33 protein-coding genes (1 of these 33 running past the window's edge) are annotated in these 57,671 nt (G+C 68.5%); 20 read left to right on the forward strand and 13 right to left on the reverse strand.

What is annotated here, in order from left to right; translation table 11 throughout:
* On the reverse strand, positions 1–9,180 hold a 9,180-nt coding region (locus tag ACIQCS_RS17310; RefSeq protein WP_401531383.1), incomplete at its 3' end, for an autotransporter-associated beta strand repeat-containing protein.
* 349 nt (positions 9,181–9,529) lie between these two features.
* On the opposite strand from ACIQCS_RS17310, the gene ACIQCS_RS17315 reads away from it, so the two are divergent.
* A complete protein-coding gene (locus ACIQCS_RS17315; RefSeq protein WP_345848095.1) occupies positions 9,530–10,354 on the forward strand; it encodes a hypothetical protein in 825 nt (274 codons plus the stop codon).
* A gap of 321 nt (positions 10,355–10,675) precedes the next feature.
* Here the strand turns inward: ACIQCS_RS17315 and ACIQCS_RS17320 are convergent, their stop codons facing one another.
* Together ACIQCS_RS17320 and ACIQCS_RS17325 are read right to left on the reverse strand one after the other, a co-directional pair.
* On the reverse strand, positions 10,676–13,693 hold the full coding sequence (locus ACIQCS_RS17320; RefSeq protein WP_345848094.1) for a TonB-dependent receptor plug domain-containing protein: 3,018 nt from the start codon (positions 13,691–13,693) through the stop codon (positions 10,676–10,678).
* A 28-nt stretch (positions 13,694–13,721) separates the two neighbouring features.
* A complete protein-coding gene (locus ACIQCS_RS17325; RefSeq protein ID WP_345848093.1) occupies positions 13,722–14,684 on the reverse strand; it encodes a N(4)-(beta-N-acetylglucosaminyl)-L-asparaginase in 963 nt (320 codons plus the stop codon).
* 553 nt (positions 14,685–15,237) lie between these two features.
* Here ACIQCS_RS17325 and ACIQCS_RS17330 point away from each other — a divergent pair.
* The 4 genes from ACIQCS_RS17330 to ACIQCS_RS17345 all read left to right on the forward strand — a co-directional run bounded on the left by ACIQCS_RS17330 (position 15,238) and on the right by ACIQCS_RS17345 (position 18,795).
* The gene (locus ACIQCS_RS17330; RefSeq protein WP_345848092.1) at positions 15,238–15,630 is read left to right on the forward strand and encodes a DUF2946 family protein; all 393 of its coding nucleotides are present in this window, start codon (positions 15,238–15,240) and stop codon (positions 15,628–15,630) included.
* 95 nt (positions 15,631–15,725) lie between these two features.
* Complete coding sequence (locus tag ACIQCS_RS17335) at positions 15,726–17,942, forward strand: TonB-dependent receptor (protein WP_345848090.1); 2,217 nt, start codon at positions 15,726–15,728, stop codon at positions 17,940–17,942.
* A 63-nt stretch (positions 17,943–18,005) separates the two neighbouring features.
* On the forward strand, positions 18,006–18,413 hold the full coding sequence (locus tag ACIQCS_RS17340; RefSeq protein WP_345848089.1) for a MerC domain-containing protein: 408 nt from the start codon (positions 18,006–18,008) through the stop codon (positions 18,411–18,413).
* Positions 18,406–18,795 (forward strand): hypothetical protein, encoded by a 390-nt coding sequence (locus ACIQCS_RS17345; RefSeq protein WP_345848088.1) that lies wholly within the window; start codon positions 18,406–18,408, stop codon positions 18,793–18,795. Before ACIQCS_RS17340 ends, ACIQCS_RS17345 begins: the two co-directional genes overlap by 8 nt.
* A gap of 108 nt (positions 18,796–18,903) precedes the next feature.
* Here the strand turns inward: ACIQCS_RS17345 and ACIQCS_RS17350 are convergent, their stop codons facing one another.
* The 3 genes from ACIQCS_RS17350 to ACIQCS_RS17360 are packed head-to-tail and all read right to left on the reverse strand — an operon-like array spanning position 18,904 to position 24,309.
* Entirely contained in the window at positions 18,904–19,833 is a 930-nt protein-coding gene (locus ACIQCS_RS17350; protein ID WP_345848086.1) for an alpha/beta hydrolase, read from the reverse strand.
* A complete protein-coding gene (locus ACIQCS_RS17355) occupies positions 19,833–22,919 on the reverse strand; it encodes a TonB-dependent receptor domain-containing protein (RefSeq protein ID WP_345848084.1) in 3,087 nt (1,028 codons plus the stop codon). The genes ACIQCS_RS17350 and ACIQCS_RS17355 overlap by 1 nt, the downstream gene beginning before the upstream one ends.
* 55 nt (positions 22,920–22,974) lie before the next feature.
* A complete protein-coding gene (locus ACIQCS_RS17360; protein WP_345851994.1) occupies positions 22,975–24,309 on the reverse strand; it encodes a dicarboxylate/amino acid:cation symporter in 1,335 nt (444 codons plus the stop codon).
* A 218-nt stretch (positions 24,310–24,527) separates the two neighbouring features.
* Between ACIQCS_RS17360 and ACIQCS_RS17365 the strand changes: the two genes are divergently transcribed.
* Both ACIQCS_RS17365 and ACIQCS_RS17370 read left to right on the forward strand, forming a co-directional pair.
* Complete coding sequence (locus tag ACIQCS_RS17365; RefSeq protein WP_345848083.1) at positions 24,528–26,312, forward strand: ATP-binding protein; 1,785 nt, start codon at positions 24,528–24,530, stop codon at positions 26,310–26,312.
* The gene (locus ACIQCS_RS17370; protein WP_345848082.1) at positions 26,312–27,664 is read left to right on the forward strand and encodes a sigma-54 dependent transcriptional regulator; all 1,353 of its coding nucleotides are present in this window, start codon (positions 26,312–26,314) and stop codon (positions 27,662–27,664) included. Before ACIQCS_RS17365 ends, ACIQCS_RS17370 begins: the two co-directional genes overlap by 1 nt.
* A 105-nt stretch (positions 27,665–27,769) precedes the next feature.
* Here the strand turns inward: ACIQCS_RS17370 and ACIQCS_RS17375 are convergent, their stop codons facing one another.
* On the reverse strand, positions 27,770–28,015 hold the full coding sequence (locus tag ACIQCS_RS17375) for a hypothetical protein (protein WP_345848080.1): 246 nt from the start codon (positions 28,013–28,015) through the stop codon (positions 27,770–27,772).
* Positions 28,016–28,210: 195 nt separating this feature from the next.
* On the opposite strand from ACIQCS_RS17375, the gene ACIQCS_RS17380 reads away from it, so the two are divergent.
* The 7 genes from ACIQCS_RS17380 (at position 28,211) to ACIQCS_RS17410 (ending at position 35,859) form a co-directional block, all read left to right on the forward strand.
* Positions 28,211–28,921, forward strand: coding sequence for a response regulator transcription factor (locus ACIQCS_RS17380; protein WP_280278907.1), 711 nt, complete (start codon positions 28,211–28,213; stop codon positions 28,919–28,921).
* Between the two features lie 5 nt (positions 28,922–28,926).
* Complete coding sequence (locus tag ACIQCS_RS17385) at positions 28,927–30,231, forward strand: ATP-binding protein (protein ID WP_345848077.1); 1,305 nt, start codon at positions 28,927–28,929, stop codon at positions 30,229–30,231.
* Positions 30,232–30,314: 83 nt separating this feature from the next.
* Positions 30,315–31,010, forward strand: a complete 696-nt coding sequence (locus tag ACIQCS_RS17390; protein ID WP_345848074.1) for a carbonic anhydrase — start codon at positions 30,315–30,317, stop codon at positions 31,008–31,010.
* Positions 31,007–32,518: a SulP family inorganic anion transporter gene (locus tag ACIQCS_RS17395; RefSeq protein WP_345848072.1), complete on the forward strand. Its 1,512-nt coding sequence runs from the start codon at positions 31,007–31,009 to the stop codon at positions 32,516–32,518. Before ACIQCS_RS17390 ends, ACIQCS_RS17395 begins: the two co-directional genes overlap by 4 nt.
* A 164-nt stretch (positions 32,519–32,682) precedes the next feature.
* Positions 32,683–33,498, forward strand: coding sequence for a TorF family putative porin (locus ACIQCS_RS17400; protein WP_345848071.1), 816 nt, complete (start codon positions 32,683–32,685; stop codon positions 33,496–33,498).
* A gap of 157 nt (positions 33,499–33,655) precedes the next feature.
* Positions 33,656–35,191 carry a tryptophan halogenase family protein gene (locus ACIQCS_RS17405; protein WP_345848070.1) on the forward strand — a complete coding sequence of 512 codons (1,536 nt, stop codon included), beginning with the start codon at positions 33,656–33,658 and terminating at the stop codon, positions 35,189–35,191.
* A complete protein-coding gene (locus ACIQCS_RS17410) occupies positions 35,188–35,859 on the forward strand; it encodes a DUF6445 family protein (protein WP_345848067.1) in 672 nt (223 codons plus the stop codon). The genes ACIQCS_RS17405 and ACIQCS_RS17410 overlap by 4 nt, the downstream gene beginning before the upstream one ends.
* Before the next feature lie 136 nt (positions 35,860–35,995).
* On the opposite strand, the gene ACIQCS_RS17415 is transcribed toward ACIQCS_RS17410, so the two are convergent.
* Positions 35,996–38,071 (reverse strand): hypothetical protein, encoded by a 2,076-nt coding sequence (locus tag ACIQCS_RS17415; RefSeq protein WP_345848065.1) that lies wholly within the window; start codon positions 38,069–38,071, stop codon positions 35,996–35,998.
* Positions 38,072–38,156: 85 nt separating this feature from the next.
* Complete coding sequence (locus ACIQCS_RS17420) at positions 38,157–40,691, reverse strand: TonB-dependent receptor domain-containing protein (RefSeq protein ID WP_345848064.1); 2,535 nt, start codon at positions 40,689–40,691, stop codon at positions 38,157–38,159.
* Between the two features lie 254 nt (positions 40,692–40,945).
* Between ACIQCS_RS17420 and ACIQCS_RS17425 the strand changes: the two genes are divergently transcribed.
* Both ACIQCS_RS17425 and ACIQCS_RS17430 read left to right on the forward strand, forming a co-directional pair.
* Complete coding sequence (locus ACIQCS_RS17425) at positions 40,946–43,207, forward strand: glycoside hydrolase family 3 N-terminal domain-containing protein (protein ID WP_345848062.1); 2,262 nt, start codon at positions 40,946–40,948, stop codon at positions 43,205–43,207.
* A gap of 69 nt (positions 43,208–43,276) precedes the next feature.
* Positions 43,277–44,515: an MFS transporter gene (locus ACIQCS_RS17430; protein ID WP_345848060.1), complete on the forward strand. Its 1,239-nt coding sequence runs from the start codon at positions 43,277–43,279 to the stop codon at positions 44,513–44,515.
* A 236-nt stretch (positions 44,516–44,751) separates the two neighbouring features.
* On the opposite strand, the gene pgmB is transcribed toward ACIQCS_RS17430, so the two are convergent.
* The 4 genes from pgmB to ACIQCS_RS17450 all read right to left on the reverse strand — a co-directional run bounded on the left by pgmB (position 44,752) and on the right by ACIQCS_RS17450 (position 49,906).
* Positions 44,752–45,393 carry a beta-phosphoglucomutase gene (gene pgmB / locus ACIQCS_RS17435; RefSeq protein ID WP_345848058.1) on the reverse strand — a complete coding sequence of 214 codons (642 nt, stop codon included), beginning with the start codon at positions 45,391–45,393 and terminating at the stop codon, positions 44,752–44,754.
* On the reverse strand, positions 45,390–47,612 hold the full coding sequence (locus ACIQCS_RS17440) for a glycosyl hydrolase family 65 protein (RefSeq protein WP_345848057.1): 2,223 nt from the start codon (positions 47,610–47,612) through the stop codon (positions 45,390–45,392). Before ACIQCS_RS17440 ends, pgmB begins: the two co-directional genes overlap by 4 nt.
* Before the next feature lie 127 nt (positions 47,613–47,739).
* Positions 47,740–48,774, reverse strand: a complete 1,035-nt coding sequence (locus tag ACIQCS_RS17445) for a LacI family DNA-binding transcriptional regulator (protein ID WP_280278895.1) — start codon at positions 48,772–48,774, stop codon at positions 47,740–47,742.
* Positions 48,775–48,883: 109 nt separating this feature from the next.
* The gene (locus tag ACIQCS_RS17450) at positions 48,884–49,906 is read right to left on the reverse strand and encodes a LacI family DNA-binding transcriptional regulator (protein WP_280278894.1); all 1,023 of its coding nucleotides are present in this window, start codon (positions 49,904–49,906) and stop codon (positions 48,884–48,886) included.
* 191 nt (positions 49,907–50,097) lie between these two features.
* Here ACIQCS_RS17450 and ACIQCS_RS17455 point away from each other — a divergent pair, with 191 nt between their 5' ends.
* The 4 genes in view from ACIQCS_RS17455 to ACIQCS_RS17470 are tightly spaced (at most 57 nt apart) and all read left to right on the forward strand, a layout consistent with a single transcriptional unit that may run on beyond the window.
* Positions 50,098–52,932 (forward strand): TonB-dependent receptor, encoded by a 2,835-nt coding sequence (locus ACIQCS_RS17455; RefSeq protein ID WP_345848054.1) that lies wholly within the window; start codon positions 50,098–50,100, stop codon positions 52,930–52,932.
* Positions 52,933–52,989: 57 nt separating this feature from the next.
* A complete protein-coding gene (locus ACIQCS_RS17460; protein WP_345848052.1) occupies positions 52,990–54,495 on the forward strand; it encodes a tryptophan halogenase family protein in 1,506 nt (501 codons plus the stop codon).
* On the forward strand, positions 54,492–56,282 hold the full coding sequence (locus ACIQCS_RS17465) for an alpha-amylase family glycosyl hydrolase (RefSeq protein ID WP_345848049.1): 1,791 nt from the start codon (positions 54,492–54,494) through the stop codon (positions 56,280–56,282). The genes ACIQCS_RS17460 and ACIQCS_RS17465 overlap by 4 nt, the downstream gene beginning before the upstream one ends.
* On the forward strand, positions 56,279–57,671 hold the 5' portion of the coding sequence (locus ACIQCS_RS17470; protein WP_401531393.1) for an alpha-amylase family glycosyl hydrolase. The gene runs 227 nt beyond the window's last position; the window shows 1,393 of its 1,620 coding nt (coding positions 1–1,393); the start codon lies at positions 56,279–56,281; its stop codon lies off the right edge, out of view. The genes ACIQCS_RS17465 and ACIQCS_RS17470 overlap by 4 nt, the downstream gene beginning before the upstream one ends.

Raw genomic sequence — 57,671 nt, forward strand, 5'->3', positions numbered from 1 at the left:
CAGCGTGCCGGTGCCGCCGAGCGTGCCGGCCAGTGCCAGGCTGCCGATGCCGTCGTCAAAGCCCTGGAGGTCGAGCGTGGCGCCGCCTGCCACGGTCACCACCGCGCCGTCGGCAAGGCGATCCGTGCCGCCCAGGCGCAGCGTGCCGCCGTCGATCCGGACGATGCCGCTCGCGGCGGTTCCGCCGAGCAGCGAGATCCCCGAATGCTGGACGAGCGTGCCGGTGCCGAGATTGGCGTTCACGATCGCGCCGTCCAGCGTCGTCGTTGCCGCGGTCAGCGTGCCGGTGCCGCCGAGCGTGCCGGCCAGTGCCAGGCTGCCGATGCCGTCGTCAAAGCCCTGGAGGTCGAGCGTGGCGCCGCCTGCCACGGTTACCGCCGCGCTGTCGGCGAGGCGATCGCTCGCGCCGAGCCTCAGCGTGCCGCCGTCGATCCGGACGATGCCGCTCGCGGCGGATCCGCTAAGCAGCGAGGTCCCCGAATGCTGGACGAGCGTGCCGGTGCCGAGATTGGCGTTCACGACCGCGCCGTCCAGCGTCGTCGTTGCCGCGGTGAGCGCGCCGGTGCCGCCGAGCGTGCCGGCCAGTGCCAGGCTGCCGATCGTGTCGCTATTGCCTTGCACGTCGAACACCGCACCGGAGGCGACAGCGACCAGAGCCGTATCGGACAGGCGGTCCGACCCGCCAAGGCGCAGCGTGCCGCCGGTCACGTTGATGGTGCTTGCGGCCGCAATGCCGTTCAGGTCGGAAACACCCGAATGCTGGATCAGCGTGCCGGCGCCGAGATTGGCGAGAACCGTCGCGCCGTCGAGCGTGTAGGTGGCGGCGGTCAGCGTGCCGGTGCCGCCGAGCGTGCCGGCCAGCGCCAGGCTGCCGATGGTCTCGTCGTGGCTTTGCAGATCCAGCGTCGCGCCGGCGAGCACCGTCACGATCGCAGTATCGGCAAGCCGCTCGTTCGCGCCGAGCTGGAGCATGCCGCCCTCGACATGCACAGCGGATCCGGCGGACGTGCCGTTGAGCAGCGTGACGCCGCTGCGCTGATAGACCGCGCCGGCGCCCAGATCATGGTCGATCGTGCCGCCGAGCAGATTGTAGATCGCCGCAGTCAGCGTGCCGCTGCCGATCAGATTGCCCGCGATGGTGAAGCTGGCGACGGTCTCGTCGAAGCCGTTCAGGTCGAGCGTCGCGCCGTTGCGCACCTCGAGCGTCGAATCGTCGGCAAGCACCCCGGAGGCCCCGAGGCGCAGCGTGCCGGCATCGACCAGGGTGAGGCCGGAATAGGTGTTGGCACCCGAGAGGGTCAGCACGCCGGTGCCCGTCTTGGTGAGGCCGCCGGTGCCGCCGATCACGCCGCCAAAGTCGCTGTCGTCATCGTCCCAGCCGACCGTCAGCCGGTTGGCGCCAAGGGCCACGGTGCCGTTGCCGGAAAGATTGGCGATCTCGATGTCCGCGCCGGCACCCGAAATGTCGAACGCGCCATGGGCGATCAGCGCGCCGCCGCCGATCGTGCCGGCGCCGGCGAGCGCCAATGTGGCGCCGCTGTCGATCGTGGTGGTGCCGAGATAGTCGTTCGCGCCGCGCAGCGTGCTGGTACCGCTGGCAAAGGCAAGGTTGCCCAGGCCCGAGATCCCGCCCGAAAAGTCGCTGGCGCCGAGCGAAAGGTCGGCGAAGACGAGCCGGACCGTGCCGCCGCCGGTGAGGCGGGTGAGGGCAGTGCTCCATCCTCCGATCGCGAGCGCGCCATCGGCGATGACGGTGCCGCTCGCAAGCGAGCCGCCGTTGAGGAACAGCGTCGCGCCGCTGTTGATGTTCGTGTCGCCCGTATAGGTGTTGGCGCCGGTCAGTATCTGGAAGCCCGAGGCGATGGTCAGGCCGCCGCTGCCCCGGATGACGCCGTCGAAGCTGGTGTTGTCGGGGCTGTTGAGCGTCAGCGTGTTGGCGCCGAGCTCGACCGTGCCGCCGTCGCGCAGGCCGCCGAACTCGGTGGCGCCGCTCGTCACGCCCGAGAGGTCGAGCGTGGCGCCGCTGGCCACGGAAACGGCCGCATTGGCGCCGAGCGTGCCGGTGCCCGAAAGCGCCAGCGTACCGACCTCCACCGTCACGCCCCGAAGCATGTTCTGGCCGGTGAGCGTCAGCGTGCCGGCGCCATTTTTGATGAAGCCGCTGCTCCCCGGGAAGGTCGCTTCCTGCAAGGTGCCGGCGAAGAGAGTCGCCGCGCTGTTGTTCACGGTCAGGCCCTTCGGCCCGAGATTGACGCGGCTGCCCGCGACGCCGGACAGGTTGTTGATCCGCTCGCCGATGCCCGCGCCGACGTTGAGGACCGCGTTCGCGCCGGTGAGCGCGACCGAGGACGCGGCGAGGAGCTGGTTCGGCCCGCTCAGCGAAAGCGTGCCGTCGGCGACGATCACATTGCCGGTGAAGACTCCGCTGCCGGCAAGGTTCGTCGTGCCCGGGCCCGCGATCTTCAGCGTGCCGGCGCCCGACAGACCGTTCACCTGGACGGTGCCGGTCCGGTTGGTGGTCAGCGTGCCGCCGTTCAGCGTGATCGCGCCGCTGAGCGAGCCATTGGCGCCGCCATCGCCGATGGTCATGCCCGCACCGTTCAGCAGCGTGGTGATGCCGCCATAGCTCCAGTCGGTGGTGACGGTCTGGTGGCCCGAGGCGATCGTCACCGCGCCGTTGTTGTAGCCCGCCGCCTGGGTGATGGTGCCGGCGAAGCCGCTCTCGCCGCCATTGCCGGCGATGCTGAGCACGCCGTTGCCGAGCCGGATGTCGCCCGTGCCGGTGAAATTGGTGAAGGAGAGCGCGCCGGTTGCGCCAGACACGTCGAAGATGCCGTTCACGGTGACGGTCGGGCTGGCGATCGTGCCGCTGCCCGTCAGCGCGAGCCCCGCGCCGGCATCGATCACGGTGGTGCCGGTATAGGTGTTGACGCCGCCGAGCGTGAGCGCGCCGCCGGTGAGGCGCAGCCCGCCACTGCCTTGGATCACGCCCGAGAATCCGGCGCCCGCGCTGCCGATGGTCAGGTTCTTGTCGCCGAGCGTCACGGTGCCGATGCCGGCGAGCCCGCCGATCGCGTAGCCGGCGCCCGTCACGCCCGACAGGTCGAGCGTGCCGCTGGCCATCGTCATTGCCACGCCGCCGCCGATCGAACCGCTGCCGGCGAGCGCGAGCGTCCCGCCGTCGATGCGCACCGCTGCCAGATCGCTCTGGCCGGTGAGGATGAGCCTGGCGGTGCCGGCGAGCGTAAGCGCCGGCGCCGGGGAAATCGCGCCGCTCGCCGCATCGTCGAAGCTGCCGGCGAACATGGCGTCGACACCCTGGACGATGCGCATGCCATGATCGCCATAGCGGACCACGGCGCCGGAGACGCCCGAGAGCGTGTTGATCGTCCCGCCCGCCACGGTGAGGTCGAGCACCGCGCCCGCGCCGGTAAGCGCGATGCCGCTGCCGTTCGACAGCACCTGGCCGGTGTCGAGCGTGAGGGTGCCGTCCGTAACGGTGACGGCGCCGGTGAAGCCGGCCGCGCCGCCCAGGCGGGTGGTGCCGCTGCCCGCCTGGACGAGGCTGCCGCCACCGACCAGGCCGGTGACCGAGAGGCTGTCCGAACGATTGACGGTGAGCGTGCCGTTCGCGGTGATCGCGCCGCGCACCGATCCGCCGGTGCCGCCATTGCCGAGGGTGAGGCCGGCGCCCTGCGCGATGGTCGTCGCGCCATTGGCATTGGCGCCGGTGAGGGTCAGCGTGCCGCCGGCTATGACGAGGGTGCCGCCATTGCTGTCGCCGATCACGCCGGAGAACATGCCGCCATTGTTGATGGTCAGCATGTTGCCGTTGAGGATGAAGCTGCCCGCGCCGGAAAGGCTGCCGATGGTCTCGTCGGAACCGAACAGCTCGGCGGTGCCGGCCGCGCCGATGATCAGCGCTGATGCATCGTCGATCGCGCTGCCGTAGAAGAGGCGCAGCCGTCCGTTGTTGACGGTCGTGGAGCCGGTATAGCTGTTGTTCCACAGCGAGAGGATGCCCGAGCCCGCCTGGACGAGATTGCCGGCGCCGCCGCTGATGTTGGCGACGGTCCAGTCGTCGGACTTGTCGATCGTCAACGTGCCGTCGCCGAGCACGAAGTTCGTGCCATAGAGGTAGCCGTTGGCGCCGCCATCCCCGAGCGTGAGGTTGCCGCCGTTCAGCGCGATCGTGTTGAGCGAATTGTTGCCGGTCAGGGTCAGCGTGCCGCCGGTCAGGTTGAGCGTGCCGTTGTTGAACTGGCCGGCATAGCTGCCGCCATTGGCGATCGTCAGCGTGTAGCCGTTGAGGAAGGCGGAGCCACCCCCGCCCGAGAAGCTGCGGACGCTCGCATCCGCGTTGAGCAGCTGGAAAAAGCCGTTCGCCGCAACGTCCGAACCGGCAAGCGATCCCGCGCCGCTCAGGTTGAGCTGCGCGCCGCTGGCGATCGTCGTGGTGCCCGAATGGGTGTTGGCGCCTGCGAGGGTCGCGACGCCGGCGGCGAGCGTGACGCCGCCATTGCCGGAGATCACGCCGCCGAAGCTGTTGCCATTGGCGGCCGCGGTGATCGTGAGCAGCTTGTCGCCCAGGACCACCGATCCGCCGGTGCCGCGCAAGTCCTTGATCGATGCACCTGCGCCGCTCATGCCGGAGATATCGAAGGTGCCGCCGTTCACCGCGACATAGTTGGCGCTGGCGAGCGTGCCGCCGCCGGACAGGGCGAGGGTGCCCTGGTTGATCAGCACCGGCAGCAGCAGGTCGCTATTGTCCCCCGTGAGGGTGAGCGTGCCCGCGCCGCTCTTGGTCAGCGCCCCCGTCGATGTCGGGGTGCCGCCGAGCGTGCCTGCGAAGATCGTGTTCGCGCTGTTCGCCAATGTCGTGCTCTTGCTTGACAGCAGCACCCGGCTGCCCGCCACGCCGGACAGATTGTTGAGGACGAGGCCATCCGCATTGAGGCCGGCGGCGTTGAGCACTGCGCTCGCGCCGGTCAGCGCGATGGCGGAGCTGCTGTCCAGCGCGCCGGTGCTCGAGAGCGACAGCGTGCCGGCCTCGATCGTCGTCGTGCCGGTGAAGCTGTTGGCCGAGCCGAGCACCAGCGTGCCGATGCCGCGCTTGACCAGGGCGCCGCTGCCGGAAACCGTGCCGATCTGCGAGTAGGAGCCGGTTTCGTCGAATATGATCGTGCCGTCGTTGGCGATGGCGCCGTAGCCATTGCCCAGCGCGGTTCCAGCTCCCTGAAGCGTCGCGCCTGCCAGGATCCGCGTGCCGCCGCTCCAGAAATTATTCTGGTTGGTGAGTATGATCGTGCCCGCGCCGCCGATCACCAGCGGCTGGCCGGTGCCCTGTTCGAGGATCTGGCCGGTTAGCGTCGCGACCACGCCGGTGTCCGCTTCCAGGCGGGTGGGATCGTTTGTCGGATCGACCGAGGCCAGGATGATCTGGTTCGCATAGCTGCCCGTCGCGGCAAATTGGATCGTCGGGTCGATCGCGGTGATCGTGCCGGTGCCGAACGCGCCGGCGCCGAGCGCGCGGATCGTCGCGCCGTTGACCTTGATCGTGCCGGTGAGCCCGGTGCCGCTGAAGGCCAGCGTGCCGCTCGGGGTGCCGTCGCCGGCGGTGATCGCCATTGCCGGGCTCGCGGCCGCGCCGCTCAGCGTCCAGGTGCCGGTGCCGACCTTGTCGAGGATCTCGAAGCTGGTGACGGTCGCCAGGTTCAGCGTGCCCGTGGTCGGGCCGCCCAGCACCACCGTATCGGTGCCGTTGCCGCCGGCAAGCGTCCCGAACGTCGCGCCGGTCATGATGTTGATCGTGTCGTTGCCGTTGCCGAGGCTGATCGAGCCGATCGTGGTCGAACCGGAATTGAGCGTGACGGTGTCGTTGAAGGTCGACAGCGAGATCGCTCCCGAACCGCCCGAGATGGTGCCGTCATTGACCACCGTGGTCGCGGCCCCGGCGGAAGTGATGCCATAGGACACGCCGATCAGCGAACCGGTGTTGGTGATGCTGCCGCCACCGTTCATCGTTGCGCCGACCGAGCCGTTGACGCTGCCCGAGTTGAAGACGGTCGCCGAGCCCGAGGGGACGTAGATGCCGAAGCTGGTGGCGTTGATCGTGCCGGAATTGCTCAGCGTCGATCCCGAGGCGTCGGTTCTTATGCCGATATTCGCAGTGATCGTGCCGCGATTGTCGAGCGTCGACGCGAGGCCGGTGCTGCGCAGGCCGGAGCTGGCGTTGCCGGTGGCGTTGATCGTCGCATGGTTGGTCGCGGTGCCCCCGGCCGAGAGCATGATGCCCGCGGCGTTGCCCGCGTTGATCGTACCATGATTGTCGATCGTGCCTGCCGCGCCGCGAACGTCGATGCCGGCGCCGCCGCCGGTGATCGTCGCGCCGCTGTTGTTGGTCAGCGAACCGCCCATGTCCAGATAGATGGCGGCATAGCCGGAGCCGCTGGAGATCGTGCCGCCGTTGGTGATGGTCGCCGCGGCGCCGAGCACATTGATGCCGATGCCGCCGCTGCGGATGCTGGCGCCCGCATTGTTGACCACGGTGCCGCCATTGCCGAAATGGACGCCGGTGCCGCCGCTGCCGCCGATGATCGAGCCGCTGTTCGTCACCATGCTGGTCTGGGCCAGGTGCACGCCCGTGCCGGCCGTGCCGGCGCCGGAGATGGTCCCGCCATTATCCACCGTCGTCGCCGAAGCGAGCACGATGCCGTTGTCGCCGCTGATCGTACCGCCGGCGTCGTTGGTGATCGAATTGGTGCCGGTCGTCCCGTTGGAATAGATGCCGAAGGGCACGCCGCTGATCGTGCCGCTGTTGGCGGTCAGGGTGATGTTGCCGTTCAGGTTGATGCCGGCATCGTACAGCCCGCTGATCGTGCCGCTGTTGGAAAGCGTGACGGGGCCGATGGCGCTGATGCCATAGTCCGTGCCGGTGATCGTCCCGGCATTCGCCACGGTCAGCAACTCGCCGCTTCCGTGCGAGATCGCGGCCGCATAGCCGCTCATGCCTTCGCCGAGGATCCGTCCGCCGGCGTAGTTGTTGATCGTCAATTCCCCCGACGTGGCGGGGTTCTCGATTCCGGTATAGCCGTGGATCAGGCCGTAATTGTTGACGATGACCGCGCCCGTGGCGCCGGCGATATGATTGATCGCCGAATTGACTGCTGCGATCTCCGCGCCGCTGTTCGTGGCTGAGCCGTTGGTGAGGACGGTCGTGCCGCTGCTCGCGAAGATGCCGATCGCCGAACCATAACCATCGCCGCCGGTGCCGGTATTGGTGACCGTGCCGAGATTCTCGATCGAAGCGCCCGCGCCCACCACATTGATGGCCAGATAGTCGCCGCCCAGAATCGCCCCGGTGCCGGCAATTCCGAGCGTACCGCCCGTCACGGTGACCGGGCTCGTAAGGGTGCCGGTGAACGTCAGCGTGCCCGACCGATGCTCGATGCTCTCGAAATCGGTCAGGGTGGCGATCGACCTGCTGTTGCCCGCGCCCAGGTCGCTGACAAAGGCGTCGGTGCCGGCGCCGCCGTCGACGAGCCCGTTCAGGATGCCGCCTCGCCAGAGGAACAGGTCGTCGCCGCCGCCGAACTGGACATTGCCGGTGATCGAGCCGGTGGCCTCGAGCGTGAGCGTGTCGGCGCTGGCGCCGGCGGTGCTGACGAACGAACCCTGGAAATCTCCTGCGACGATGATCGAGGTATTGCCGGTGCCGCCGTTGACGATGTCACCGATCGTCGTCGAGCCCTGTTCGAGCGTTGCGCCGTGCAGGCCCGATCCCGCAAAGAGGATCGCCCGGTTGCCGCCGTTGATCGTGCCTCCGGTGCGGTTGGTGATCGAGAAGACCTCGTTCGAGGTGCTCAGCTGCTCGATCGTCGCGCCATTGCCCGGGGCGCCCTCGGCACCGTTGCTGATCGTGCCGGCATTGTCCAGCGTGCCGCCGCGCATGAGGATGGTGCCATAGCCGGCCTGGCGGGTGTTGCCGCGCACCGCGACCCCGCTGGCGACGGATATGTCGAACAACCCGGTATAGCTGCCGTCGGCATTGTACGCCGCGTGCCAGCCGGTTGTGACGTCGCCGCCGATCTGCACGGTATTGACCCCGCCCGACTGGGCGTTGAAGGCGATGCCGCGATAGATTGACGAGATCGCGGCGCTGGTGGCGATCCGGACGCCGCCGCTGCCCTGGTTCGTCGCGTTGATGGCATAGCCATGCTCGTTGTTGGTGCTGCCGATCGCGGCGCTGATATCGATGGAGATCGACCCCGTGTTCGCCGCGTTGGTGATCGATGCGCGCACCGCGGAGGGTATCGAGAGCCCATATTCATTGTCGATCGTTCCGGTGCCGCTGGTGCGGATCGCGATCGACCCGCTGGCGCCAGAGGTGGTGGCGGTGATGGAGTTGCCAAGGGGGCCGAGGATCGCGGCCCGGTTGTCGACGGTTATATTGCCCGAATAGGTCGTGTTGATGGAGATCCCGGTGCCGCCATTGACCATGGTCCCGCCCGTGGTGGTGACGTTGACGTCGCCGGCTCCGGTCGGACGCACCAGGACCGATGAATAGGCCGATGTCATGTCGACCATGCCGAGCTGCAGATCGACGCCTGCTCCCTTGGCGAGGATCCCGCCGGCGGTCGCGCCCGAAGCGCCGCTCAGGTTCAGCGTGCTGTCGATGTTCAGCAGGCCGTTGTTGATCAGCGACGCCTGCCCGGTTTGCGAGGACAGATAGATTCCGAGCTCGCTGGTCAGGCTCGTCCGGCTTCCGCTCTCGATCGTCACGCGCACATTGCCGTCGCCGGAGACGGCCAGGGCCTGCGCGTCCGGGTTGCCGACATCGATCCGGCCGTCGATCGCATTGGTCCCGCGCAGCGTCAGTGAGGTCCCGGCTCCGGCCGCCGCGCGCTGCTCATAGGCGGCGACACTGCCGGTGGTCCGGGTATCGGTAGCGATGGTGACGCCGTCGAGCAGGACGTTGCCGGTGTCGGTGATGAGGACGCCGCCATTGGGATTGGTCGTGTCCGTGATCGCGCCGCCGGTATAGGTGATCGTGCCGCCCTGGCGCGGGCTGGCCGTCGACTGGGCATGGGCCGGCATCGCGGCGGCCGCGGCGACCAGGGCAGTCGAGGCGAGCAGGAGATTGCGGGCGCGGCGCGGCGTGCGCAGGATCGGAACGGTCATCTTCATTCCCTCAGCTCGGCGCTTGACGCGCGCATATGCGAAGCCGCGCGCACGGGAACGGCCCGACACGCGGCAAATGATCTTCGGTTGGGAGATTCGCCGGCAACCCGTCGACGATGTCAGACGGTGTGGAATGTCTTTCGCATGGTGCCCCCGTCGCCCCTGAAACGAGCGCTTTCCTTAGGGGAAGCTCCAAAATGGCTCAATGAAACAAATTGGTACTATTTCGCTATCGTGGGAGAAATTTTCCAGTAAATACAATTGAGTTTCAGCTCGATCTCACGGAATTCCCCACAAGCCCATGGCCTCGCAACCCCCGCCGCTGCCGCCTTATGCTACTGCCGACAATTTGAAGCGGCACCCCCGGTTCGACGCGGCGGTATCCAACCTGATCGACGGTCTCGCCACACTGTACGGCGCGGATCGGCGGCTCATCCGCGAGCTTTCCGAATATAAGCGCGCGGTCACCTTCATGCTGGCGATCTGCATCGCCGCGGGCGAACGGGAAGAGGATCCGGAGACCTGGCTGACGGTCGCCAGGCTCGTCGAACTGGCCAAGATCATGGCGATCGGCCCGGCGCGCCGGGTGCGTCGCTATGTCGAGGAGATGCGTGCCGACGGCCATCTGATCGAGACGCCCATGGCGGAAGATCGGCGCCGGCACCGGCTGCACCCCACCGAGGCGATGCTCGCGATCGATCGGGAGTGGGTGGCGGTATTTCACGCCCCCCTGGCACTGATGTTCCCCGACGAGCCGCGGTATCAAGTGGCAGTCTCGCAGGACCGGGCCTATCACCATTATTATCGGGCGCGCTCGCTGATAACGCTCGCCATGGCCCGTGAGACGATGGTCGAGCATCCGCCTGTCGATTCCTTCCTGCACCAGGCGGGCGGTGCGCGTATCCTGGCCACGCTGCTGCAATCGGCGCGCGACAATCCTGACGGTTGGACTGAGCCCGGCTTCTACTCGCTGGCAGCCGAGCGCAGCGCCACTACCCGCGTGCATGTTCGCGGCATTCTGCGCAACGCCGCGGTTGCCGGCTATGTCGAGATAGGCGAGGGCCAGGGCACGCGCGTTCGCGCGACCGCTGCACTTGTGGAGGATTTCAGGAATTGGTCGGCGGACTCCTTGGCGACCACCGATCTCGTCTCGCTGCTGACCCAGTCGCTATGAGGCCGCCCGCGGCCTGAGCCACGGCAACATCAATGCTGCCGACGGCATCGGTCAGCTCGCGGAGCTGGCTGCCGTGTCCGCCGCCGGCGAGCACGGAGCCGCTGTCGCATCCGGCTGCCGGCGCGCTTCGCGTTCCTCGATCGCGACCTGGGCTGCTCCGCCGGACGCCGGCGGAAAATATTCCGAAAGCAAGATTGCGCCCCGGCACATCCGTGCGTCCGGCGGGAAGTCCCGAGCCGGAGCGGGGAGGCGGGTCACGGAAAAAACGCCGTGGCCCGATCCCCCGGAGGCCTGGCCTCCGGGGGAAGGGCAACCGCGTGGTTACATGCGCAGCGAGACACCGGCGACGATCTGCCGGCCAAGCAGATCATAGCCCATGATCGTGTTGCCGCGCAGCAGGCCGATGCGCGAACGGCTGTCCGGCACGATCGGCGGATCGCGATCGAAGATGTTGTTCGCGGCAAGCCGGAACGTCATCTGCTTGGTGACGTCGAAGGTGAGCGCCAGATCGAACCAGTCATAGGCCTTGATGCCCGGGAACTGGTCCCGCAGCTGGCTGGGGGCCGCCGTCGGGATACCGGTGCTGGCCGGCGCATAGACGTCGAGCGGCATGCCCGCGCGGTGGCGCCAGTTCACCGAAACGCTGGCGATGCGCTCCGGCAGGACCCAGGTGGCGCGCATCTGGTGCGCCCATTTGGGCATGCTCTCACCGCATGAATTGCCCCAATAGCCGACGCAATTGCGCGAGGTGGCGGTGGGCGATGCCTGCGAGGCGACCCGCGTCATCAGCGTGCCGTTGAAGATCATCTCGAGGCGGCCGACCGATCCCATGCCGACGTCATATTGCCCCTGGAAGTCCCAGCCATGCGACTGCGAGCGATAGCCGTTCGCCGGGCCGCGCGCGACCCAGCCGGTGGCCGGACGCGTCGCCGGCGAACTGTACAGCGTGCCGTCCGCATTGCGGACGATGGCGCGGCAGAAATACTCGTTGCCGGTGGTGAGGCAGTCGTTGATCAGGTTCTGCGGCTGGAGGAAGTCGAGCTGGTCCTTCAGGTCGATCAGCCAGCGATCGACCGAGACGGTCAGCCCCCGCACGAAGCGCGGGCGGAACACTACGCCGAACGTCTTGGTGTAGGCGGTTTCCGGCGTGAGGTTGAAGCCACCCTCGCGAACGGAGCAGCGATCGTCGGGGCAGATCAGCGTGGGGCTGTTATAGAGGTTCGCCGGCAGACCGGTATTGGCGCATTGCTGCTGCGTTGCGGCCGGGGCGATGCGCGGTCCGCCGGGGTTGGCCGCATCGATCCGGGGGGCGCAGGGGTCCGCGTAGAAGCCCTGGTTCCAGAAGATGTTGGACGCGCTGGCGGCGGTGCCGACGCCCGGTGCCGCCTGCGCCTTGTTGAACGACGCACGGAAGCTGATGTCCTCGACCGGCGACCAGATGCCCTCGATCTTCCAGGTGCCGAACTTGTTGTCCAGGCGGTTATACTTGGACAGGCGATAGCCGCCGTTCAGCTGGAGCAGCTTGGTCCAGGACTTGTTCTCGACCAGCGGCACCTGGATTTCGGCATAGCCCTCCAGGATGCTCTGGGTGACGCGCTGGTTCGTGCCGCCGTTGTTATCCTGGTAGATCTGGTTGACGATGGTGCGTTCCATCTCCTCGCGATATTCGCCGCCCAGCGCGATCGCGATGCCCTGTTCGGCGAGGGGCGAGGCGATGCCGTATTTGCCGAGATCGCCGCTGACGGTGCCGACGAACTGCAGCAGGCGCGGAATGCGCGTGCTGATGCCGCCAGAGGCGTTGCCGTACAGATAGCTGTTGAGCGCCGTATCGTTATTGAACGGCGCGAAGGCGTTGAACGGCACGCAGTTCCTGTCGGTGCCGTTGACCACCGAGCGGCAGGTCGGGCGGCCGTTGACGTTCACCACGTCGAGCGAGCGGTTGACGGTGGCGAACTCCGCGGCCGGCACGTCGATGGTGTCGAGCTGCGCGCGCGAGAGCATGCCCGCCACGTCATAGGACCAGACATCGTCCAGCACGCGGCCACGCACGCCTGCGACGACGCGATAGCCCGAGTTGATGAACTGCTGGCGGACCAGCGGCATCGAATCGAAGCGATAGCGCACGTCGAGCGGCGCATACTGACCCGCCACGCCCGCATTCGCTCCGCACAGGGTCTGCGCCTGGGATGCCGAGAGGAACGGGTTGTCGCAGTTCACCTGGTAGGGCGTGTTGCCATAGACGCTGTACGAATAGGTGCGGTTCAGCATCGTGTTGTACGACTTGTCCCGATACCACAGCGCGTTGCCGTACAGCTCGATATGGTCGGTCAGCTGCGCGGTCAGGAAGCCGCCCGCGTTGACGCGGTTGAACGCCCGCTGGAACGCCCAGTCGTCATAGGGGTTGGCCGAGGCGCCAACCGGGCCGCTGTTGATCGGAATGAAGGTGCCGTTGCCGTTCGGGTTGTTGACGAGCACCGTCCCGCTGCTGGCGCCGGCGCGCGGGATGATCGTGCCGGCCGGGGTGTAGGTCGCCCGCGAGCAGGAGAGCGGCGAGGTGTTGCTCGTCGTCACCACTTCGCAGACGGCATTCGCGCGGTCGCGCAAGCGAACCAGGCTCGACTGGCGATAATTGACGAAAGCCGAGATGTTGACGCGGTTGTCGAACAGGTTGGTGCCGGCGGCGAGGCTGACATCGGCACGGCCGCCGTCGTTGCTCATGCCGCTGGCGGAATTGAACCCGGCCCGCTGCGCGGCCTCGGTCACCGCGCTGGAGCGGTTGTTGTGGTTGAAGAAGCTGTAGTTGCCGTTGATGTGGATGCCGTTGAAATTCTTCTTCAGGATGAAGTTCACGACGCCCGCGACCGCATCCGAACCATAGACCGCGGAAGCGCCGCCGGTCAGCACGTCGACCCGCTCGACCAGCGCGTTCGGGATGATGCCGACGTCGACCGTGTTGGGCAGGCCGATGCGCATCCCGTCGATCAGCATCAGCGTGCGCTCATAGCCCAGGCTGCGCAGCTTGATGCGCTGGCGGCCTTCGGAGTCGCTGAAATTCTGCTCGGAATTGACCTGCACCTGCGGCAGGCGGTTGACCACTTCCTCGATCGTGGTCGCGCCCTGTGCGGCGATCTCGGCGGCGGTGGTGGTGACGATCGGCGCGGCCGAGCGGTTGTTCAGGCGAACGATGCGGGTGCCGGTGACGACGAGGGTGCCGTCGTCCCGGGCGTCGGTGGCGGCGCTCCCCGCAGTGTCCGGCACGGTTTCCTGCGCCATGGCCGGTGCGGCGAGCAATACCGCGAAACATGTCGAACTCAGCAACAATGCATTGAATTTCTTCATTACTTCCCCCCTTTTGAAATCGATACGGTTACTTGGTCGTTGCGGGCTTATTCAGGCTCTGGGCGGCCTGGACCTGCGTCCGCCCCGCAAGGTCGGTCGCGGCGAAGGTGAAGCCGGGCTGAAGCGCGAAGGCGCCGATCCGGCCGTGATGGTCGATCGCGAGGAACCCCACCTGCACGTCGCGCACGGCGTCGCCGCGCAGCCTGGCGATGTGGAGTACCGCCTCGCGGCAAGCGGCCTGGGGCGACATGCCGGCGCGCATCGACGCGACCACCCGTGCCGACCCGGCGATCCGGGTGACTTCCTCGCCCACGCCGGTGGCCGTGGCGGCGCCGACGCCGGCCTCGACGAACAGGCCCGATCCCGCCTGGGGCGAATCGCCGACGCGGCCGCGCAGCTTGAACGCCATGCCCGAAGTGGTGCAGGCGCCGGCCAGCCGCCCGTCCGGCGCGCAGAACAACATGCCGATCGTGTCATGGTCGAGCGCCGAGCCGCGCTGGTTCTCGATATTGACGACCGGCTTGTACCGGGCGGTCCGGAGCCAGTCGCGCCATGCCTTCTCGGCCTCCGGCGTCGGCATCGCGACCTTGTCGAAGCCCTCGGCCTCGGCGAACTGGTGCGCGCCTTCGCCGACCAGGAAGGTGTGCGGCGTCTTTTCCATCACGCGACGCGCCACCGAGATCGGATGCGCGAAATCCTCGAGCGCGGCGACCGCGCCGACATTGCCGCGATCGTCCATGATGATCGCGTCGAGCGTCACATGCCCGTCACGATCGGGATAGCCGGCATGGCCGACCGAATGGTTCTCGGGATCGGCCTCCGGAATGCGGGCGCCGGCTTCGACTGCGTCGAGCAGGCTGCCGCTCCTGCGCCACTGGGCATGGGCCGCGGCGTTGGCGGCGGCGCCGAAATCCCAGGTCGACAGGATCAGCGTGCGTTCCGCGTCGCGGGCGAGCGCGGGCGCGGCAGCGCCAAGGGCGGCGCCTCCCATTCCCAATGCCATGGCGCCGCGGCGAGACGTTCTCATCGATGAAATTACCCCAGTTACCCGCCGCGTGGCCGCGGCCTTGCCGTGCCGGGGCACCGATTCCATGCCCTTGACTGTAGTCAAGCTGTCATAGGTGAAAATCTATTTCAATTCCAAAAAAAGACTGCTGATGTCCTGTGTCGCGAACATCCCGCGCGGCAGTTGCAAAATTACGCCACTCGCGCCGGGGCGGTGCGGGGCGGGGCTGCTACGACAGCGGCGTCTCCCGGCCAAGTGCCAGATTGAGGAGCCATTGTCCTCTCTCGTCGCCCCCGTTCTTCCCCGTCATCGCCGCTAGTATCCCGGCCGTCCCCGCGCGGGCGGGGATACCGAAAAATTGGGTGTGGGCCCCGGACCGGGGTCGGAACGCGACCGACGCTTTGGTCCGTCACCACGCGCAGGCGAGGTGAGGTGCCCATTGCATCGCGGTCGGGTCCCGATCCTCAGCAGGTGAGACTTTACAACATAACATCTTTGTTGCATCGCGGCGGCCGTGAACGGCAGTCGCCCGAATCGCTTGCGCGAAACGAGGACGCCGCGGGGCGGGCAGCGCACCGCGACGCGGTGGGCGCTGCTCTGCGCCCTGCTCCTCGCGTTCGTCTGGCAGGGTGCCGTCGTCCAGACGCACAATCACTTCGATCGCGGCGTCGCCCTGGAAGCGGCGGGGCTGGCCCCGGCCGGCGCCGGCAAGGCGACGGATCGCCAGGCACCCGCGGATTCCCCGGCGAACTGCCCGATCTGCCGGGAAGTGGCGAATATCGGGGCAGTGCTGCTGCCCGCGCCGGTCGCGCTTGCCGCGCCGGCCCCGGTCGCCTTCCGCGCCGCGCCGGTGCACCTGCCCATACTCTCCTTCTTCGAACCTCCGCGAACCGTCCGCAGCCGGGCGCCGCCACGATCGCTCCAGGCCTAGGGAATCCGGACCGTCCCGGTGCGGCGCAATGCCGCGCCGTGCCCGGCATCCTCGTCCCTCCCGCGAAAAACCAAGGTTCTCGGAGTCTTATTTCCATGCGTCATCTGTTCCTGCTGCGCGCGGCCACGCTCGCGCTCGCCATCCCCGCCGCCGCGCACGCCGCCGGCCCCGACAGCAACAATCCGCCGGCCACTCCGGCCACTCCGGCCACTCCGGCCAATCCCGCCACTCCCGCTCCCGCCAATGATGACGGCCCGGATGGGCAGAGCACCACCGGCAACAAGGGCAACGAGATCGTCGTCACCGGCATCCTGCCGACCAGCGAGCGGGACGTGCTCGCCGGCACCTCGGTCGTCTCGGGCGAAGTGCTCACCCGCGATCTGCGCCCGAGCATCGGCGAGACGCTGTCCAAGCAGCCCGGCGTCTCGGCCACTTCCTTCGGCCCCAGCGCCTCGCGGCCGATCCTGCGCGGCTTCCAGGGCGAGCGCGTCCGCGTGCTCACCGACGGGATCGGCTCGATCGACGTCTCGAACACCTCGGCCGACCATGCGGTGATCATCGATCCGCTGCTGGCCGAACGCATTGAGGTGCTGCGCGGCCCGTCGGTGCTGCTCTACGGCTCCTCGGCGATCGGCGGCGTCGTCAATGTGATCGACAAGCGCATTCCGCGCGCGCTGCCCGAGAACGGCTATGACGTGGACGCGATCGCCACCTATGGCTCGGCCGCGAAGGAGCGTTCGATCGCCGGCTCGGGCGATGTCGCGCTGGGCGGGCATTTCGTCTTCCACGCCGACGGCTCCTATTCCAAGAGCGACGACCTGAAGATCGGCGGCTATGTGCTGAGCCCCTCGGCCCGGGCGCAGGCGCTCGCCGCCGCGGCGGGGCCGACCACGCCCGACGATCCCGATTTCGCCGAGACCGCGGCGCTCCGGGGCAAGCTGCCCAACACCCAGGCCGAGACCTGGACCGCGGGCGCCGGCCTGGCCTATGTCAGCGATACCGCCAATATCGGCGTGTCCTATTCGCATTATGACAGCCTTTACGGCGTGCCCATCCGCTATGCGCTCGCCTCGGGCGAGGAGCAGGAGGCACCGCGCCTCTCCGTGCTCCAGAACCGTTTCGACTTCCGCGCCGACGTCGATACCGGGGGCGGCTTCATCGACAAGGTCCGTGCGCGCGCCGGCTATGCGAATTATCGCCATTTCGAGCTCGGGGAGGACGGCTCGATCGGCACCGCCTTCTACAACAAGGGCTTCGAGGGGCGGCTGGAGCTGGTCCAGGCCAATCGCGGCGGCTGGCAGGGCGCCTCGGGCGTGCAATATTACCATCGCAACTTCAACGTGGTGGGGGACGAAGCCTTCCTGCCGCAGAACAATACCAGCCAGATCGGCCTGTTCACGCTGCAGCAGCTCGACTTCGGCAAGCTGCGTGCGGAGGGCGGCATCCGCTACGAGCATAGCAGCCTCCAGTCGAACCCGGCGGCGGGCGACCTGCGCTTCCCCAATGCCAAGCGCAACTTCGATGCCTTTTCGGGATCGGCGGGGCTCTCCTATGCCCTGTCCGATGACGTGCGCATCGGCATCAACGCTTCGCGGACCGAGCGCGCGCCTTCGGGCGAGGAGCTGTTCGCCAATGGCGGCCATGCGGGCACCCAGGCCTGGGAGCTCGGCAATCCCAATTTCGGGCTGGAGAAGTCCTGGGGCCTCGAGACGACGCTGCACGTCCACAAGGAGGGGTTCAGCTTCGACGCCTCGGCCTATTATGACTGGTTCGACGGCTATATCTCCGAGAACCAGGTCGCGCAGAGCGTCTGCCAGGCGGCGGCGCTGCCGAGCGGTCGCACCGTCGACCTGCCCTGCTTCCAGTTCCAGCAGGTCAAGGCCCGCTATTACGGGCTCGAGGGCGACCTGTCCGCGCGGCTGGCCCGGATCGGGGACTATGCGATCAACTTCGACCTGCTGGGCGACTATGTCCATGCCAGCCAGGGCAATGGCGATCCGGTGCCCCGGATCCCGCCGCTGCGCGTGCTCGGCGGCCTCGAGGCGCAGTCGAGCCGGCTGACCGCGCGCGTCGAGGTCGAGCATGTCTGGGCGCAGGACCGGATCGCGGCGTTCGAGACGCCGACCGCCGGCTATACGCTCACCAATGCCTCGCTGAGCATCCGGCCGTTCGCGCAGAACCGGAAGATCTCGCTGACGCTGAGCGCCAACAACATCTTCGACGTCGATGCGCGGCGCCATTCGAGCTTCCTGAAGGATTTCGCGCCGCTGGCCGGCCGGGACCTGCGGGCGACGCTGCGGCTGGGCTTCTGATCCGGCGGGTGGCGCGCCGCGAACGCGCGCCGCCCGGCCGTCCCTTCGGCTTGGAGATACCGCATGCGTTGCGATCCGCACGCAGGCCGGACCCGCGCGATCGACCTGGTCGAGCGCGCGGCGGTCGGCGCGTCCCTGCTTTGCCTGGTTCATTGCGCCGGGCTGCCCCTGCTGCTCGCGGCGCTGCCCGCATTATCGCGGGCGCTGGCGATCCCCGAACAGCTGCACCTCTGGCTGCTTGCTTTCGCCGTCCCCAGCTCGGCGCTGGCGCTGATCGGCGGCTATCGGCGGCACGACCAGCCGGAGATGCTGGCGCTGGGCGGTGCCGGGCTCTCCCTGATGGCCGCCGCGGCGCTCGTCTTCGCCGAGAGCGCGGCGGAGGCGCCGGTGACGGTCGCCGGCAGCCTGTGCCTTGCCGCGGCGCATATCGGCAACTGGCGGCTGCGGCACCGCGGCCACCGCCATGGCTAGGCGCCGCGCGGGCGCGCTGGCCGAGCGGATCGTCGCGCTGCTCGCACGGGCTCCCGGTCCGCTCGGCGGCCTGGAACTGGTCGAGCGCTTGCGGGACGGCGGCGATCCGGCCGCGCCCAGCCTGGTGTTCCGGGCGCTGCGCCAGCTCGTCGATGCCGGCAAGGTGCAGAAGCTGCTGCTGGCGCGCGGCTATCTGCTGCGGGAGGATGGCGGCCAGCCGCTCTACCTGCACTGCACGCAATGCGGCGCGATCCTGGTGGCGCCGGGCGAAGCGGTGCGGGCGGCGGTGGAAGCGGCGGCCGGGCGCGCCGGCTTCCGGACGCACCGGATCTTCGCGGAGCTTCCGGGACGCTGTTCGGACTGTGCTGGGGAGCACGCCTAGGTTGGGGGGCTCCTATCTGTTTCCGTCATCCCCGCGAAGGCGGGGATGGCGAGAATGGGAAAATATGAGCCCCTGACCTAATGCGAGCCCGCCCCGTGACGGCGCGGATCAGGGCAGGACCTTGTGCAGCCGCAGCCAGGTGAGGAACAGGTCCGGCCATTGCGCCACCGGGGTGCCCGGCTTGCCCGCGCCCCAGCTGTGCCCGCCCTTCTCGAAGACGTGGAGCTCCACCGGCCGCCCGGCCGCGCGCATCGCCGCGAACATGCGCAGCGAATGCTCGACATTGGCGATCGGATCGTCGGTGGCGTGCGCCAGGAAGACAGGCGGCGTATCCGGCCCCACCTGCGCCTCGACCGAATAGGCGTCGCGATAATCGGGCAGGACCGAGAGCTTCTTGCGCGTCTGCGTCGTGTCGATCGGCGGGCGCATCGAGACGACGGGATAGATCATCCCGGCAAAGGCCGGGACGGCGCTCAGCCGGTCGGCCTCGTCCGCCGGCGGATAGAAGTCATGGCCGCCGCGCGTCGCCATCATCCCGGCGAGGTGCCCGCCGGCCGACATGCCGACCACGCCGATCCGCGCGGGATCCAGGCCCCAGCGCGCGGCCCCCGCCTTGAGCAGCCGGAGCGTGCGCTGCGTGTCCTGGAACGGCGCGTCCGCGTTCCAGCCATCGCCGGGCAGGCGGTAGTAGAGGATCACCGGCGTGATGCCGGCCGCCGCCAGCTTGGCCGCGACATCCTTGGCCGAGCCGATCTGGATGCGGAAATAGCCGCCGCCGCCCAGCAGCAGCGCCGCCGCGCCATTGGGGTGCTTCGGCTGATAGACTTCGTAGCGCGGCTCGGAGATGTTCGACCAGGAACCGGTCTGTCCGCCCTCATTGCCGATCTTCTCCGGCCCCGAAGGCTTGCCGAAGCCCGGCGCCTCGCCCGGCCACACCCTGTAGGTTTCGGGCTTGCCCAGCCCGTCCTGGGCGAAGGCAGGGCTGGCCGCGGCGAGGACCGCGGCCAGGAAGGAGACGAGGAAGGACAGACGCAGCATCAGAACCTCTTGCCGATCGTCATGTAGAGATAGCGGCCATAGGGGCTGTAGAGCGAGCCCAGATAGCCGTCGGCGGTGATCGGCGGCTGCTTGTCGAAGATGTTGCGCGCGCCGATGCGGATGCGCGTGTCGTCCAGCACGCCACCCTTGAAGCGATATTGGGTGTAGAGGTTGAACGTCACCTGGCCGTCCAGCTTGTAGGGGCGACCGTTCGCGTCGAGGAAATTGCTGTCATAGACGGTGTCGATATAGTTGGCGAAGGCACCGATCTGCCAGCCGCTCTTCGACCAGGTGAGCGAGCCGGTGACACGCCATTTGGGCTTGCCGCGGTCCGCGATCAGGTCGCGCGCGTCGGTGAGCGGGGTGGCGGCGTTGATCTGCCCGGCCGTGCGCGCGTCGAACAATGCCTGCACCGCCGGCGGGGTATCGCGCGAGAATTTGGTCAGCCGCGCGCCGTTCAGCGCCAGGTCGAACTTACCGATGCCGGTGCGGACATTGTAGAGCAGCGCCAGGTCGATGCCCTGCACCGTCTGCGGCAGCAGGTTGACGAACTGGTCGTTGATCCGGGTGACGACGCCCGCCGGCGCGAGGCCGGTGCCGGTGAAGACCGGCGTGTCGTCCGCGGTCGGCGCGGCGCGGATCACGTTGGGATTGCTCGATCCCTGCAGGCGCAGGAGATAGTCGAGCACCAGCGCGTTCTGCGCGCCGAACTGGCCGACGATGCCGGTCTGCTTGATCGACCAGAAATCGGCGGTGAGCGTCAGGCGACCGGCGCTCTCGGGGATGAACTTGGGCTGGAGCACGGTGCCCAGCGTCCAGCTGGTGCTGTTCTCCGGCTTCAGGTTCGGATTGCCGCTGACGAAGATCGAATAGCTGATGCCGCGCGAGCAGGCGCTGTAATTGGCGATGCGCCCGGCACGCAGATCCGCCTCGCAGCGATAATAGTCGGTGTTCGAGTTGAGGCGCGAATAGGCAACGGTGTTGGTCTGCTCCAGGTTCGGCGCGCGGAAGCCCTGCGACCAGGAGCCGCGGATGCGCAGGCCGTCGACCAGGTCCCAGGCCGCGGCGACCTTCGGCTTCGCCACCGAGCCGAAGTCGCTGTAATGCTCGTAGCGCCCGGCGAGCTGGACGTCGAGGCGATGGACCAGCGGCACGCGCATCTCGGGCGAGACCAGCGGCACGGCGAGCTCGGCAAAGGCCGAGAAGACTTCGCGGTGCCCCTTGGTGCTGGGCGTCGGGCTCACGGCGGCCACGTTCGACAGGTTGGTCTCGCCGGTCACCATGTCGACGAAGCCGATCGTGCCGTTCAGATTGGGATCGCGGTCGTCGCGCTGGGTCTCGCGGCGGCCCTCGATGCCGAAGGCGACGCCCAGATTGCCGCCCGGCAGGGTGAGCAGCCTTGCGTTCGACATCTTGAAGTCCGCCAGGGCGAGCGTCGTCTTGGAGCGGCGCTTGAGCTTGAACTGGAAGGAGTCGATCGTGGCGGCCGAAGCGGGCGAGCAGTCGCCCACGCTCGGTGTCGCCGCGCAGCCGCCGCTGAACGGATTATACGCATCCGGCGTCGACAGCGCGAGATTCTGCTGCAGCTTGGTCATGTTGATGGCGTTCGAGACGTCGGTCGCCTGCGCCGCCGAATAGAGGAACGCGCTGTCGAAATCGAAGCTGCCGATCTGCCCCTTCAGGCCGCCCAGGAAGCGGGACTGCCAGTTGGTGACGTTCACTTCCTGCTTGCCGGCATCGACGAAGCGATAGGTGGAGAGGCGCACCGGCAGGCCGGCGGCGGGCACGTTGGTCAGGTTCGGGATCCGGTTCGGATTGGGCTGGCCGTTGATCGTGGTCGGGCCGAACGGGTTCCAATAGTTGGAGGCCGGGACGACGATGGCGTTGAGGTTGATCGTCGGCGGCTGGATGCGGCGCGTCTCGGCATAATAGAAGCCCGCCTCGCCGTAGGCGGTCAGGCTGTCCGAGATGTCGTAATGCGCGCTGGCGAAGCTGTTGTAGCGGTTGATGCGCGGCGAAACCGTCGTCCCCGGGCGGGTGTCGAACCGCTCGGAGCGCAGCGTCGACGCCGTCGCGCGCGTGCCGCTGCCCAGGCAGGTATCGGCGCTGAGCGCGACCAGGCAGCCCGGATTGGCGCTCGACTGGGTGTGGAAGGCGCCGGCCGAGGACGTCAGCGCCTGGTTGCCCGGGCTGCGGCGGATCGTGCCGGGGCCACCCACCACGGCCAGGTTCGCCCAGGGCGACTGGGTGGCGCGCCCGTCGGCGGTCAGGTTGCCGGCATAGGCAGGATCATTGGCGAAATAGGACATGAGATTGTCCGTCGCCGTATAGGGCTGGTCCTCGGCCAGCTGCGCGGTGCGGTGCGTATAGTCGAGGTACAGCGAGACGTTGCCGCGGCCGCCGGCGAAGTTGCTGCCGGCCGTGCCGGTCACCTGGAACTCGCGGCGATGCGTGCCTTCGGCCCCGCCATAGCGGAAGTCGAGCGAGCCGCCATGGATGTTGGTCTTGGTGACGGTGTTGACCACGCCAGCCACCGCGTCCGAGCCATAGATGGCGGCCGCGCCGTCGCGCAGGATCTCGAGCCGCTGGATGCCCGCCACCGGCAGCGCATTGGCATTGTAGCCGAGCACGGGCACGTTGCCGTCGCCGGCCTGGCTGGTCGGGTGGTTCACCAGGCGCCGGCCGTTGAGCAGCACCAGCGTGTTGCCCACGCCCAGGTTGCGCAGGTTGATCGAGTTGACGTCGCCGCGCGCCGCGTTGCTGGTCTGCGGATTGTTCGATTCGTTGAAGGTCACGTCGCCGGCCTGCGGAATCGAGCGGAACAGCTCGTCGCCCGAAAGCGCGCCGGTGGCGTCGATCTGGTTGGCGTCGATCACCGAGACGGGGAGGGCGGCCGTCGTGCTGGCGCCCTTGATCTGGGTGCCGACCACGACGATCTCGTCGGTCGCGGCGCTGCCTTCCTGGGCCGCCGGGGCCTCCTGGCCCGCCGGTGCCTGCGCGTCCTGGGCATGCGCCGCTTGCGCGAGCATCAGCGCGCCGAGCGCGCTGCCCGCCGTCAAGGCGATGTGCCGATATCCTTTCCTCATGTCTTCTCTCCCTGTTCTGTTTTTTCTTGTTTGTTCTTGGTCTGTTGATCTTGTTCTAGGCCGCCTGGCTCCGCTCCAGGCTCTCCGGCTGTGAAAGGGCGCGACCCGAGAGCGCGGCATCCAGCGCCGCGCGATCGAGCTTGTTCTCCCAGCGCGCGACGACGATCGCCGCCACCGCATTGCCGACGAAGTTGGTGAGGCTGCGGCACTCGCTCATGAAGCGATCGACGCCGAGGATCAGCGTCATACCCGCCACCGGCACGCTCGGCACGATCGAGAGCGTCGCCGCCAGGGTGATGAACCCGGCGCCGGTGACGCCGGCCGCGCCCTTGGAGCTCAGCATCGAGACGAGGACGAGCAGGATCTGCTCCTCCCAGCTCAGGTGCACGCCGGTCGCCTGCGCGATGAACAGCGCGGCCAGCGTCATGTAGATGTTGGTGCCGTCCAGGTTGAACGAATAGCCGGTCGGTACGACCAGGCCGACCACGCCCTTCTCGCAGCCCGCGCGCTCCAGCTTGGCGATCAGGCTGGGCAGCGCGGCCTCGGACGACGAGGTGCCCAGCACCAGCAGCAGCTCGGCCTTGAGGTAGCGCAGCAGCTTGAAGATCGAGAAGCCGTTGAACCAGCCGACCGCGCCGAGCACGACCAGCACGAAGAACAGCGAAGTGGCGTAGAAGGTGCCGACCAGCCAGGCGAGGTTGCCGAGCGATTCGACGCCGTACTTGCCGATGGTGAAGGCCATCGCGCCGAACGCGCCGAGGGGCGCGACGCGCATCAGGATGCCGACGACGCGGAAGACGATCAGCGCCACCCGCTCGACCAGGTCAAGCACCGGCTCGGCCGGCTTGCCGACCAGCACCATGGCGATGCCGAACAGCACCGCGACGAACAGGGTCTGCAGGATCGAGCCCTCGGTAAGGGCCGAGGGGAGCGTCGTCGGGATGATCGACATGAGGAAGCCGATGACGGTCGTCTCGTGCGCCTTGTGCGCATAGTCGGCGACGGCGCTGCCATCGAGCGTGCTGGGGTCGACGTTCATCCCCGCGCCCGGCTGGACGACATTGGCGACGATCAGGCCGATGATCAGCGCAAGCGTGGAGAAGAACAGGAAATAGCCGAACGCCTTGGCGGCGACGCGGCCGACCGAGCCGAGCTCGCGCATGCCGGCGATGCCGCTCACCACGGTGAGGAAGATCACCGGCGCGATCACCATCTTCACCAGCTTGATGAAGCCATCGCCAAGCGGTTTGAATGATTCGCCGACCGCCGGCCAGAAATGACCGAGCGTCACGCCCAGCGCGATCGCCACGAGCACCTGGAAATAGAGGTGCCGGTAAAAGGGCTTGCGGGCAGCGATGGGCTGCCCGTCGGGGATCGACTGGATGATCATATTCTCCTCTCGTCGCGCCGGCATGGCGCGCGCACCCTCTTGTGTCGGGGCCTTGGCCGTGCACCATATCCCTCTTGCTGCTGCCCTCCAGCGCTTCGGATTTTTCGGGATAAGTATTTGATTTATATATGCCCCTGTGAATCGAGCCGCGATGCCGCCGCAAAAAAGCGTGTGAAAGTCCGCGCGGATTTTCACGAAATGTGCGATAAACCGCACAAATGAGATTCCTGGCAGCGCTTCGGTATCGGCATCTGCTGCTCGCGTGCGCGACGATCGCCATGATCCTGCTGCTCGCCTGGGCGGGCAGCCGCTGGGCCATGGGGCAGGCGCGCGCTTCCGCCGATGCGATGGCGCGGCAGACGGCCCGCGCGCATGCGGGGCTGCTGACCAGCGAGTTGCAGAAGTTCCGGCTGCTGCCGCTGGTGCTCAGCGAGAATCCGGAGATCGCACCCGCGCTGCGCGGCGGCGATCCGGTGGCGCAGCGCCGGCTGAACGCCACGCTCGAGCTGCTCGCCGCACGCACCGATGCCGCGGTGATCTACGTCATCGATCGCCACGGCCGGACGGTTGCCGCGAGCAACTGGCAGCTGCCGACCAGCTTTGTCGGCCAGGTCTATGGCTTCCGGCCCTATTTCCGCGACGCGATGGAGCGGGGCGCCTCGGAGCTGTTCGCGCTGGGCACGGTCAGCGGCCGGCCGGGCCTGTATCTCGCGCGGCGGGTCGATCGCGGCGGGCAGGCGCTGGGCGTGGTCGTGGTCAAGGTCGAGTTCGACGATGTCGAGACCGCCTGGGCGCGGGCGCCGGGCATCACCATCGTCACCGATGCCCATGGCGTGATTCTGGTCACGTCGATCCGTGCCTGGCGCTTCCAGACGACGCGGGCGCTCGATGCGGCGACGCTCGCCGATGCGCGCCGCACGCTCCAGTTCGGAGCGCAGCCGCCCCGGCGCGCGCCGCTCGCGATCGACGGTGCCGCGGCGAGCGTGGCGGCCGGGGGCAAGCCGCAACGCTATCGCGCCGCCGCCGAGCCAGCGCCGCTGGCGGGCGCGCATCTGATCCATCTCGCGCCGCTCGAGCCGCCGCTCGCCGCGGCGCGCACCCAGGCGCTGCTGATCGCGCTGGCGATCCTGCTGACCGCCGGCATGCTGCTCGGCTTCGCCTTGCGCGCGGCCGAGAAGCGCCGCCTGCAGCGCCATCACCAGGCGCGGCTCGAAGCGGAGGTGGAACGGCGCACCGCCGAGCTGCGCGACGCCAATGCTCGGCTGATCGTCGAGTCCGACGAGCGTATCGAAGCCGATCGCCGCTATCGCGCGGCGCGCGAGGAGCTGGCCCAGGCCAGCCGGCTCGGTTCGCTCGGCCAGATCACCGCCGGCGTGGCGCACGAGATCAACCAGCCGGTCGCCGCGATCCGCACCTTCGCCGAGAATGCCTCGACCTTCCTCGACCGGGCGGCACCCGACAATGCGCGCGCCAACCTGGCGCAGATCGTCTCGCTGACCGAGCGGATCGGAACGATCACCGCCGAGCTCCGCGCCTTTGCCCGGCGCAAGACCCCGGCTGAGGGGAATGCCGAGCTGGGCTCGATCCTCGACGGCACGCTGCTGCTGCTCGGCGAGCGCGCGCGCGGCGTGGTGACGCTCAAGATGCCAAGGGGATTGCGCCAGGTCGTCGTCCGGGGCGACCGCATCCGGCTCGAGCAGATCCTGATCAACCTGCTCCAGAATGCGCTCGACGCGATTCAGGGCATGAAGGAAGCGCGGGTGCGCGTGGAGGGCGCGCGGGAAGGGGAGACGGTGCGGCTCTCGGTGATCGATAACGGGCCGGGGGTCGATCCGGAGATCGCGGACACGCTGTTCTCGCCCTTCACTTCGGCCAAGCCGGGCGGCCTCGGCCTCGGCCTCGCCATCGCCCGCGACATCGCGCGCGAGTTCGGCGGCGATATCGTGCACGCGGCCAATCCGGGCGGCGGCGCGGCGTTCCACCTCCTGCTGAAGGCTGCCTGATGCTCGCGCCCGACAACGCCACCGTGATGTTCGTCGAGGATGACGAGCAGCTCCGGCTCGCCACCGTCCAGACGCTGGAGCTGGCCGGGCTCCGGGTCCTGCCGCTCGACCGCGCGGCGGCGGCGCTGGCGCGGCTGACGCCGGACTTCCCCGGCGTGGTCGTCTCCGACATCCGCATGCCGGGCATGGACGGGCTCGAGCTGCTCGCGCGCATCCGGGCGGTCGATGGCGACATCCCGGTGCTGCTCGTCACCGGGCATGGCGATGTGCCGATGGCGGTCGCGGCACTGCACGACGGCGCGTTCGACTTCATCCCCAAGCCCTTCGCCGCGGAACGGCTGCTCGCCGCCGTCCGCCGCGCGCTCGACCGCCGTGCCCTGGTCATCGAGAATCGCCGCCTGCGCGCCGCGGCGGCCGCCGCCGCGCAGGAAGAAAGCCCGCTGATCGGCGAGAGCCCGGCGATGGTCCGGCTGCGGGCGATGATCGGGCAGCTCGCCGAGACCGATGTCGACATCCTGCTCGAGGGGGAGACCGGCACGGGCAAGGAACTCGTTGCCCGGATGCTGCACCGGAGCAGCCGGCGGCGGGGCAAGCCCTTCGTGGCAGTCAATTGCGCGGCGCTGCCCGACGGGATCGCGGAGATCGAGCTGTTCGGCCATGCTGCCGACAGCGTGCCGCATACCAGGCTGTCGCGCACCGGGCGCATCGCGTCGTCGAGCGGCGGCACGCTGCTGCTCGACGAGATCGATTCGATGCCGCTGGCGATGCAGGCGCGCCTGTTGCGGGTGCTGGAGGAGCGCGAAGTGCAGCCGATCGGGGCGGAACGCCCGGAGCCGGTGGACCTGCGCGTGATCGCGACCGCCAAGGAGGACGTCGCCGGAGCGGTTGCCGCGGGGCGGTTCCGCCCGGACCTTTACTATCGCCTGGCGACGATGCGGCTGCGCGTGCCGGCGTTGCGCGAATGCGCCGGCGACGTGTTCCTGCTGTTCGCCGCCTTCATCGAGGAAGCCAAGCAGCAACTGGGCGGCGGCGACGTGATGCTGGATGCGGCGGTGCATGCGCATCTTGCCGGGCATGGCTGGCCGGGCAATGTGCGCGAGCTCAGGAATTTCGCGTTCGAAGTGGCGGCGGGCCGGAGCTTCGCCGGCGCCGAGGGCCCGGACGGCCGGGCGGATCTTCCGGCGCGCGTGGCGAAGTTCGAGGAGAATCTGATCCGGGACGCGCTGCTCCGGCACGGTGGCCGGGTGTCGCTGACGCTCGCCGAGCTCGGTGTTCCGCGCAAGACGCTGTACGACAAGATCGCCCGCTTCGGCATCGACCTGGCCGAGATCAGGCGATCGGGCCGGGGCTAGGTTCGGGCACCGGCGATTGGGGCTCGGGCTCGTGGCCGGCGGCAAGGACGGCCCGCGCAGGTGGGGCTGCGCGGGTCGGGGACACGGGGAAGGAAGGGTGTGTCCCTATCGGCCCTTGGCCGACACGTCCTGCGTGCCGCATTTGGCGCGCGCCGGTAGAGCGGTCTTGCCCGCCTGGTGGTGGCTCTGCGCGGGCTGGCAGGCCGGCTTGTCGCGCATGCGCCAATGCGCGACCGGGGTCTTGCCCGAAGGCGCCCAGACCAGCTGGTGGGTCTCGTGCAGCGACTGGGCCTGCGCAGCCGGGGCGAGGAGCAGGAAGGGCGCCGCCACGGCGGCAAGGGCGAGTTTCATGCAATCTCCTGTGTGCAATGTCCGGAGATAGCGCTGCCGCCTGAGCGGTGCTTTGCCCGCCTGTAAGGAAGATTTTCCCGCCGGTTGCGAAGCCATGCTGGTTCGTGACAAAGCATTGCTGTAATCGCGGGTCGGCCTTGAGGGTGCCCCGGGAGACGCCTAAGTGCCGGCAATGAGTTTTTGCGAGACCATGGCATGAGCGCCCCTGTCATCGTGCTGGTGGAAGACGATCCGGCCCTGCGCACCCTCACGGCGCGGGCGCTTCAGGAAAATGGCTATTCGGTCCGCCAGGCGGCCACGGCGCCGGAGATGTGGCTGGCGTTCGAGAACGGGCCGGTGGACCTGGTGCTGCTCGACATCATGCTGCCGGGCACCAGCGGCATCGATCTGTGCCGCGAGGTACGGCGCAAGAGCGATGTGCCGATCATCTTCATCAGCGCCAAGGGCAATGAGCATGACCGCGTGCTCGGGCTCGAGCTCGGCGCCGACGATTATCTCGGCAAGCCGTTCAGCACCCGCGAGCTGATCGCGCGCATCCGCGCGGTGCTCCGCCGCGGCGGGCTCGAGCGGATGGCAGGTGGGGACCGTGAGACACAGGCGCATTTCGACGGCTGGACCGTCAACTTCCCGCGCCGCGAAGTGAAGTCGCCCAGCGGCGCGGTGGTGGAGCTGACGGGGGCGGAGTTCGATCTGCTCGCGGCCTTTCTGAGCCAGCCCCAGCGCGTGATCGCGCGCGAGCGCCTGGTCGAGCTGTCGCGCGTCCGCCTCGGCGACAGCTCGGATCGCAGCGTCGACGTGCTCGTCAGCCGGTTGCGCCGCAAGATCTCCGCCGCCGGCCATCAGCCGCCGATCGGCACGGTGCGCGGCATCGGCTATATCTTCCGTACAGAGGTAACCCGCTCCTGAGCCTGGTGCCGCGCCATCCGCTGGGACTGCTCGGCAGGATCCTGCTCATCCTGCTGCTCACCGTCGCGATCGAGTTCGGGGCGAGCACCTTCCTGTACGAGCGCGCCTCGCGCTACTCGATCGAGGAGAGCGACGCGCACCGGCTCGCCGAGCATCTGGTGATCGCGGAGAAGCTGCTGAGCGAGCGTCCGGTGGCCGAGCGGTCCGACGCCGCGCGCGAGCTCACCACCGATCGCTACATCGTCCGCTGGTCGCCCACCATCCCCGAGCGCCCCGCCTTTCCGCCGCGCCAGAAGCGGATGGAGGCGCAGGTGACCAATTGGGAGAAGGGCCTGGCCGCATCGCACCTGCAACTGCGCCTGGCACCGAGTGCGCACGGCTCGGTCGTCGCCGGGGAGATGCGCCTGGCCGATGGCAGCTGGATCGTGTTCAAGACACGCGAGGCGGTCCAGGTCTGGCAGTTCGCGATCGAGCGCACGCTGGTCGCGCTGGTGCCGGCACTGCTCCTGCTCACGCTCGGCGCGCTGCTGATCCGCAGCACGCTGCTGCCGCTACGCAAGCTGGTCCGCGCGATCGGCAGGGTCGGCTCGGGCGATGGCGTGACGGTGGTGGAGGAAGAAGGTACCGCGGAGATCCGCGGGCTGATCCACGCCTTCAACGGCATGCAGCGCCGCATCCATGAGCTGATCGAGAACCGCACCCAGGCGCTGGCCGCGGTGGGGCACGACCTGCGCACGCCGCTCGCCCGGCTCCAGCTGCGGCTGGAGCACGTCCGCGACGAGGACAGCCGCCGCGCGATGCAGGACGATGTCAGCGAGATGGACGACATGATCGCCTCGCTGCTCACTTTCCTGAAGGGCGAGGACGATCCCGAGCCGGCCGTCGCGGTCGATGTCGCAGTGATGGCGGCGACGCTGGTGGAGGATGCGACGGACCGCGGACGCGATGCGCGCTATTCGGGGCCGCAGCATCTGGAATGGGTGGCGCGCCCGTCGATGCTCCGCCGCGCGCTGAGCAATCTGATCGAAAATGCGCTGCACTACGGCAAGTCCGTTTGCGTGACGGTGGCGCTTGAGGAAACCGAGCTGGTCTTCCGCATCGAGGATGACGGGCCCGGCATTCCGCCGGCGCAGATCGAGGACGCGATGCGCCCCTTCGTCCGCCTCGATGTCGAGCGTGGGCGCAATACCAAGGGGTTGGGCCTGGGCCTTGCCATCGTCCAGCAGGCAGTCGCGCTGGAGAAGGGGCGGCTGACGCTCGCCAATGCCGAGCGCGGGGGCCTCATCGCGGAAATCCGTCTGCCCGGCTGACGGCAACACTTTCTCACAGTTCCGCTGCGCTGCGGCAAAACTGGCTCCTTAGGTTGCACTCCGCTGTAAAAGGAGTTGTAACCGTGAACGAGTTGATTGGTCGGGTCTTCAGCTTCGAGAAGACCGTCTTCCCGAACCAGAGCGACCTCTATGGCAAGCTCGCAACCCAGGGGCAGAAGCCCAAGGCGCTGATGATCTCCTGCGCCGACTCGCGCGTAGTGCCCGAGCACATCATGCAGGCGGACCCCGGCGACCTGTTCGTCTGCCGCAACGCCGGCAACATCGTCCCGCCCTTCGCGCAGAAGATCGGCGGCGTCTCGGCGACCGTCGAATATGCCGTGATGGCGCTCGGCGTGCGCGACATCATCGTCTGCGGCCATTCGGACTGCGGCGCGATGAAGGCAGTCGCCCATCCGGAGATGGTGACGGGCATGCCCAATGTCGCGGTGTGGCTGAACCATAGCGACGCGGCGCAGAAGGTCGTCGCCGACGCTTATCCGGGCCTGGGCGAGACCGATCGCGTCCGCGCGATCAGCCTCGAGAACGTCGTCGCCCAGATCGCGCACCTGCGCACCCACCCCTCGGTCGCATCGGGGATCGCGCGCGGCGAGATCGCGCTGCACGGCTGGTTCGTCGATATCCATGCCGGCCAGATCCTGGCGCTCGACGGCGAGACCAATCGTTTTCAGGTCGTCCGTGACGATCAGCCGTTGCCCGTGGCCGTGAAGTCGGGCCAGCGCCGCGCTGCCGACTTCGATCTGGTGGAAGCTGCCGAATGACCTCCGCTACTCTTCCCAAGGGCTGGGTCGTCCGTGACTTCACGGCTTCGATCGTGGTCTTCCTCGTCGCGATGCCCCTCTGCATGGGCATCGCCGTCGCTTCGGGCATGCCGCCCGAAAAGGGCCTGCTGACCGGCATCATCGGCGGCGTCGTCGTCGGCCTGATCGCGGGCTCGCCGCTCCAGGTGAGCGGCCCCGCGGCGGGCCTTGCCGTCATCGTGTTCGAGCTGGTGCGCGAGCACGGCCTTGCCGCGCTCGGCGCCATCCTCGTCCTTGCCGGCGCCCTGCAGGTGCTGGCCGGTGTCGTGAAGGTCGGCGGCTGGTTCCGCGCGATCTCGCCCGCCGTGGTGCACGGCATGCTCGCCGGCATCGGTGCGCTGATCGTCGTCGGCCAGTTCCACACATTGTTCGACGCCAAGCCGCTCTCCAGCGGCCTGGAGAATCTCGCGGCGCTCCCGGGCCGCCTGTTCGGCCTCGACCCGACCAACATCGCCGGCACCGAGCTGGCGCTGGGCCTGGGCGTGCTGACGATCGGGCTGATGCTCGGCTGGGACAAGCTCAAGCCCCAGGCGCTGCGTCTTATCCCGGGCGCGCTGGTCGGCGTGGTCGGCGCGACGCTGGTCGCCTTCGGCTTCGGCCTCGACGTCGTCCGTGTCGCGGTGCCGGACTCGCTGGCCTCGGCGGTGACGCTGCCGGGTGGCGATTTCCTGGGCTGGTTCCTGAGCCCGACGATCATCATCGCCGCGATTGCCGTCGCGTTCATCGCCAGCGCCGAGACGTTGCTGTCGGCCGCCGCGGTCGACCGCATGCACGACGGCGTGCGCACCGACTATAACAAGGAACTGCGTGCGCAGGGCGTGGGCAACCTGCTCTGCGGCCTCGCGGGCGCGCTGCCGATGACCGGCGTGATCGTCCGCAGCTCGGCCAACGTCCAGGCGGGTGCGATTACCCGCATGTCGGCGGTGCTCCACGGCGCCTGGCTGCTCGGCTTCGCCGCGCTGCTGCCCTGGCTGCTGCGCGAGATCCCGATGGCGGCGCTCGGCGGCGTGCTCGTCGTCACCGGCTGGAAGCTGGTGAGCGTCAGCCATGTCCGTCACCTGTTCCATCACTATGGCATGCTGCCCGCCGCGATCTGGGCGGTGACCTTCGTGCTGGTGGTGGCGACCGACCTGCTGACCGGCGTGCTCGTCGGCCTGGGCCTCTCGGTGCTGGAACTGCTGCCGCACTTCCGTCGCCTGCGCCTGAAGGTGGACGCGGAACATGGCGAGGAGACGCACCGGATCAACCTGGATGGTGCCGCGACCTTCGTCACGCTGCCCAAGCTCAACAGCGCGCTCGACGCGGTGCCGGGCGACCAGCCGGTCCATCTCGCCTTCGAGAAGGTGCCGGCGATCGACCATACCAGCGCCGAGACGCTGCGCGACTGGGTGCAGCGGCGCCGGGCCCGCGGGCTGAAGGTGGAGCTGAGCGGCCATCCCGATCAGCTCCGCAAGCTCCAGCCGGCCTGAGGCGCAGCAACATTTTCTCACAAAGGAGAAACCCGCCGGCCTGACTGGGCCGGCACTTTGAAAGTCGGAAAGCAGCGGCTCCCGTCCCACTACCCATCCCGGGATGAGAGGGTCGCGCTTTCCGACGCAGGCGGGAACATTCTCAAGCTAAGGGGAATGCCCGCATGAAACACTATCTGATCGCGGCCGTGCTTTGCTGCACGGCCGCACCGGCTTTCGCGCAGGAAGAAGCGCCGCCCAAGCCGATCACCGTCTCCGGCAATGTCGCGCTCGTCTCCGATTATCGCTTCCGCGGCGTGTCGCAGAGCGACAAGGGCATGGCCATCCAGGGCGGCATCACCGTCTCCCATGAAAGCGGCCTCTATGTCGGCACCTGGGGCTCGAACCTTGCGGGTTGGGGCACTTTCGGCGGCGCGAACATGGAGCTCGACCTGATCGCCGGCTACAAGCGCGAGTTGGCCGACGGGCTGGCGGTCGATGTCGGCGTCACCTGGTACATGTACCCCTCGGGCGCCGACAAGACCGACTTCGCGGAACCCTATGTGAAGCTCAGCAGCTCGATCGGCCCGGTCTCGATGCTGGCCGGGGTCGCCTATGCGCCGCGCCAGGAGGCGCTGGGCAATTGGAGCAACACCCCGCGGAGCCGCCCCGGCGACAAGCAGGACAATCTCTATCTGTGGGCGGACGCCAGCACCGGCGTTCCCGGCACCCCGATCACGCTCAAGGCGCATCTCGGCGGCTCGCGCGGCAATCCGGGGCTGGGGCCGAACGGCACCAGCGTGGCGCCGACCGGCAGGTATCTCGACTGGTCGCTCGGCGCCGATGCGGCGGTGGGGCCGCTTACGCTGGGCGTCGCCTATGTCGACACCAACATCAGCAAGGCCGATGCAGCCTATATCCAGCCCAATTTCTCGCGCGTGAAGGACGGCAGCTCGATCGCGGACGGCGCGGTGATCTTCTCGGTCAGCGCGGCCTTCTGAGGCAGGAATAGATCCACGGGAGAGGATCATTTCACCGGAGCGGCAGCGTCCGCTCCGGTGATCCGCCCGGAATGCGGGCGGGCCCGGGAAGGAAATGCATTTCAAGGACCGGCGCGGCGCGCTAATCCCGGGCTTCACCAGCATGAGAAGCCTCCCGATGACCGCATCCACCGACACGACTTCCCCCATGGCCCGGGACCCGCGGCGCGTGCGCTCGGTCGTCATCCTGGGCGGCGGAACCGCGGGGTGGATGACCGCCGCCGCGCTGTCGCGCCAGTTCGGGCGGACGCTGCGGATCACGCTGCTCGAATCCGAGGAGATCGGCACCGTCGGCGTGGGCGAGGCAACGATCCCGACGATCCACTGGTTCAACGAACTGATCGGGCTCGACGAGGCTGCCTTCCTCCGCGAGACCAAGGCGAGCTTCAAGCTGGGCATCGAGTTCGTCGACTGGGTGCGCCCCGGCCACCGCTATTTCCACCCGTTCGGCGAATATGGCGTGCGCTTTCCCGGCGTGGCGTTCCACCATCGCTGGATGAAGGCGCGGGCCGAGGGCGTGGACCTGCCGCTCTCCGCCCTCTCGCTGGCGACCGAGCTGGCCGGGCAGGGGCGCTTCGCCATGCCGGCGGGCGATGCGCGCTCGATCCTGTCGACGCTCGGCTATGCCTATCATTTCGATGCGAGCCTCTATGCGAAGCATTTGCGCGGCCTCGCCGAGGCGGCCGGAGTCACGCGGGTCGAAGGCAGGCTGCAGGATGTCGAGCGCGACGCCGAAAGCGGCCTGATCACTGCGCTCACCACCCAGCGCGGCGAGCGGATCGAAGGGGAGCTGTTCATCGACTGCTCGGGTTTCCGGGCGCTGCTGATCGACGGCACGATGGGCGGCGCGTTCGAGGACTGGTCGCACTGGCTGCCCTGCGACCGCGCCGTGGCGGTGCCCTGCGCGCGGACCGAGCATACCACGCCGTTCACGCGCTCCACGGCACGCCCGGCGGGCTGGCAATGGCGCATTCCGCTCCAGCACCGGATCGGCAACGGCCATGTCTTCTCCAGCCGCTTCATGGGGGAGGACGAGGCGACCGCGATGCTGCTCGCCAATCTCGACGGCGAGGCGCTGGCCGAGCCGCGCACCCTGCGCTTCACGGCGGGCACCCGGCGCAGGGCATGGATCGGCAATGTCGTGGCGATCGGGCTTTCCTCCGGCTTCCTGGAGCCGCTGGAATCGACCAGCATCCACCTGATCCAGAGCGGCATCGCCAAGCTGCTGACTCTGTTCCCGGATCGCGACATGGATCCGATGCTGGCCGGGCGGTACAATGCGCTGCTCAATGCCGACATGGACAATATCAAGGACTTCCTGATCCTGCACTATCACGCCAATCCCGGACGGACCGAGCCGTTCTGGGTCGAGCGGCGCGAGATGGCGCTGCCGGAGACCCTGGTGGCGCGCGAGGCGCAGTATCGCCGCTCGGGCCGGCTGATGCTGGGGCCCGAGGAGCTGTTCCGCGACGCGAGCTGGCTGGCCGTGCTCAACGGGCAGGAGATTGTGGCGGAGGACTACAACCCGCTCGCCGACGTGCTCGACAGTGCATCCAACAGCGCCCAGGTCCGCCAGGTGGCCGAAGTGATCCAGCGCGCCGCGCCGACGCTGCCGCTGCACGATGCCGCGCTGGCGGCGGCGATGGGCGGGTGACGAAGCCGGACATCGTCGCCCGGCGGATCGGCAGCGAGGGCCAGCCGATCGCGATCGTCGACGGCTTTCATCCCGATCCGGATATGCTGCGGGCGGCGGCACTCACGGCGAAGTTCGAGCCCGGCCGGCATCACTATCCGGGCATCCGCGCGGCCCTGCCGGCCGACTATTTCGCCAGGGTGCGGCCCGCGCTGGTGCCGGTGCTGCGCGAAGTGCTCGGGGTTTCGGGCGTGGACCTGCTCGATGCCAGCTTCTCGATCGTCACCACGCCGCCGGGGGAACTCGGTGTCGAACAGCGCCTGCCGCATGTCGATGCCGTGCAGCCCGGCCGGATCGCGCTGGTCCATTATCTTGCGCCGGCCGGCAGCGACGGCACCGGCTTCTTTCGTCACCGCGCCACCGGCTTCGAGACGATCGATGCGGCGCGCTCGCCGGGCTACCTCGCCACGCTCAATGCCGAGCTGCGGGCCGACCCGCCGGCAACGGCCTATCCGTTCGGCGATACCGGGCTGTTCGAGCGGATCGCGCATGTCGAGGCGCGGTATAATCGCGCGGTGATCTATCGCAGCGCGCTGCTCCACAGCGGGGTGATCTCGCCCGGGGCTGTGCTGGGCGCGGATCCGGCGACCGGGCGGCTGACGGTTACGGCGTTTCTGGCGGCAAACTAACGTCTTCCCGCCCCATCAGCGTCATCCCGGCTTTCGCCGGGACGACGGAAGGGAGCGCTGGGCGACGGTCGGGCCCCAAAAAAACGCCCGCCACCCCGGGGAGGGATGGCGGGCCGAGGTGGGGTGTTGGGTTGGCTCAGCGCTTCTTCTTCGCCGGCGCGGCCTTGGGCGGCTGCACGGCGAGATAGACGGTGCTCCAGAGCTGCGCGGCGTTGGACTCGTCGACGTCCGCCTTGCCCGCGCCGAAGGCGACGACCTTGTAGCGGCCATTCTCGAATGCCCAGGACCAGAGCTCCGAGCTCTGCGTTGCCCGGGTCGCCTGGATCGCGCGCCACAGCTTGGCCTGCGCATCCTTCAGCACCGCGCGGGTGGCGGGGGGAAGGTCGGCCCGCGCCAGCTGGCGCTCCAGGCCGGCGGCGAACAGCGCCTGCTGCCATGACCACACGACCGCGCCATGATAGGCGGCCGGCGTGAAGCGGTCCTGCACTTCGGTGCTCGCCAGCGCCGGATTGGCCACCAGGAGCCCGATATCGGTCATCAGCCCGGCCGGGAAGGGCCGCGCCAGCGCGCCGACATAGGCCTGGAGATCGGCCGGATCGGGATGGCCGAACAGCAGCGCGAAGCCTTCGTCCGAATTGATGATCGGCACCGGCTTGCCATGATCGTCGAGCGCGATCGCGTGGTAGCGCAGCGCCTGCCCGTTGAGCGCGGCAAGCGCCGGGGCGGCGGGCACGCCGACACGGGCGGCATAGTCGCGAACCTGGGCCGCGGCCTCGGCGGCCGGGGCCTCCACGGCGAACAGGCCGGGCGCCTTGCCGCGCCAGGTCGCGGCCATGGCATGGGCATGTTCGAGCGCGGCGCGATCGTCCGGGGTCAGGAAGCGGTCGAGCAGCCCGGCCCGGAGCAGCTTGTCGGCTGCTTCGAGCGCGGCGGGGACGAGGATGGCGTTGACGTCATAGGGATAGCGGCCCCGGCCGAGCCCTTCCTCGCTGTCGCGCCATTCGCCGGTCAGGCGGCCGGCCCTGACCGCGACGAGCTTGTTCCAGCTCGGATCCATCGCGAAGGGCGCGGCGTGCTGGAGCACGAAGCGCAGGTTGCGGACCAGCAGCGCGCCGGCGGGCTGGGCGGTGCCCGGATGCGCGACGCTCGGCACATCCTTCGCCAGGAAGGCGCCGGCGGCGGCGCGATTGGCCGGGGCGAGCAGATATTCGGCGGCGACCGGCGCGAGCATATAGTCGTCGTCGATCATCGCGTAATCGAGCGTCGGCGTGTCGCCGCCCGGCTGCCCATGCTGCTGATGGTCGACCAGCGCGAACTCGGAGAGGCCCTCCTCGTGCGCGACATCGCCCTTGTCGTCGAGGCGGGCGAGCACCGCGCCGAGCCCGGCCTCGACTGCCGGGCCCTTGAGCGCCGGCATCAGCAACCGGACCGACATCAGCGTGTCGCGGCCGAAATAGGTATCGAAGCGCCACGAGCCGGCGAGGAACTTCTCGCGGTAGCTGAGGAAGGCGAGGGCGTTGCGCGCGGCGGGATCGGCGGCGGCCCTGGCGTTCAGGAGCTCGGCCTTGCTCAGGCCGGTCAGCGGCGTATCGCCGGTCGCGGCGACGATGCGCAGGCGGATGCGGCCATCGGCACCGGCGACGATCGCGCCATTCTCGATCCGGCCGCCCAGCACCTGGATCGCCAGGCTGTAGCCCGGCGCGCCGTCGACGCGGTCACGGGCATAAAGGATGCGGTTGCCCTCGACGCGCATCGGCGCGGCCACTTCGGCGGGGAAGCGGCTGACCGACTGATAGTCGCGGAGGAAGCGGACATTGGAGAGCACTGCCTGCTTGGGGGCGAGGCGGGCGGCATCGATGGTCGCGATGCTCTCGATGCCGTGGAGCGGGCGGCCCTTGGCATCGGCGAAGGTGACCGGGCGCGGCGCCTGCTCGAGCCGCCAGGTGGCGGGACGGGCTACAGGCTCGAACCACAGGCCGACGCCGCTGTTGCCGGCGGGGAAAGCGACGAGGATGCGCGGATCGCTGCCATTGCGCAGCAGCAGGTGCGCCGCGACCTTGCCGTCGCGCACAAAGGCATTGAGATTCTGCCCCTCGGTCAGGCTGTAGGCCAGCTCGGGCGCCGTGCCCCCGCGCTGCTGCGCCATGGCCGTGGTGCTCGCGCCCGCAAGCAGCAGCCCGCCTACCAGCATCAACCGCATCGAACCTCGCATCCGCTTCCTCCTTTTCTTCCAGATACGGAAAGGCGCGGCGAACCTCTCAGTTGCCGCGCCCCCCTTTTGCGACCCTCGCGGGTTATCAGAACTTGAACGTGATCGTGCCGCCATAAGTGGCACCGACGATGCCGCGGGCGTAGAAATAGCCGTTGGTGATCGCCTGGGTCTGGCCCTGGCGCGGATTGCCCTCGGTGAGGCCGATGACGTTGAAGATGTTGTCGGCGTTCACGCTCAGCTGCAGCTGCTTGCTGAGGTTGAACGAGGCGCCGACGCTGGTCACGCCATAGCTCGGCAGCGCCACGCCGTTGCCGGCATCGGCATAGATCTTGCCAATATACTTGTAGCGGCCATAGATCTCACCGAGACCGTTCGGCAGCTTGTAGCTCGGCGTGATCGTGAACAGGCGCGCCGGGGTGCGCTCGGGGCGATTGCCCTCGAAGCCCGCCTGGTTGGCGCCGTTGATCGCCAGGTTCACCAGCTTCGGATCCTGGAACACGCCCTGGAAGTCGATCGAGAACGCATCGACCGGACGGACGTTCAGGTTGAGCTCGACGCCGTTGGTGCGCAGGTCGGCGTTGATGTTGCTCTGCACCGACGGGTTGATCGGATCGGCGAAATTGTAGTTCTGGTTGCGGAAGTTGGTGCGGAACACCGTCGCCGACGCCGAGATCAGGCGACCATGCTGGTAGCGCACGCCGGCTTCGTACAGCTCGATCCCGGTGATGGGATCGACGTTGTTCATCTGGAAGCCGTTGGCGTAGCGGGCATAGATCGAGAAGCTCGGCGTGATCAGATAGTTCGCGCCGACGGTGTAGGCCACCGCCTTCTTGTTCGCCTTGCGCACCGAATAGGTGCCGTCCCAGGTCGAGCCGACCGTGGTGAGCACGCCGGCGGTGCCGGCCGGGACGAGCTGCTCGAACGAGCCTCCCGGAGTCTGGACGATGCGCGCGGCGGCATTGGCGGCGGTCGGCGTGTTGCCGTCCCACGCCGTGGCGCTGTTATGCTCCCAGCGCACGCCCGCGTCGACGTGAAGGTCGCCGATCGAGAACTCGTCGTTCACATAGAGCGACAGGCTCGAATCCTTGCGGCTGCGGATGCCCGCGCCCCAATCGCCATAGGAAACCAGGCCGTTGTCCGACAGCGTGCCGATGACCTGGTTGCTCGCATTGAGCGCGACGATGTCGTAGATGTCGCTGTTGGTGCGCACATCGTTGACCACGCTGGCGGTCGCCGACTGATCCTGGTTGCGCTTGGTGTTGTAGTACATCACGCCTGCGGTCAGCGAGTTCTTGAAGCTGCCGCTCTCGAAGCTCCAGCGGCCGCCGACGTTCATGCCGAAGTCATAGGCGTCGATCGCGTCGTGGTTGAGCGTGGTGCGCTGCAGGAAGCCGTTGCCGTTGAGGGCGTTGAGCACGTCCGTCTGGTTCGAGCCGATCACCTGGCCGGTGCGCAGGTTCTTGATGCCGAAGCGCGCGGTGGCCGGGAAGGCGGCCTGGCCGAGCGTCAGCAGGCTGTTGATCGGCGAGTTGTTGCCCGGGGTCAGATAGTTGACCGCGCTGGTCAGGCCGGCATTGCCGGTGCCCGAGCCCGGGAACAGGCCGTTGAAATCGTACGAATAGTCCAGATAGCGGCCATGGCCGAACAGGGTGAACGAATCGCTGACCGGCTTCTCGAAGTCGAGGCGCGCCTGCCAGGTCTTGGCGACCACGCCGTCGCGATACTTGAAGTCGCGATAGCCGCTCGAATGCGCGAAGGTCGAGACCGGCACGGCGATGTTCGCGAAGGCGTCGCCGCCGACATTGCCGAACTGGGTATCGAGGCTGGTGATGCTCGTCGGCTTGCCGTTCTGGAAGCGATAGGGCTGGTCGGCGTAGTAGGCGTTCTCCACGTGACCGCCCTTGCCCGACAGGCGGATATAGCCGCCGTCGTCGAACTTGTACTCGAGCGAGCCCTTCAGGCGCCAGCCCTGATAGTCGAACGGGTTCTTGCGAACGCCCGGGCTCGACTGGAAATAGCCGCCGACGTTGAACGCGAGCTTGTCGGTGATCGGCTGCGAGTAATAGAAATCGCCGCGCTTCAGGCCGTAATTATAGGCGGTGAAGCGGGCGATGCCCTCTGCCTTCTCGTGGTTCGGGTTCTTCGAGACGAAGTTGATCGTCGCGCCCGCGCCGTTGACGGTGAGCACGCCCGACGAGCCGCCCTTGACCGCTTCGAGGCGATCGATGGTCAGGTCCTGGTCGAAGAAGAAGTCGGCGCCGCCGCCGCCATAGAGGATCGGCATGCCGTCCTCTTCCAGCTGGACGAAGCGCTGGCCGCCGCCCTGCAGGCCGCGGACCGAATAGTTGTTCGAGATCTGGCCGGCGGTCGCCTCGACGAAGATGCCCGGAACCATCTCGAGCAGGTCGGCGGTCGAGCGCGGGGCCTTCTGGTCGATCAATTCGCGATTGGCGAGCGTGATGTCGGCCGAGGCGGTGATCAGCGGACGATTCGGCGTGGTCTGGCCGGTGACGATGATCTGGCCCTCGTCGGCGGCATCGTCCTGCGCGGCCGGCGTGGCCGCGTCGGTGGCCGCGGTCTGGGCCTGGGCGGCGAGCGGCAGCATGGCTGCGCTGGCCAACAGCGCAGCGCGAACGCCAGCGCGAACGGAAAGCAACATATATCCTCCCCAACCGAGTTTATCGCCGGACTGTCCGGCGGTTGATCCCGCCCGACTAATCGCGGCCGCAGGATAATGAAATCGTTTTCTGCAACTGTCACGCGGAATTTGCCAACCAGTGGTGCACTGGGGCAACACGTCCTGATTCCAGCGGTTTTCACCAGCTCCTTGGCGGGGCCGCGGGTGCGGGAGAGCGGATTTTGAGGCAGGGAAGGATGGCGCGCGACGCCGGAACGCGAATCGGCCGCCGTGCCTTGCTCGCCGGATCGGCCCAGGCGGCGCTGCTCGGCATGCTTCCCGTCGCGGCGCGGGCCGTGTCCGCGCGGATTGACGATCTGATCGCGCGGATGACGATCGCGGAGAAGGCTGGACAGCTCAGCTGCTTCAACGACGAGATCCGGCCGGTGGGGGCGGTGTTCAACCCCGTGGTCGATCCGCGCGGCGCCGATGCGCTGCTCGCCGATATCCGCGCCGGCCGGGTAGGCATGTTGTTCAACGGCTATGGCGTGGCCGGCGCGCGGCGAGCGCAGCAGGTGGCGCTGCGGAGCCGGCTCGGCATTCCGCTGCTCTTCGCCGCCGACGTGATCCATGGCTGCCGCACCATCTTCCCGATCCCGCTGGCCGAGGCGGCGGCGTTCGATCCGGAACTCTCCGAGCGTGCCGCCCGGGCGGTAGCCGAAGAGGCGAGTGCCGGCGGGCTGCACTGGACCTTCGCGCCGGTGGTCGATGTGGCGCGGGACCAGCGCTGGGGCCGCGTGGCCGAAGGAGCGGGCGAGGATGTGCGGCTCAACCGCCAGCTCGCCGCGGCGCGGGTGCGCGGACTCCAGGGCCCCGACCTGCGCCGGCCGGACAGCCTGCTGGCCACGCCCAAGCATTTCGCCGGCTATTCGGCGGTGCGTGGCGGCATGGAATATGCCGCGGTCGATATGAGCGTGGCCGAGCTGCGCGAGACCTATCTGCCGCCTTTCGCCGCCGGCTTCGGCGCGGGCGCGCTCGCCACCATCGCCTCCTTCACCGATTTCAATGGCGTGCCGGCGACCGCCAATCGCTGGCTGCTCACCGATATCCTTCGCACCGAGCTGGGCTTCGCCGGCGTCTGCGTCTCCGACTATGATGCCGATCGCGAGCTGATCGCGCATGGCGTGGCGGGGGATGAGGCCGATGCGGCGCGGCTGGCGATCCTCGCGGGCGTCGACGTCTCGATGCAGAGCGGGCTCTACAACAAGCATTTGCCGGCGCTGGTCGCCAGCGGCCGGGTGCCGATGGCGCGGGTGGACGAGGCGGTGCGGCGCGTGCTGGCGCTGAAGGAGGCGCTGGGACTGTTCGACGATCCCTTCCGCTCGCTCGACGCCGCGGCCGAGCGGAAGCGGACCGCCACGCCCGCGATCAAGGCGCTGGCCCGCGAGGTGGCGACCCGCTCGGTCGTGCTGCTGCGGAACCGGGGCGAGCTGCTGCCGCTGCCGCGCGCGGGCAGGCGGATCGCGCTGATCGGCCCGTTCGGGGCGGACCGGGCGAACCTCAACGGCCCCTGGTCCTTCGCCGGCGATGCGAAGCATGGCATCGACCTTGCCACCGGCATCCGCGCGCTGCTGGCCGATCCGGCCGCGTTGGCGGTGGAGGCGGGGAGCGGCATCCACGAACCGCTGCCCGGCGGCATCGCGCGGGCAGTAGCGGCGGCGAGGGCGGCCGATGTGGTGCTGCTTGCGATCGGCGAGGCGGGCGATATGTCCGGCGAAGGCAATAGCCGCGTCGAGATCACCGTGCCGGCCGCGCAGCAGGCGCTGGCGGAGGCCGTCGCGGCGACCGGCACGCCGGTGGTGGTGCTGCTCCGCCATGGCCGTGCGCTGGCACTGGAGGGAGCGGTGCGCGATGCGCCGGCCTTGCTCTGCACCTGGTTCCTCGGCGAGCAGACCGGTGCGGCCGTGGCCGATATCCTGTTCGGCGTGCGCGAGCCGACCGGGCGGCTGCCGGTGAGCTTCCCGCTCGCGACGGGGCAGCAGCCCTGGTCATACGACCGGCGCGGCACCGGCCGCCCGGCGGCCGACGCCGATCCGATGGCGCCGGGCCGCAGCCATTGGCGCGATGCGCCCGATCGCGCGCTGTTCCCCTTCGGCAGCGGACAGGGCTATGCCCGCTTCGCGCTCGCCGACCTCCAGCTCTCCCGGCAGGTGGCGCGGGGCGAGGCGGCGCAGGTCCGCGTTGCCGTCACCAACATCGGCGGCCGCCGCGGCGAGGCGTTCGTCCGTGCCGACATCCATGACCGGGTCGCCAGCCGCACGCGGCCGGTACGGCAGATGAAGGCGTATGCCCGCGTCACGCTCGATCCGGGCGAGCGGCGCATCGTGACGCTCGCCATTCCCCATGCCGAGCTCGCCCTGGTCGCCGCGGACGGGCAGTGGCGGATCGAGCCGGGCGCGTTCGACCTGTGGGTCAATGCCGGTGGCGAGGAACTCCACAGCCAATTCGACGCGGTTTGACGCAGCCGTTGAAATGCATTGCATGATCTGCTTCGCTGCCGAGCGACAGAGAGACGGAGAGGATCACGAATGAAGCGCGCAGCCTGGGCGGTACCCGCCCTGATCACCAGCTACGCCCTGCTCGGGCTGCTGATGAACAGCGTCGGCACGGTGATTCTCCAGTCGATCGCGCATTACGGCGTCACCAAGCCGCAGGCGGCGACGCTCGAGGCCTGCAAGGACCTGTCGGTGGTCGTCGCTTCCTTCCTGTTCGCCACCGCGCTGCCGCGCTTCGGCTTCCGGCGCGCGCAGATCGGCGTGATGCTCGCGGTTGCCGCCGGGGCGCTCGCCATCTCGTTCGCGAACAGCTTCTGGGCGATGCAGCTGTTCTTCGTGCTGGTCGGCCTGTGCTTCGGCATCGCCAAGGTGGCGACCTACAGCTCGATCGGCCTGGTCCGTCCCGATCCGGCGCGCCACGCCAGCCTGACCTCGCTGATCGAGGGCGTGTTCATGGTCGGCATCCTCGCCGGCATCTGGCTGTTCGGCTGGTTCATCGGCCAGGACACGACCGGGCAGGGCTGGCTGGGCGTCTACCGGGTGATCGCGGTGCTCGCGCTGGCGACGGCGGTGCTCTGGTGGTTCGCCGATCTCGACGAGAGCGCCGCAAAGGCCGCGCAAGGCCAGCCGGGCACGGGCTATCGCGATGCGCTGGCGCTGCTCGTGCTGCCCTCGACCATTGCCTTCCTGGCCGCGATCTTCCTCTATGTGCTGATCGAGCAGGGTGTCGGCACCTGGCTGCCGACCTTCAACAACCAGGTTCTGCATCTGCCCAGCGCGATGAGCGTGCAGGCGTCGAGCATCTTCATCGCCGCGCTGGCGGTGGGGCGGCTGAGCGCCAGCGGGCTGGTCGCGCGGCTCGGCTGGCTCAGGCTGCTGCTCGGCTGCCTCGTGCTGATCGCGGCGCTGGTGCTGCTGACCCTGCCGACCACCCAGGGGCTGCATCCCCGTGCGAACATGGGCTGGCTCGACGCGCCGGCCGCCGCGTACATCTTCCCGCTGATCGGCATGTTCATGGCGCCGATCTACCCGATCGTCTCCTCGGTGGTGCTGAGCGCCCTGCCGCGCGAGCGGCATGCGGCGATGGTGGGGCTGATGGTGATCTTCTCGGCCCTGGGCGGCACGATCGGTTCCTTCATCACCGGCTTCACCTTCGATCGCTTCTCGGGCCAGACGGCGTTCTACCTGGTGCTGGTGCCGCTGGCGCTGATCGCGCTGGCGCTGGTGCGGCTGGAGCGGCTGACCCGGAAATCTTCCAACGGCACGGCCTAAGTCGGGGCGCGGAAGGTCGCGAGAGTCACGACGTCGCGCGGATTTCATGGGGCGAAAGCCGTGACTTTCGCAACATGCTTGCGCATCGGCGATCCTATATTTCCAACATGCAAAGAGCGGTCTGACGACGGCCAAGCCCAGCAGTTCGAATCCTACATCGCAAGGCATTCGTCATCCCCGCGAAGGGCGTCGCTCCGCTGCCCGAGGCGGATGGCGAACCAGGAGATGCAACCGGGCTAGAGGGCGTACTCGGCCAAGTCGAAATCGGCGATCGCCGGGATGATCCAGTCCGCTTCCGGGAGCGCGGCGGGATCGCCGACGCCCAGCGCCTTCATCCCTGCGGCATGGATCGCCACCACGCCCGCGGGGGCATCCTCGACGCCCAGCATCTCGGCGGGCGCGATGCCAAGCGCACGGGCGGCGGCAAGGAAGATATCGGGCGCGGGCTTGCCGGCGGCGAGGCCGGCAGGATCGATCACCGCGTCGAACAGCTCCGCCACTTCCATCCGCGCAATCAGCAGCGGCGCGTTGCGGCTGGCCGAGGCGAGCGCGATGCCCAGCCCGGCGGCGCGGCACTGCGCGAGCGCCGCGCGGGCGCCGGGAAACAGGTCGCCGGGGCCGAAATGCGCGATCTCCTCAAGATACCAGTCGTTCTTCCGCGCGGCGAGGCGCTGGCGCTCGGCCATGGCATAGCCCGGCCGGTCGCCGAGGATCAGTGCCAGGCTGCCCATCCGGTCCACGCCCTTCAGTGCCTCGTTCGCTTCCTCGTCGAACGGAATGCCGAGGCTGTCGGCGAGCTTCTTCCAGGCGCGGTAATGCGCGCGCGCCGTGTCGGTCAGCACTCCGTCCAGGTCGAAGGCGACGCCCTTCGGGGTCATGCGGCGAGCGCTCCGGTCCAGCTCTCGCCGGGGGCGAGGCGAATCTCGCCGTCATGGTGCCCGATCGTGATCGCGGGCCCCGAGACGGCGCGATAGGTGATCTGGTCGCCCGCCACCTCGATGCGCACCAGCGTGCCGCGCCAGACGAGGCCGAAGCCATAGCCCCGCCAGGCCGCGGGGCGGCTGGGGCGGAAGCGCAGCGCGGGCCCATGGGGGCGGAAGCCCGCAAAGCCCCAGACCAGCGCCAGCCAGGAGCCCGCCAGCGCCGCCATATGGACGCCGTGCCCGGTATTGCCGTGGCGATCGTCGATATCGACCAGGCTGGTCTCCGCGAAGAAGCGCAGCGCCTGCGCCTCGTGCCCGACCTCGCTCGCCAGGATCGCGAAGGTGGAGGCGGAGAGCGTGGAATCATGCGTGGTGATCGGCTCGTAATGGTCGAACACGCGGCGCTTGCGCTCGGCCGACACCTCTTCGCCGCCCAGCACCATGGCCAGCACCAGATCGGCCTGTTTCGAGACCTGATGCCGATAGAGCGTCATCGGATGATAATGGAGCAGCAGCGGGAATTCGGACGCGGGCGTGCCGGCCAGGTCCCAGCGCGGCTTGTCGAGGAAGCTCGCATCCTGCGCGTCCAGTTCGCGTGCAGCGTCCCAGGGCAGGTGCATCGCATCGGCGACTCGGCTGAACTCGGCAAGCTCGTCCGCGTCCAGCGCCATCTCGGCGGCCAGGCCGGCCCAGGCCTTGGGCGCCAGTGCGGCGACGCGCGCGGCGGCGGAGACGGCGAGGCGCAGATGCTTCTGCGCCATGCGGTTGGTGTACCAATTATCGTCGACCAGCGCGGTATATTCGTCCGGGCCGGTGACGCCGCGCAGATGGAACCGCCCATCCGCCCAATCGCCCAGCGCCAGCCAGATCCGCGCGGTCTCGACCAGCATGCGCGCGCCGTGCTCGACCAGGAAGTCCTCGTCGCCGGTCGCATCGACATAGGCGCCGATCGCGAAGGCGATGGCCGAATTGATGTGATATTGCGCCGATCCGCTCGGATAATGGGCCGAGCATTCGCGGCCCTCGATCGTGCGCCAGGCATAGAGCGCGCCCGTGCGATGATCGAGCGCGCGGGCATTGGCGAAGGCGGCGTCGAGCGTGTTCGCCCGGTAGACGAGCATCGCCCGGGCAATGTCGGGCGCGAGCACCGAGAGCACCGGCAGCATGAACGCTTCGGTGTCCCAGAAATAATGGCCCTCATAGCCTTCGCCGGTCAGGCCCTTGGCTGCCGCGCTCGAACGGCCGTCGCGCCCCGCCGAGGCGAAGAGGTGGAACAGGTTGGCGCGCAGGGTCGCGGCCAGGCGCGGCTCGCCGGCGATCGCGAGATCGGCGGCTGCCCAGAAGCGATCGAGCAGCGCATGCTGCGCGGCCGCCGCGGCCGCGAAGCCGCCCGCGAGCGCGGCGTCGGCGAGCGCGGTGGCCCGTTCGGCCAGCGCGTCCGAGCCGTCGCGTCCGGTGGCGAAGCCGGTGGTCACCAGCAGCCAGCCCGCGTCCTCGCGGGTGCGCTGCACGGCGGCGACGGCGATGCCGCTGCCGGGCAGGCGCTCGACGATGATATCCGCCGCCGCCTGCTCGGTCTCGAAGCCCCGCGAGGCGAGATTCACGCCGATGCGCGGATCGTCCGACTGGGCGGCGCCGTGGGGAGCGGGGGCGAGGCGGGGATGCAGCGTGACGCTGCCGGCGCCTTCGATCCCGGCCTGGAGCCGGCGGACCAGCAGCGTGCTGCCGTCGAGCGGCACGATCCGCTCGGTGCGGATGCGCAGCAGCCGTCCGTCCGGCAAGGACCAGCGCGTCTCGCGGCGGAGCATGCCCGCGCGCAGGTCGAGCGTGCGCCGAGTCGCCGAGCGCAGCGTGGTGAAATCGATTGCCTCGCCATCGACCCGCACTTCGATGCCCAGGGATTCGGCAACGGGCACGCGCGAATCGGAGTTGGCGGCGAAGCCCTTGAGCTTCTCATGATAGTGGATCGGCGCCTGTTCATAGGCATGGGCCAGGAAGGTGGTGGCCTTGGCGCGCTCCTCGATCGCTCCGCGCACGCCGATCGCGCCGTTGGAAAGCGCGAGAATCGTCGCTGCCCAGCCCTCGCGGGCCGGGTCGTCGCCGATCACGTCCAGCGACCAGCCGTCCTCCGCGAAGAGCACACCATCTTCCGCGCCGTTCAATGTCCGAGCCAACACCCGCTCCCCAACTCTTATGAAAAGTTGCGTTACAGGCTCTTTGATATCGTTTTCAAGAACAAAGGATCAGGGTTGTCGCGCGGCGTGGTTTCCGTTCCCTTTCCTTACGGCCTGAGCGGCCCGCTCAGGTATCGCGTACGACGATCTCGGTGGGCAGGGTGGTGGAGCGGGCGCGGCCGCCATCGACCTGCTGCATCAGCTTCTCGACGAGCAGCGCGCCGGCCACGTCGGTCTTCTGGTTGATCGTGGTGATCGCCGGGCTGAAATGGGCGGCGGGCGGAATATTGTTGTAGCCGACCAGCGCATAGTCGCGCGGCGCGACGAGGCCCCGCTCCCTGAACGCGCCGGTCACGGCCATGGCGGCAGTGTCCGAAAAGGCGAATACCGCGTCGGGCTGGCGGCCGGCGGCGAGATAGGCGGTAACCGTGTCCGCGGTGGCGTGAAACGCCATCGAGGCGATCGGCAGGAAATCGACGGTCACGTCGGCCTGGTCCCTGGCGGCCGCGCACAGCCCCTCGTAGCGCAGCCGCAGCTCCTCGTGGCGGATGTCGCCGACGAACAGCCAGTGCTTGCGGCCCGCGCGCAGGAAATGGCGCCCGGCCAGCTCCCCGCCCAGGAAATTGTCGCTGCCGACCGAGCAATAGCCGGCGTCGGGCGCGACCGCGCCCCAGACCACCAGCGGCACTTCGCTGCGGCCGAGCTCGCGCAGCATCGTGTCGCGAGTGCCCTGGCCGAGCACGATGAACCCGTCGGCGCCCCGCGCCTGGTAGAAGTCGCGAAAGGCGCGGACGTCCTCGAGCCCGGGCGGGGAGAGGAGAAGGTCCTGGTTGCGGATCGACAATGCTTCGGAGACGCCGGCGAGCAGCTCGAAGATGAAGGGATCGCCGATGGCGCCGTGCCGGTGCGAGCCGAAATCGAGCATCACCGCCACGGTGTTGGTGCGCGTGTGCCGCAGCTTGGCGGCGTTGCGGTTGACGGCATAGCCATGCTGGCGCGCCACTTCCATCACGCGCTCGCGCGTTTCCTCGGTCACCAGCGGGCTGCCGTTGAGCACGCGCGACACGGTGGGCGTGGAAACCTGCGCCAGGCGCGCAATGTCCTGCATGGTGAGTCGGGCGCCCGTCTTGCCGGGCCGCTCCTTGGCGGTCTTCCTCGTCATCGCCCGCTTTATGGGCGCACAACCGCGCCGCAGTAAACCGCAAGCGGCCCATCCCGGTTCAGGTTGTTCGTTCCCCGCCTTCGCAGGGAAGGAAATTGGGGCCGGCCCCTCAGCTCGTCCGGCGGACGATCAGCCTGGGCGGGAGCAGCCGCATCTCGGACGAATGGTTGCCGATCTCGCCGATCAGCGTGTCGACCAGCATCTCGCCCGCGGCGTTGTAATCCTGCGCGACGGTGGTGAGCGGAGGGTTGGTGAGGCTGGCGGCGGGGATGTCGTCGAAGCCGACCACCGATATGTCGCCGGGCACCGACTTGCCCGCTTCCTGCAGCGCCCGCAGCGCGCCCATCGCGATCAGGTCCGAGGCGGCGAAGATCGCGTCGAAGGGCACCCGGCCCGCGAGCAGTCGGCGCGCGGCCTCGAATCCCGATTCCTCGATCGACAGCGCGCCGGTCTGCAGGCGCGGATCGGGCTCGATCCCGGCTTCGAGCTGGATGTCGCAAAAGCCGTGATAGCGGTCGCGGAACTCGGGATAATGGCTGGTCGCCTCGCCGATAAAGGCCAGCCGGCGGCGGCCCTGGGCGAGGAGATGCGCGGCGGCGAGGCGCCCGCCCAGCATGTTGTCGCAGCCGATCGTGGTGCCCAGCCCGTCCAGCTCCACCGATCCCCAGCGCACGAAATGCGTACCCTGGCGGACCAGGTCCTGCAGCCGGGCGCGATACAGCTCGTAATCGCCATAGCCGAGCAGGATCAGCCCGTCGGCCTTGCGCGCGTCCTCATAATCCTTGTGCCAGTTCGACGAGAGCTGCTGGAACGAGGTGAGCAGGTCGTAGCCGCGCTTGGCGCAGGTGCGCAGGATCGAGCCCAGCATCGCCAGGAAGAAGGGGTTGATGGCGGTGCCGTCGGGCAGCGGGTCCTCGAAGAAGAGCAGGGCGAGCGTGCTGCTCTGGCCGCGGCGCAGCGAGGACGCGTTCTTGTCGACCTTGTAGCCGAGCTGGGCCGCGATCGCCTCGATCCGCTTGCGCGTGCCTTCGTTCACGGTGGGATCGCCGCGCAGGGCACGGCTCACCGTCGGCTGCGAGACTCCCGCCAATGCCGCGATGTCGAATGATGTCGGCTTGTCCGGCGAGGCCATGCCGCTCCCTGCTCCCCAGCCGCGCAAATTGTTGCGCGCTTGTTGCAACTAGCCTGACTGGGCCGGAAGCGGAAGCAGCGCTGAATACGTATGCGCTTACCTTCACTTGTCGGCCGCATGCGGCGAATTGGGGGAGGCTTAGAAAAACCGTCGCCAGTGAAAGGCGGCGAGGACCTTTGGGGAGGAAGACGATGGCTCAGTCCAATCACGCCGAGATTCTGCGCGCCCGTTCGGCGCTTTCGCTGGGAACGAGCAGCCGAGCGCTCGGCGCCGCGTTGCTGCTGCTGGGCGCGGTGCCGGCCTTCGCCCAGGACGGGACGCCCGCACCGGCGCCTGCCGACCAGGCGGAAGAGGGCAACCTCATCGTCACCGGCATCCGCGCCTCGCTGACCTCGTCGGCGAACATCAAGCGCAACAACGTCACGATCGTCGACTCGGTCTCGTCCGAGGACATCGGCAAGCTGCCCGACGTCTCGATCGCCGACTCGCTGGCCCGCATCCCCGGCGTCACCGCCCAGCGCCTGGAAGGGCGCGACCAGCGCCTGTCGATCCGCGGCCTTGGCCCGGACTTTTCGACCACGCTGCTGAACGGCCGCGAGCAGGTCACCGTCGGTGACAATCGCGGCGTGGAATATGATCAATATCCGTCCGAATTCTTCAAGAACGTCAATGTCTACAAGTCGGCCGACGCCTCGCTGATCGCGGCGGGCATCTCGGGCACGGTCGACCTGCGCATGCTGCGCCCGCTCGACCAGAAGAAGAACACGTTCGTCGTCTCGCTGCGCGGCCAGATGAACGAGAAGGACAAGCTCAACCCCGACGGCACGCGCTATGGCTACAAGGCGTCCGCCACTTATGTCGGCAAGTTCGCAGGGGATACGCTGGGCATTGCGCTAGGCGTCTCGGCGCAGAACACGCCGACCCAGATCGAGCGCTATGCGGCCTGGGGCTTCCCGGCCGAGCCGGCCGCTGGCGGCAATCTCTTCCTCGGCGGCGCCAAGCCCTATGTCCAGTCGAACCTGCTGAAGCGCTATGGCGGCGTCGCCACCATCGAATGGGCGCCGAGCGAGAATTTCCACTCGACCTTCGACGCGCTCTATTCGAACTTCAAGGAAACCCAGCACCTGCGCGGCATCGAGTTCGGCGTCGCGCCGGCCTGGGGCTCGGGCGGCGTGATCGCGCCGGGCTACACGGTGCGCGATGGGCTGGTCACCGAAGCGACGATCAGCAACCTCGTCGCGGTCCAGCGCAACGACCTCAACGAGCGCAAGGCCGAGAATATCTCGCTGGGCTGGAACAACGACCTGAAACTCGGCGAGACGATCCACCTCAACGTGGACGCCAGCTGGAGCCGCGCCACCCGCACCGACTTCCTGCTCGAGACCTATTCGGGCACCGGCTATAATTCGAGCGGCGCCAAGGACACGATCAGGATCCGCCAGAACAGCGACGGCACCTATGATATCGTGCCGACGCTCGACTATTCGAACACCGGCGTCATCCGCCTGACCGATCCGCGCGGCTGGGGCTATAACGGCACCACCGCGGTGGTGCAGGCGGGCTTCCTCAACCGGCCCGATTTCGTCGACGACCTCAAGGCGCTGCGTGCCAGCCTGAAGGGCGAGATCAGCGGCAGCGTGCTGAGCGCCTGGGAAGTGGGCGGCAATTTCAGCCGCCGCAAGAAGGAAAGCAACTACACCAGCTACTTCCTCTGCCCCAAGGGCGGCGGCACCAACTGCACCGTCGCCAGCGGCACGCCGACCAGCCTGGCGGTGCCGAACGACGTGCTGCTCGGCGAGACGGTAAGCCTCGACTATCTGGGCGTGCCCCGGATGCTGACCGTCGATCCGATGAAGGTCTATGGCCTGCTCAACTCGGTGTACGACAACCGGCCGGATTCGCTGGTGCGCGACAATGTCGTGAGCGAGGACGTGTGGACCGGCTATGCCAAGCTGACCGTGGACGGCACGGTGGGCGACAAGCCGCTCAAGGGCTCGCTCGGCCTGCAGGTGATCCGCACCAAGCAGCAATCGTCGGGCCAGATCGCGGCGCTGGTCGGCGGCGTCGTGACGATCTCGCAGGTAGCGGGCTCGGTGAGCTACACCAATTTCCTGCCTTCCGCCTCGTTCAGCCTCGAGCTGGAGCCGAGCTTCTACATCAAGCTCGGCGCCGCGCAGACCATGGTGCGCCCGCGCCTCGACCAGGAGCGCATCACCCAGGCGGTGTCGATCGACCTTTCGAAGATCGGCCTGGGTGGCCAGCCGCAGAACAGCCCGTTCAGCTCGAACGGCGGCAATTATCGCCTGCGCCCCTATCAGTCGACCAACATCGACATCTCGTTCGAGAAGTATCTGGGCAATAGCGGCGGCTATCTGGCGCTGACCGGCTTCTTCAAGCACCTGACCGACTTCGTCGATCCGAACAATTCGGTGCTCTACGACTTCTCGCCGCTGCTTGCCGCGCTCACGCCGGCGCAGCGCGCGATCGTGGTCGCGCAGAATGCGCAGATCGGCCTGGTCAGCTCGCCCAAGAACACCGGGCGCGGCGATATCCTGGGCGTGGAAGCCACCGCGTCGCTGCCCTTCACCGTGTTCAGCCAGGCGCTGGACGGCTTCGGCATCTTCGCTAGCGGCACCTATGTCGACAGCGAGATCCGCTACGCCAACAACGTCACGCCGATCACGCTGCCGGGCCAGTCGAAATGGGTCGCCACCGGCACCGCTTATTTCGAGAAGAACGGCTTCCAGGCGCGCGCCACCTATCGCTGGCGCGACAGCTTCCTGGCGGAGCTGGCCGGCCTCTCGGCCAATCCCGAATATCGCATGGGCCGGTCGGAAGGCGTGCTCGATGCGCAGATCGGCTATGAGTTCCGCAGCGGGCCGCTGACCGGCCTCTCGATCCTCGCCCAGGCGAAGAACCTGACCGACCAGCCCTTCGTCACCACCGAGGCGAGCGATCCCCGCCTGGTGCGCGAATATCAGCGCTATGGCCGCGACTATTATATCGGCATCACGTACAAGTTCTGACGCGTGGAAACGCGGCCCGGCCATGGCGCCGGGCCGCCTGTTTATCGAGGGGCGGACGTGCAGAGTGAGCAGCCGATCCGGATCGTGATCGCCGGCGGCGGCACCGCGGGCTGGATGGCCGCGGCCGCGTTCGCCCGGTTCCTCGGCCCCCGCTTCCGGATCGCCCTGGTCGAATCGGAGGAGATCGGCACGGTCGGGGTGGGCGAGGCGACGATCCCGCAGATCCGCCTGTTCAACGCCGGCCTGGGCATCGACGAGGACGCGTTCATGGCCGCCACCCAGGCGAGCTTCAAGCTCGGCATCGAGTTCGTCGGCTGGACGAAGGGCGGGCGCTACATGCACGCGTTCGGCGATGTCGGCCGCGCGAACGGGCTGCTCGCCTTCCAGCACAGCTGGCTGCGCGGCATGGCCGAGGGCGTCGCCCGGCCGCTCGGCGCCTATTCGCTCAACAATGTGGCGGCGCTGGCGAACCGCGTGCAGCGCGGGCCCGCGCGCACGGCGAAGCTGCTGCCCGAAATGCCCTATGCCTTCCATTTCGATGCGGGCCTCTACGCCCGCTTCCTGCGCGGCCTGGCCGAGAGCGGCGGCGTCGAGCGCGTGGAGGGCCGGATCGTCGCGGTCGCGCGCGACGGCGAGAGCGGCAACGTCACCGCCCTGACGCTGGAGGGCGAGCGCGAAGTGGCGGGCGACCTGTTCCTGGATTGCACCGGCTTCCGCGCCCTGCTGATCGGCGAGACGCTGGGCGTGGGGTTCGAGGCGTGGAGCGACCTGCTCCCCTGCGACCGCGCCATGGCCGTGCCCTCCGCGCGTGCGCGGGACTTCACGCCCTATACCCGTGCCACCGCGCATGGCGCCGGCTGGCAATGGCGCATCCCGCTTCAGCACCGCACCGGCAATGGGCTGGTCTATGCGAGCGGGCATCTTTCGGACGACGAGGCGGCGGCGCGTCTGCTCGCCGGCCTGGACGAGCCTGCGCTAGCCGACCCCCGGCCGCTGCGCTTCGCGGCCGGCAAGCGCCGCGGCTTCTGGAAGCACAATGTGATCGCGCTCGGCCTCGCCAGCGGCTTCCTCGAGCCGCTCGAATCGACGAGCATCCACATGATCCAGTCGGCGATCGAGCGGATCCTGGGCCTGCTTCCGGGCTGCCATGCCTCCCAGGCGCAGCGCGACGAATATGATCGCCAGGCGCATCTCGAATATGACCGCGTCCGCGACTTCCTGGTGCTGCACTATTGGGCGAACGACCGGGGCGAGCCCTTCTGGGCCGAGCGCCGGGCGGCGGCGCTGCCGGCGGGCCTTTGCCACAAGATCGCGCTGTGGCGCGATGCGGGCAGGATCGTGCGCGGCGAGGCGGACCTGTTCAGCGAAGTCGCCTGGCTGCAGGTCCTGGCCGGGCAGGGGATCGCCGCGGCCCGCTACCACCCGCTCGCCGATGCGCCGCCGCGCGAGCACATCGCGGAGTATCTCGGATTGATCGAATTGCTGAACGCCCGCGAAGCCGGCCAGATGGCGGACCACGCGGCCTATGTGGCGCAGCATTGTTCGGGGGAGGCCGCGGCATGAGGCGGGTCCTCGCACTCCTCGCCGCGCTGGCCGCCATGCCTGCCGCCGCGCAGGATTTCCGCGCGCGCCTGCCCCAGGACGAAGTGATCTATTTCGTCCTGCCCGATCGCTTCGCCAATGGCGATCCGGCCAATGATCGCGGCGGCCTGTCCGGCGATCGCGGCACCACCGGCTTCGATCCCGCCGACGCGCGTTATTATCACGGCGGCGACCTGAAAGGGCTCATGGGGAAGCTCCCCTATCTCCAGGCCCTCGGCATCACCGCGATCTGGGTGGCGCCGATCTTCGTCAACAAGCCTGTCCAGGGCGGGCCGGGCCAGCAGAGCGCGGGCTATCACGGCTATTGGATCACCGATTTCACCCATGTCGATCCGCATTTCGGCACCGATGCCGAGTTCAAGGCGCTGGTCGACGCCGCGCATGGGCGGGGCATGAAGGTCTATATGGACATCGTCGCCAACCATACGGCCGATGTGATCCAGTATCGCGAATGCGCCGGCGCCAATGCCTGCCCCTATCGCGGCCGGGCGGACTATCCCTATCAGCGCCGGGGTGGCGTGGACGGCACGGCGATCAATCCGGGGTTCGCGGGCGACGCGATCGGCACGGCGGCGAATTTCGCGCGCCTGACCGATCCGGGCTATGCCTATACCCCCTTCGTTCCCGAAGCGGAAAAGGCGGCCAAGCATCCCGCCTGGCTCAACGATCCGATCTATTACCATAATCGCGGGGACTCGACCTTCGCCGGCGAGAGCTCGACGATGGGCGATTTCGTCGGGCTCGACGATCTGATGACCGAGAATCCGCGCGTGATCGCGGGCATGATCGACATCTATGGCAGCTGGATCGAGCGGTTCGGCGTCGACGGCTTCCGCATCGACACGGCCCGCCATGTGAACCCCGAATTCTGGCAGGCCTTCGTTCCCCCGATGCTGGCGCGGGCCAGGGCCCGGGGCATCCCCAATTTCCACATCTTCGGCGAAGTGGCGGATCCCGCCGCCCAGGCCGCGCACACGATCACCGCGAAGCTGCCCTCGGTGCTCGACTTCGCCTTCCGCCAGGCGCTGCTCGACAGCGTTGCCGGGACCAAGGGCACCGATGTGTTCGAGAAGCTGTTCGACGATGACGTGCTCTATGCGCGCGGCTTCGATACTGCGATCGCGCTGCCGACCTTCAGCGGCAATCACGACAATGGCCGCTTCGCCTGGTTCGTCCGCAAGGCCTTTCCCCAGGCGAGCGAGGCGGAAGTTCTCCAGCGGGTGCTGCTCTCCAACGCGCTCCTGCTCACGCTGCGCGGCGTGCCGACCATCTATGCCGGCGACGAACAGGGCTTTGCCGGCGGCGCCAACGATGTCGACGCGCGCGAGGACCAGTTCGGCAGCCGGGTCGCGCAATATACCGCGCGCAGGCTGATCGGCACCGATGCGAGCATCGCCACCCCGCGCTTCGACGAGGCCCATCCGATCTTCCGCGCGATCGCCGGCCTGGCGAGGCTCCGCACCGGCACGCCCGCGCTCACTCGCGGGCGGCAAGTGCTGCGTGCGCGCGGGGACAAGCCGGGGCTGCTCGCTCTTTCGCGTTTCGATCCGGTGTCCGGTGCGGAAGTGCTGCTCGCCTTCAATACCTCCACCGAGCCGCTGGCCCGTCAGGTCCAGGTCGAGACGCACTCCCTCCGCTTCCATCCGCTTGCCGGAAGCTGTGCCGCCACGGCCAGCGCGCCCGGCTCCCTCACCATCACCCTGCCGCCGCTCGGATATGCGGTGTGCGCGGCGGAGACGAAACAGTGAACCAGCTTGCCGCGAAAGCGGATATCCGGAATGCGCAGCCCTGGTGGCGGGGCGCGGCCATCTACCAGATCTATCCCCGCAGCTTCTTCGATTCGAACGGCGACGGCATCGGCGACCTGCCCGGCATCACGGCGCGGCTCGATCACATCGCCAGCCTGGGCGTCGACGCGATCTGGCTCTCGCCCTTCTTCAAGTCGCCCATGGCCGATTTCGGCTATGACGTGGCCGATTATCGCGACGTCGATCCGATCTTCGGCACGCTCGCCGATTTCGACGCGCTGATCGCCCGCGCCCATGCCCTGGGACTGCGCGTGCTGATCGACCAGGTCTGGGCGCACACGTCCGACCAGCATGGCTGGTTCGTCGAGAGCCGGGCCAGCCGCGCCAACCCCAGGGCCGACTGGTATGTCTGGCACGACGCGAAGCCGGAAGGCTCGCCGCCCACCAACTGGCAGTCGGTCTTCGGCGGCCCGGCCTGGACCTGGGACGCGCGGCGCGGCCAATATTACATGCACAATTTCCTGAAGGAGCAGCCGCAGCTCAACTGCCATCATCCCGAAGTGCAGGCGGAACTGCTCGCGATCACGCGATTCTGGCTGGATCGCGGCGTGGACGGCTTCCGCATCGATGCGATCAACTTCTCGATGCACGATCCCGAATTCCGCGACAATCCGCCGGCGCCCGACGACGGAACGCAGCGCACGCGCCCGTTCGATTTCCAGCTGCACATCTACAATCAGAGCCATGCCGACATCCCCGGCTTCCTCGAACGGCTGCGCGGGGTGTTCGACGAATATCCCGATCGCTTCACCGTCGCCGAAGTGGGCGGCGCGGACGCGGACCGCGAGATGAAGCTGTTCACTGCCGGCGGCAACCGGCTCAACACCGCCTATGGCTTCGACTTCCTCTATGCCCCGCGCCTGAGCGCGGCGGGCGTGCGGGCGGCGCTGCAGAATTGGCCGGCCGGCGGCAGCTGGCCCAGCTGGGCGTTCGAGAACCATGATGCGCCGCGCGCCGTGTCGCGCTGGACCCGGCCCGAGGCGGCAGGCGCGTTCGCGCGGATGAAGATGCTGCTGCTCGCGGCGCTGCGCGGCAACATCTTCCTCTATTATGGCGAGGAACTGGGGCTCGACCAGGTCGAGATCCCGTTCGAGGCGCTGCAGGATCCCGAGGCGATCGCCAACTGGCCGCGCACCCTGTCGCGGGACGGCGCGCGCACGCCGATGCCCTGGTCCTCGACGGCGCCCGAGCTCGGCTTCACCAGCGGCAAGCCCTGGCTGCCGCTCGGCCCCAACCATGCCGCGCTGGCGGTGGATTTGCAGGATGCCGATCCCGCCTCGCTGCTCGCCTGGACCCGCCGGGTGCTGGCGGTGCGTGGCGCTTCGCCCG

Origin of the sequence: Sphingomonas sp. NPDC092440 (genome assembly GCF_044754985.1) — a bacterium.
Lineage (GTDB): Bacteria > Pseudomonadota > Alphaproteobacteria > Sphingomonadales > Sphingomonadaceae > Sphingomonas.

Bases quoted from the DNA above. Each gene is read 5' to 3' on its own strand.
- ACIQCS_RS17465 (WP_345848049.1), top strand. From the start codon at position 54,492: ATGAGGCGGGTCCTCGCACTCCTCGCCGCGCTGGCCGCCATGCCTGCC.
- ACIQCS_RS17360 (WP_345851994.1), bottom strand. From the start codon at position 24,309: ATGATCATCCAGTCGATCCCCGACGGGCAGCCCATCGCTGCCCGCAAG.
- ACIQCS_RS17455 (WP_345848054.1), top strand. From the start codon at position 50,098: ATGGCTCAGTCCAATCACGCCGAGATTCTGCGCGCCCGTTCGGCGCTT.
- ACIQCS_RS17425 (WP_345848062.1), top strand. From the start codon at position 40,946: ATGGCGCGCGACGCCGGAACGCGAATCGGCCGCCGTGCCTTGCTCGCC.
- ACIQCS_RS17345 (WP_345848088.1), top strand. From the start codon at position 18,406: ATGGCTAGGCGCCGCGCGGGCGCGCTGGCCGAGCGGATCGTCGCGCTG.
- ACIQCS_RS17350 (WP_345848086.1), bottom strand. From the start codon at position 19,833: ATGCTGCGTCTGTCCTTCCTCGTCTCCTTCCTGGCCGCGGTCCTCGCC.
- ACIQCS_RS17355 (WP_345848084.1), bottom strand. From the start codon at position 22,919: ATGAGGAAAGGATATCGGCACATCGCCTTGACGGCGGGCAGCGCGCTC.
- ACIQCS_RS17375 (WP_345848080.1), bottom strand. From the start codon at position 28,015: ATGAAACTCGCCCTTGCCGCCGTGGCGGCGCCCTTCCTGCTCCTCGCC.
- ACIQCS_RS17395 (WP_345848072.1), top strand. From the start codon at position 31,007: ATGACCTCCGCTACTCTTCCCAAGGGCTGGGTCGTCCGTGACTTCACG.
- ACIQCS_RS17320 (WP_345848094.1), bottom strand. From the start codon at position 13,693: ATGAAGAAATTCAATGCATTGTTGCTGAGTTCGACATGTTTCGCGGTA.
- ACIQCS_RS17400 (WP_345848071.1), top strand. From the start codon at position 32,683: ATGAAACACTATCTGATCGCGGCCGTGCTTTGCTGCACGGCCGCACCG.
- ACIQCS_RS17335 (WP_345848090.1), top strand. From the start codon at position 15,726: ATGCGTCATCTGTTCCTGCTGCGCGCGGCCACGCTCGCGCTCGCCATC.
- ACIQCS_RS17405 (WP_345848070.1), top strand. From the start codon at position 33,656: ATGACCGCATCCACCGACACGACTTCCCCCATGGCCCGGGACCCGCGG.
- ACIQCS_RS17430 (WP_345848060.1), top strand. From the start codon at position 43,277: ATGAAGCGCGCAGCCTGGGCGGTACCCGCCCTGATCACCAGCTACGCC.
- ACIQCS_RS17340 (WP_345848089.1), top strand. From the start codon at position 18,006: ATGCGTTGCGATCCGCACGCAGGCCGGACCCGCGCGATCGACCTGGTC.
- pgmB (WP_345848058.1), bottom strand. From the start codon at position 45,393: ATGACCCCGAAGGGCGTCGCCTTCGACCTGGACGGAGTGCTGACCGAC.
- ACIQCS_RS17445 (WP_280278895.1), bottom strand. From the start codon at position 48,774: ATGACGAGGAAGACCGCCAAGGAGCGGCCCGGCAAGACGGGCGCCCGA.
- ACIQCS_RS17415 (WP_345848065.1), bottom strand. From the start codon at position 38,071: ATGCGAGGTTCGATGCGGTTGATGCTGGTAGGCGGGCTGCTGCTTGCG.
- ACIQCS_RS17450 (WP_280278894.1), bottom strand. From the start codon at position 49,906: ATGGCCTCGCCGGACAAGCCGACATCATTCGACATCGCGGCATTGGCG.
- ACIQCS_RS17370 (WP_345848082.1), top strand. From the start codon at position 26,312: ATGCTCGCGCCCGACAACGCCACCGTGATGTTCGTCGAGGATGACGAG.
- ACIQCS_RS17365 (WP_345848083.1), top strand. From the start codon at position 24,528: ATGAGATTCCTGGCAGCGCTTCGGTATCGGCATCTGCTGCTCGCGTGC.
- ACIQCS_RS17380 (WP_280278907.1), top strand. From the start codon at position 28,211: ATGAGCGCCCCTGTCATCGTGCTGGTGGAAGACGATCCGGCCCTGCGC.
- ACIQCS_RS17325 (WP_345848093.1), bottom strand. From the start codon at position 14,684: ATGGGAGGCGCCGCCCTTGGCGCTGCCGCGCCCGCGCTCGCCCGCGAC.